This is a genomic window from Rudaeicoccus suwonensis, from assembly GCF_007829035.1.
In the GTDB taxonomy this organism is placed as follows: domain Bacteria; phylum Actinomycetota; class Actinomycetes; order Actinomycetales; family Dermatophilaceae; genus Rudaeicoccus; species Rudaeicoccus suwonensis.
Window position 1 is genome coordinate 225,827 of record NZ_VIVQ01000003.1, and the last position, 57,671, is coordinate 283,497.

At 66.5% G+C, this 57,671-nt stretch carries 52 protein-coding genes; 28 read left to right on the plus strand and 24 right to left on the minus strand.

Translation table 11 applies throughout. The features are described 5' to 3' along the window. Positions 1–38 precede the first annotated feature (38 nt). The 6 genes from BKA23_RS15330 to BKA23_RS15355 all read right to left on the minus strand — a co-directional run bounded on the left by BKA23_RS15330 (position 39) and on the right by BKA23_RS15355 (position 9,182). Positions 39–4,313 (minus strand): type VII secretion EssC family protein, encoded by a 4,275-nt coding sequence (locus BKA23_RS15330; RefSeq protein WP_145230048.1) that lies wholly within the window; start codon positions 4,311–4,313, stop codon positions 39–41. A 70-nt stretch (positions 4,314–4,383) separates the two neighbouring features. After that, positions 4,384–5,373: an ABC transporter substrate-binding protein gene (locus BKA23_RS15335; protein ID WP_145230050.1), complete on the minus strand. Its 990-nt coding sequence runs from the start codon at positions 5,371–5,373 to the stop codon at positions 4,384–4,386. 65 nt (positions 5,374–5,438) lie between these two features. Continuing rightward, positions 5,439–6,287, minus strand: coding sequence for an ABC transporter permease (locus BKA23_RS15340; RefSeq protein ID WP_145230052.1), 849 nt, complete (start codon positions 6,285–6,287; stop codon positions 5,439–5,441). Continuing rightward, positions 6,284–7,078, minus strand: coding sequence for an ABC transporter ATP-binding protein (locus BKA23_RS15345; protein WP_145230054.1), 795 nt, complete (start codon positions 7,076–7,078; stop codon positions 6,284–6,286). Before BKA23_RS15345 ends, BKA23_RS15340 begins: the two co-directional genes overlap by 4 nt. Further along, entirely contained in the window at positions 7,075–7,896 is an 822-nt protein-coding gene (locus tag BKA23_RS15350; RefSeq protein WP_170226606.1) for an NAD-dependent epimerase/dehydratase family protein, read from the minus strand. The genes BKA23_RS15345 and BKA23_RS15350 overlap by 4 nt, the downstream gene beginning before the upstream one ends. Then, positions 7,893–9,182 (minus strand): FAD-dependent oxidoreductase, encoded by a 1,290-nt coding sequence (locus tag BKA23_RS15355; RefSeq protein ID WP_211841749.1) that lies wholly within the window; start codon positions 9,180–9,182, stop codon positions 7,893–7,895. The genes BKA23_RS15350 and BKA23_RS15355 overlap by 4 nt, the downstream gene beginning before the upstream one ends. A gap of 93 nt (positions 9,183–9,275) precedes the next feature. On the opposite strand from BKA23_RS15355, the gene BKA23_RS15360 reads away from it, so the two are divergent. Beyond that, a complete protein-coding gene (locus BKA23_RS15360) occupies positions 9,276–10,211 on the plus strand; it encodes a LysR family transcriptional regulator (RefSeq protein WP_170226608.1) in 936 nt (311 codons plus the stop codon). An 8-nt stretch (positions 10,212–10,219) separates the two neighbouring features. On the opposite strand, the gene BKA23_RS15365 is transcribed toward BKA23_RS15360, so the two are convergent. The 3 genes from BKA23_RS15365 to BKA23_RS15375 form a co-directional block, all read right to left on the minus strand. Further along, positions 10,220–11,638, minus strand: a complete 1,419-nt coding sequence (locus BKA23_RS15365; RefSeq protein ID WP_145230062.1) for a PepSY-associated TM helix domain-containing protein — start codon at positions 11,636–11,638, stop codon at positions 10,220–10,222. Positions 11,639–11,717: 79 nt separating this feature from the next. Next, positions 11,718–12,344 carry a DUF5134 domain-containing protein gene (locus BKA23_RS15370; RefSeq protein ID WP_145230064.1) on the minus strand — a complete coding sequence of 209 codons (627 nt, stop codon included), beginning with the start codon at positions 12,342–12,344 and terminating at the stop codon, positions 11,718–11,720. Positions 12,345–12,415: 71 nt separating this feature from the next. Continuing rightward, positions 12,416–13,375 carry an adenosine deaminase gene (locus BKA23_RS15375; RefSeq protein ID WP_211841750.1) on the minus strand — a complete coding sequence of 320 codons (960 nt, stop codon included), beginning with the start codon at positions 13,373–13,375 and terminating at the stop codon, positions 12,416–12,418. A 343-nt stretch (positions 13,376–13,718) separates the two neighbouring features. Here BKA23_RS15375 and BKA23_RS15380 point away from each other — a divergent pair, with 343 nt between their 5' ends. The 15 genes from BKA23_RS15380 (at position 13,719) to BKA23_RS15450 (ending at position 26,985) form a co-directional block, all read left to right on the plus strand. Beyond that, positions 13,719–14,942, plus strand: coding sequence for a TadA family conjugal transfer-associated ATPase (locus BKA23_RS15380; protein ID WP_145230066.1), 1,224 nt, complete (start codon positions 13,719–13,721; stop codon positions 14,940–14,942). Beyond that, the gene (locus BKA23_RS15385; RefSeq protein ID WP_246104691.1) at positions 14,939–15,802 is read left to right on the plus strand and encodes a type II secretion system F family protein; all 864 of its coding nucleotides are present in this window, start codon (positions 14,939–14,941) and stop codon (positions 15,800–15,802) included. Before BKA23_RS15380 ends, BKA23_RS15385 begins: the two co-directional genes overlap by 4 nt. Beyond that, positions 15,799–16,731 (plus strand): type II secretion system F family protein, encoded by a 933-nt coding sequence (locus BKA23_RS15390; RefSeq protein WP_145230067.1) that lies wholly within the window; start codon positions 15,799–15,801, stop codon positions 16,729–16,731. Before BKA23_RS15385 ends, BKA23_RS15390 begins: the two co-directional genes overlap by 4 nt. 62 nt (positions 16,732–16,793) lie before the next feature. Continuing rightward, entirely contained in the window at positions 16,794–17,024 is a 231-nt protein-coding gene (locus BKA23_RS15395) for a hypothetical protein (RefSeq protein WP_170226611.1), read from the plus strand. A gap of 68 nt (positions 17,025–17,092) precedes the next feature. Then, a complete protein-coding gene (locus tag BKA23_RS15400) occupies positions 17,093–17,443 on the plus strand; it encodes a TadE family protein (protein WP_281287574.1) in 351 nt (116 codons plus the stop codon). Further along, the gene (locus BKA23_RS15405; RefSeq protein ID WP_246104692.1) at positions 17,440–17,958 is read left to right on the plus strand and encodes a pilus assembly protein; all 519 of its coding nucleotides are present in this window, start codon (positions 17,440–17,442) and stop codon (positions 17,956–17,958) included. The genes BKA23_RS15400 and BKA23_RS15405 overlap by 4 nt, the downstream gene beginning before the upstream one ends. Further along, complete coding sequence (locus BKA23_RS15410) at positions 17,955–18,470, plus strand: hypothetical protein (RefSeq protein ID WP_145230069.1); 516 nt, start codon at positions 17,955–17,957, stop codon at positions 18,468–18,470. Before BKA23_RS15405 ends, BKA23_RS15410 begins: the two co-directional genes overlap by 4 nt. A 19-nt stretch (positions 18,471–18,489) precedes the next feature. After that, positions 18,490–19,602, plus strand: coding sequence for a peptide chain release factor 2 (prfB, locus tag BKA23_RS15415; protein ID WP_145230071.1), 1,113 nt, complete (start codon positions 18,490–18,492; stop codon positions 19,600–19,602). Between the two features lie 228 nt (positions 19,603–19,830). Continuing rightward, entirely contained in the window at positions 19,831–20,553 is a 723-nt protein-coding gene (ftsE, locus tag BKA23_RS15420) for a cell division ATP-binding protein FtsE (protein WP_145230073.1), read from the plus strand. 6 nt (positions 20,554–20,559) lie between these two features. Continuing rightward, on the plus strand, positions 20,560–21,480 hold the full coding sequence (gene ftsX, locus BKA23_RS15425) for a permease-like cell division protein FtsX (RefSeq protein WP_145230074.1): 921 nt from the start codon (positions 20,560–20,562) through the stop codon (positions 21,478–21,480). Between the two features lie 11 nt (positions 21,481–21,491). Then, positions 21,492–22,793 carry a M23 family metallopeptidase gene (locus tag BKA23_RS15430; RefSeq protein ID WP_145230076.1) on the plus strand — a complete coding sequence of 434 codons (1,302 nt, stop codon included), beginning with the start codon at positions 21,492–21,494 and terminating at the stop codon, positions 22,791–22,793. A 554-nt stretch (positions 22,794–23,347) separates the two neighbouring features. Beyond that, positions 23,348–23,845 carry an SsrA-binding protein SmpB gene (gene smpB / locus BKA23_RS15435; RefSeq protein ID WP_145230079.1) on the plus strand — a complete coding sequence of 166 codons (498 nt, stop codon included), beginning with the start codon at positions 23,348–23,350 and terminating at the stop codon, positions 23,843–23,845. Positions 23,846–24,033: 188 nt separating this feature from the next. Next, positions 24,034–25,200 (plus strand): LolA family protein, encoded by a 1,167-nt coding sequence (locus BKA23_RS15440; RefSeq protein ID WP_145230081.1) that lies wholly within the window; start codon positions 24,034–24,036, stop codon positions 25,198–25,200. Further along, positions 25,187–26,170: an ABC transporter ATP-binding protein gene (locus BKA23_RS15445; protein WP_145230083.1), complete on the plus strand. Its 984-nt coding sequence runs from the start codon at positions 25,187–25,189 to the stop codon at positions 26,168–26,170. The genes BKA23_RS15440 and BKA23_RS15445 overlap by 14 nt, the downstream gene beginning before the upstream one ends. Continuing rightward, on the plus strand, positions 26,167–26,985 hold the full coding sequence (locus BKA23_RS15450; RefSeq protein WP_145230085.1) for an ABC transporter permease: 819 nt from the start codon (positions 26,167–26,169) through the stop codon (positions 26,983–26,985). The genes BKA23_RS15445 and BKA23_RS15450 overlap by 4 nt, the downstream gene beginning before the upstream one ends. A 49-nt stretch (positions 26,986–27,034) precedes the next feature. On the opposite strand, the gene BKA23_RS15455 is transcribed toward BKA23_RS15450, so the two are convergent. Next, positions 27,035–29,665 (minus strand): FHA domain-containing protein, encoded by a 2,631-nt coding sequence (locus tag BKA23_RS15455; RefSeq protein WP_145230088.1) that lies wholly within the window; start codon positions 29,663–29,665, stop codon positions 27,035–27,037. Between the two features lie 91 nt (positions 29,666–29,756). Next, positions 29,757–30,908 carry an FHA domain-containing protein gene (locus BKA23_RS15460; protein WP_145230090.1) on the minus strand — a complete coding sequence of 384 codons (1,152 nt, stop codon included), beginning with the start codon at positions 30,906–30,908 and terminating at the stop codon, positions 29,757–29,759. A 150-nt stretch (positions 30,909–31,058) separates the two neighbouring features. On the opposite strand from BKA23_RS15460, the gene BKA23_RS15465 reads away from it, so the two are divergent. From BKA23_RS15465 to BKA23_RS15485, 5 genes are read left to right on the plus strand one after another with little or no spacing between them, the layout of a single operon-like run. Next, positions 31,059–32,516 (plus strand): NAD(P)/FAD-dependent oxidoreductase, encoded by a 1,458-nt coding sequence (locus tag BKA23_RS15465; RefSeq protein ID WP_211841763.1) that lies wholly within the window; start codon positions 31,059–31,061, stop codon positions 32,514–32,516. Positions 32,517–32,525: 9 nt separating this feature from the next. Then, entirely contained in the window at positions 32,526–33,800 is a 1,275-nt protein-coding gene (locus BKA23_RS15470; RefSeq protein ID WP_145230092.1) for a M16 family metallopeptidase, read from the plus strand. Then, positions 33,800–35,146, plus strand: coding sequence for a M16 family metallopeptidase (locus tag BKA23_RS15475; protein WP_145230094.1), 1,347 nt, complete (start codon positions 33,800–33,802; stop codon positions 35,144–35,146). Before BKA23_RS15470 ends, BKA23_RS15475 begins: the two co-directional genes overlap by 1 nt. A 50-nt stretch (positions 35,147–35,196) precedes the next feature. Beyond that, entirely contained in the window at positions 35,197–35,823 is a 627-nt protein-coding gene (locus BKA23_RS15480; protein ID WP_145230095.1) for an ArsR/SmtB family transcription factor, read from the plus strand. Beyond that, positions 35,820–37,106, plus strand: a complete 1,287-nt coding sequence (locus BKA23_RS15485) for an MFS transporter (RefSeq protein WP_145230097.1) — start codon at positions 35,820–35,822, stop codon at positions 37,104–37,106. The genes BKA23_RS15480 and BKA23_RS15485 overlap by 4 nt, the downstream gene beginning before the upstream one ends. A 568-nt stretch (positions 37,107–37,674) precedes the next feature. On the opposite strand, the gene gabT is transcribed toward BKA23_RS15485, so the two are convergent. From gabT to aroA, 8 genes are all read right to left on the minus strand, one after another. After that, the gene (gene gabT / locus BKA23_RS15490) at positions 37,675–39,015 is read right to left on the minus strand and encodes a 4-aminobutyrate--2-oxoglutarate transaminase (RefSeq protein WP_145230099.1); all 1,341 of its coding nucleotides are present in this window, start codon (positions 39,013–39,015) and stop codon (positions 37,675–37,677) included. 226 nt (positions 39,016–39,241) lie between these two features. Further along, a complete protein-coding gene (gene hisN / locus BKA23_RS15495; protein ID WP_145230101.1) occupies positions 39,242–40,036 on the minus strand; it encodes a histidinol-phosphatase in 795 nt (264 codons plus the stop codon). A 76-nt stretch (positions 40,037–40,112) separates the two neighbouring features. Next, on the minus strand, positions 40,113–40,790 hold the full coding sequence (locus BKA23_RS17870) for a DUF3349 domain-containing protein (RefSeq protein ID WP_211841751.1): 678 nt from the start codon (positions 40,788–40,790) through the stop codon (positions 40,113–40,115). After that, on the minus strand, positions 40,790–41,071 hold the full coding sequence (locus BKA23_RS15510; protein WP_145230103.1) for a hypothetical protein: 282 nt from the start codon (positions 41,069–41,071) through the stop codon (positions 40,790–40,792). Before BKA23_RS15510 ends, BKA23_RS17870 begins: the two co-directional genes overlap by 1 nt. 17 nt (positions 41,072–41,088) lie before the next feature. Further along, entirely contained in the window at positions 41,089–42,303 is a 1,215-nt protein-coding gene (locus BKA23_RS15515; RefSeq protein ID WP_145230105.1) for an inorganic phosphate transporter, read from the minus strand. A gap of 66 nt (positions 42,304–42,369) precedes the next feature. Further along, entirely contained in the window at positions 42,370–44,109 is a 1,740-nt protein-coding gene (locus BKA23_RS15520) for an FUSC family protein (RefSeq protein ID WP_145230107.1), read from the minus strand. 5 nt (positions 44,110–44,114) lie between these two features. Further along, complete coding sequence (gene rsgA / locus BKA23_RS15525) at positions 44,115–45,149, minus strand: ribosome small subunit-dependent GTPase A (RefSeq protein WP_211841753.1); 1,035 nt, start codon at positions 45,147–45,149, stop codon at positions 44,115–44,117. 3 nt (positions 45,150–45,152) lie between these two features. After that, a complete protein-coding gene (gene aroA / locus BKA23_RS15530) occupies positions 45,153–46,439 on the minus strand; it encodes a 3-phosphoshikimate 1-carboxyvinyltransferase (RefSeq protein ID WP_145230109.1) in 1,287 nt (428 codons plus the stop codon). Positions 46,440–46,646: 207 nt separating this feature from the next. Here aroA and BKA23_RS15535 point away from each other — a divergent pair, with 207 nt between their 5' ends. The 3 genes from BKA23_RS15535 to fgd are packed head-to-tail and all read left to right on the plus strand — an operon-like array spanning position 46,647 to position 49,109. Further along, entirely contained in the window at positions 46,647–47,468 is an 822-nt protein-coding gene (locus tag BKA23_RS15535; protein WP_145230111.1) for an SOS response-associated peptidase, read from the plus strand. Then, positions 47,465–48,097 (plus strand): alpha/beta hydrolase family protein, encoded by a 633-nt coding sequence (locus BKA23_RS15540; protein WP_246104693.1) that lies wholly within the window; start codon positions 47,465–47,467, stop codon positions 48,095–48,097. The genes BKA23_RS15535 and BKA23_RS15540 overlap by 4 nt, the downstream gene beginning before the upstream one ends. A 10-nt stretch (positions 48,098–48,107) precedes the next feature. Then, positions 48,108–49,109: a glucose-6-phosphate dehydrogenase (coenzyme-F420) gene (gene fgd, locus BKA23_RS15545; RefSeq protein WP_145230113.1), complete on the plus strand. Its 1,002-nt coding sequence runs from the start codon at positions 48,108–48,110 to the stop codon at positions 49,107–49,109. Between the two features lie 21 nt (positions 49,110–49,130). Here the strand turns inward: fgd and BKA23_RS15550 are convergent, their stop codons facing one another. After that, complete coding sequence (locus BKA23_RS15550; protein WP_145230115.1) at positions 49,131–49,337, minus strand: hypothetical protein; 207 nt, start codon at positions 49,335–49,337, stop codon at positions 49,131–49,133. Between the two features lie 238 nt (positions 49,338–49,575). On the opposite strand from BKA23_RS15550, the gene BKA23_RS15555 reads away from it, so the two are divergent. Both BKA23_RS15555 and rsrA read left to right on the plus strand, forming a co-directional pair. Then, positions 49,576–50,232 carry a sigma-70 family RNA polymerase sigma factor gene (locus BKA23_RS15555; RefSeq protein ID WP_281287575.1) on the plus strand — a complete coding sequence of 219 codons (657 nt, stop codon included), beginning with the start codon at positions 49,576–49,578 and terminating at the stop codon, positions 50,230–50,232. Further along, on the plus strand, positions 50,232–50,492 hold the full coding sequence (rsrA, locus tag BKA23_RS15560) for a mycothiol system anti-sigma-R factor (protein WP_145230119.1): 261 nt from the start codon (positions 50,232–50,234) through the stop codon (positions 50,490–50,492). Before BKA23_RS15555 ends, rsrA begins: the two co-directional genes overlap by 1 nt. Before the next feature lie 75 nt (positions 50,493–50,567). On the opposite strand, the gene BKA23_RS18270 is transcribed toward rsrA, so the two are convergent. Continuing rightward, entirely contained in the window at positions 50,568–50,642 is a 75-nt protein-coding gene (locus BKA23_RS18270; protein ID WP_370670760.1) for a 50S ribosomal protein bL37, read from the minus strand. A gap of 617 nt (positions 50,643–51,259) precedes the next feature. On the opposite strand from BKA23_RS18270, the gene BKA23_RS15565 reads away from it, so the two are divergent. After that, entirely contained in the window at positions 51,260–52,417 is a 1,158-nt protein-coding gene (locus BKA23_RS15565) for an HD-GYP domain-containing protein (RefSeq protein WP_170226613.1), read from the plus strand. After that, positions 52,414–53,697, plus strand: a complete 1,284-nt coding sequence (locus tag BKA23_RS15570) for an HD-GYP domain-containing protein (RefSeq protein WP_145230123.1) — start codon at positions 52,414–52,416, stop codon at positions 53,695–53,697. The genes BKA23_RS15565 and BKA23_RS15570 overlap by 4 nt, the downstream gene beginning before the upstream one ends. Before the next feature lie 128 nt (positions 53,698–53,825). Here BKA23_RS15570 and mctP read toward each other — a convergent pair whose 3' ends face one another. The 3 genes from mctP to sodN form a co-directional block, all read right to left on the minus strand. Further along, the gene (gene mctP, locus BKA23_RS15575; RefSeq protein ID WP_145230125.1) at positions 53,826–55,565 is read right to left on the minus strand and encodes a monocarboxylate uptake permease MctP; all 1,740 of its coding nucleotides are present in this window, start codon (positions 55,563–55,565) and stop codon (positions 53,826–53,828) included. After that, positions 55,562–55,921: a DUF3311 domain-containing protein gene (locus BKA23_RS15580; protein ID WP_145230127.1), complete on the minus strand. Its 360-nt coding sequence runs from the start codon at positions 55,919–55,921 to the stop codon at positions 55,562–55,564. Before BKA23_RS15580 ends, mctP begins: the two co-directional genes overlap by 4 nt. 232 nt (positions 55,922–56,153) lie before the next feature. Then, on the minus strand, positions 56,154–56,558 hold the full coding sequence (gene sodN / locus BKA23_RS15585) for a superoxide dismutase, Ni (RefSeq protein ID WP_145230129.1): 405 nt from the start codon (positions 56,556–56,558) through the stop codon (positions 56,154–56,156). Positions 56,559–57,671 lie beyond the last annotated feature (1,113 nt).

Below are 57,671 nucleotides of genomic sequence, written 5' to 3' on the forward strand. Positions count from 1 at the left end.
TTCCGGTGATCGCCCGGCGTGTGCCGTGCACCTCCTGCCTACACGATCAGTGCAGTGTGACGCGACACCCGTGCCCGCGGGTCGGGCGGTGTGCCGATCTGAATCTCGGTCGCACGGCCGCGATGAGCGAGCACGCCACGCCCCGGGCGCGGGCGGTCGGAGGGGCCGGTCTGCACTCCGAGCAGGTCGCCGTCACGGCGTCCGGCCTGCAGCAGTATGCCGATCTGCCGGCGTCGCAACTCGGCCACCGCGCCACGGAAAACATTGGCCACGTTGGCGGACTGCCCTGTGGCGCAGGTGATTCCACCGTTGATGCGGCTGCGGTTGATGTGTTCGGTCACGATGTCCTCCGCCGGCGTGCCGAGCATGTCGTCCAGGTCGTCGACGAGCAGGGCGCCGTCGGGATGGCGACTCAGCCACGTCGCCACGGCGGCCGGATCGTCATACGCCATCGGTTCGACACCGGGTGGAAGCGAGTCGGGAAGCTGCCCGGCACCGGCGATCCAGCAAGCGCGGCGTCCGGCCGGCAAACGATGGGCAATCGCAAGCAGGGTCGTGGTGCGGCCGCTGCGAGATGGTCCGGCGATCAAGGCGGTCAGTTCGCCGGCGCTGCCGAGCGGCAGTCCGAGCGGTGCGGGACCGTCGCCGCCGATGCCGATGATGATCGAATTCGGCTCGGGCGCAATGGCATCCAGCGCGCAGGTGGATGGGATTCCTTCAAAGGTGCGCACACCGGATGCGGACATCGTTGCGGCGCACCGTCGGATCACCTCTGTGTCGGTGATGCCCGGATCTTCGCCGGTGAGCGCCGCCACCTGGATTTCGATCGCATCGGGGATGGTGATCCCGCGGCCAGGTGGCATGTGCTGTGGCAATTGGGTCGCACGAATGCCGAGCAGGCTCGCATCACCCGAGTCACTGAGTCGTAGAAGGACTTTCGCAGGGAAATGCCCTGCGATTCGCCCGGTGAAGAAGGCCCGTGCACCCGTTGCCACGGTGTGGATCCCGACGGCCGGTCCGTCTCGCAGGATCTGCATGACCTCGTCCGTGAGCCGGCCGGCGGTCACCTCCTCGCTCAGGTCGGTGAAGGTCTCCCAGTCGTCGATCAACAGCAAGATGCGAGCCGAAGTCGCTGTGGTCGCGTCGAATTGCTGCTGCCGCGAACGGATCTCCTCGGTCAACCAGGTGATGAGTCGGGTCAGTCGGGTGATCTCGTCGCGGCCGATGGCAGCGCCGCACTGTGGAAGTTGCTGCAGGGACGTGAGTGAACCCCCGCCGTCGAAGACGTACATCGCCATGCCACCGTCGGGCCACCGTGCGGCAGCCTGCGCTGCAAGCGTTCGGACAGCGGCCGTGCGGCCCGATCTCGAACCACCGACCACAGCGAGGTGCCCGTCGACGTCCGGTGCCCACGCCAACACGCGAGTGGTCTGCTCGGCAGGCAGGTCGGCGATGGCGAAGGCGATGGCAGTAGCCGGACCGATCACACCGGTCACGCTCATCGTCGCCCCGGCCAGTTCGCCGACCGAGACGGTGTCGCTCAGCGGATCCAGCCACGGTGACGGGGGAGCGTGAGCGCTCGTTGCGTCTGCCGCCTGCCGTATCGCCGCGACAGCTCGGTGCAGATCTGTTGTGCCAGAGTCGGTTTCTGGTCCGGCATCCGGCCATGCGACAGCACCTGTGCGTTCATCGACCACACCGACTTCGATGCTGCGGTCGTTCGCATCGCTGCACCCGCCGATGCGCGCTGTCTGGAACTCGACCTCCGCCGATCCGCCGGTTCGCAGGATGGCCCGCCCTGGTGCCGCGGCGTCGATACGCGCTGCCCGTGGGCTGCCGATGACATCGTGGGAATCTGCCTCCTCACGCACCCGCAACGCAATCCGCAGATTCACGTTGGCGCGGATGTCCGCAGACACCACGCCGGCAGGGCGCTGAGTCGCGAGCACGAGATGTATGCCGAGCGATCGTCCGACCGCGGCGATGCGCACGAGACCGCTGATGAAGTCGGGTAGTTCCTCTGCCAGGACTCGGAATTCGTCGATGACAAGGGCCAGCCTGGGCAGCGGACCCTGCGGATTCTGCTGCTGATAGTCATCGATGTCCTTGGCGCCCACGTCGGCCATCAGCCGCTCGCGTCGGCGTACCTCGGCCTCCAGCGACGCCAGCGCCCGTGCAGTCAGGTGGGCATCCAGGTCGGTCACCAGGCCGACGGTGTGTGGCAACCGGGCGCAGTCACGAAAAGCGGCTCCGCCCTTGTAATCGACCAGCACGAAGACGAGTTCGTCCGGCCGGTTGGCTACCGCCAGCGAGGTGATGAGCGTCTGCAGCAGTTCGGACTTGCCTGCCCCGGTGGTGCCGGCAACGAGCGCATGCGGACCGTCGGTAGCGAGATCGATCCACAACGGGCCTTGAGCGCTCACCCCGAGCAGCGCTCGTGTGCTGCGCGACCGTCGTTGCCAGGCAGCCGTGATCGCAGCACCGTCGGTCGGGTCGAGCCACGAGGCCTTGCGGCATACAGCTCGCAGAGTGGCCGATGCCGGCACCGCGCCGGCCGCCACGTCGCTGGTCGCGTCCACGAGGCAGGCCAGGCCACGTGCCACCGTGGTCGTCAACGCGGTCGTGGCCAGATCAGGTAGCCCGACCACATCATCACCACCACGGGCCATGACGGTCGTGGAGTTCGGAAATTCAACAGTGGCAACGCATTCGGCTGGCAACTGACCCATCTCGTGGGCGATCGCGACAACGGCGACTCCCACCCGCCGACCCTCGCGCAACAGCCTGCCGACGTCGTGGCGGCTGCTCAGCTGCTCGGTTCCGTCGAGCATGACGACCGTGTGGACCGGCGGCTCGCCGTCCCGGCCGATCGATGGGGCGTCTGCGACATCTTCGAGCAGGCCGTTGATCTGCTCGGCGCACCGCTCGTCCTGCGTCTCTGCGTCGCAGACGGTCGTGGCTGCCGCCGGCGACGACGTCAGGTGAGGTATGTCGCTGCACCACCGCCATCGTCCACGGTCGCGGCTCGACGCGCAGATGACGACGATCCGCAGATGCAGCGGCGACTGCCAGGCGGCGAGTTGCGTCACGAGGCCGGCCAGGACGGCGGGTCGCACGGCAGGGGCGGCGTTGATGCCGACGACGCGTGATTCGTCGAGATTCACCGTGATCGGCGCTTGTGGCAACGTCTCAGGACAACAGTCGCCGCCGATGGTGTTGTCGCGCACGGTAACTCGGCTGGTGATGGTTCCGGTGCCGACGCGCCAGGTCAGGTAGTCGACATCCTTCGGCGATCGCGACCAGAGCCGTTCGTCTCGCGTGCGCACCGCACGCAGAGCCTCCGTCAACGGCGGTGCGATGCGGCGCCGTATCGCCAGTTCGGCGCAACAGGCGGCGCGACGACGCTCCTGTACCTCAGCGACCGCCTGCTCGTATCTCGTGCGGTCGGTGCGAGCACGTGCTGCCCCGCCGCTCCTGTCGTTGATGAACTGCCCGAGCACCATGACCGGGCTGAGCAGTGCGAACATCAGGAACATCGGGTTGCGCAGCACCGCCACCATCACGCCGGCCAGCACGAGCGGCGCGAGAACCATCAGCCACGGCAACGGCCGTCGCTCCGGCGCACGTGGCTCTTCGGGGTGATACAACTGAATATCTTTCAGCGTCAATGCTTTCCGGGGCGCACGCTGGAACGGGATGCGGCCGGTGTCATCGGCCCGCACTTCCATCACCGCGGCCCTGGTGCGGTGCTCGAGCATGAAGGTCGTCGAGCCCGCACACAGCCGTTGCCCGGCGCGCAGCTCCACCGGTTGAGCATTGACAGGACCACGATCGACATACGTGCCGTTCGTCGACCCGCCGTCGGACACCATCGCCCGGCCCTGGTCGACGGTGATCAGCAGATGGCAGCGCGACAGATCCGGATCGTCGACGCGCAGGGCATTTCCGGATGCTCGCCCGACCCTGGCGACGCGCCCGGTCAGCCCGATACGGCTGCCGACGGCGGGCCCCTCGACTGCGACGAGTTCCAGCAGATGCTCGTCGTCTATGGCGGTCGGCGCCGCGCTGATCGTCGCACCGGCCAGCAACGGTGCGCACCCGAGAGCGTCATCGTCACCGACGCGCACGTCCATCACGTATGCCGCAGCGCCTGTCTCAATGCCGGCCTCGGCAAGTGCTGCGCGCGCCTGCGACCACGTGCAGTCCGTCGGCGTGCGCAGGACGACCACCCGCCGTCGTCCGGTTGCCGGGTCGAGCACGCCGAGTCGCAGGAGACGGCGGGAGGGCGGCATACCTGTCGATGGATGGGCCATGGGCGGCAGTATCCGTCGACGAACCGTCTTCCTGCTCCGGCCCTGTGGACAACGCGGGCGGGCCCGCGCGTCAGCCGGTGAACGACGTGTTGACGTACTTCGAGGACTCGATGGGAGAGCTGTAGCTCAGCGCGCCGGCGGCGATCCAGATGTTCTGCATGTTCTCCAGCTGTTGCGGCAGCGGTGCCAGTGTGGGTTCCCAGACGTTGTACGGCGCAGACTTGATCGAGGACACCGGCTGACCCGTGTACGCGCTGATGTCAGCAACGAGAGCGGAATTCGTGCGGTAGTCGCCCTGCAGGTCGCGCGAGGCCTCCTGCAACGCGTGCATGAAAGCGGTCGCGACCTTGGTGTTCTTGGCGAACGATCCGCCGTAGACGACACCGCCGGATGCCAGTCCCGAGGGCGGCACGGCGATGGCGGTGCCACCGGCACTGGTGATCTGCGTCGTGTAGGGCCATGAGGCGACGGCGGCATCGACAGATCCGGATGCCACGGCGGCCGGCATGTCGGAGGAGGTCAGGTTGACCATCGTGACGTCCTTGATGGTGAGGTTCGCCGACTTGAGGATCTCACCGAGAATGAACGCTCCCGCCCCGCCTGGCCCGGCGAGCACCGCAATCTTCTTGCCCTTCAGTTGGGCGACGGACGTGATGCCGGAGTTCTTGCCAACGACGATCTGCGAGGGTGCGTTGGTGGTGGAACCGTCGGCGACGTTCATCGAGCCGACGACCTTGATGTCGAGGCCGGCGTTGATCGAACTGAACAAACCGGCGCTGAATCCGCCGATGACGACATCCTCCTTGCCGGATGCCGCCAGCGGGATTGCGTCCTGACCTGACGTGACCTTGTTCAGGTCGACCTTGATGCCGTTGGCAGCGAAATATCCCTTCTTCTGTGCCACGTACAGCGGAGCAAACAGACCGAGCGGAACGTAGGCGACGTTGACGGTGGTCATTCCTCCCGACGACGAAGCACCCTTGCTTGACGAACTTCCGCATCCGGCAACGAGACTCGCGCTGACGGCGATGACCCCGACGGCTGCAACTGCTGATTTCATCCGAACTCCTCGTGAGGTGACTTACTGATGTGTCATGCGGCGGATGCCGCGAATTGCTCGATGGCTCAGGAACGGTCGCGGCGCCATGGCATCGCGAAACGCTCGACCAGCGCGACGACGCCGGTGAGAACGGCGCCGAGGATGGAGACGGTCGCCATACCGACGAACATCGTTGCCGGCTGGAAGATCTGCCACGAGTTCCAGATGAGGTATCCGAGTCCGTTGTTCGCTGCGACGAACTCGATGGCGGTGACGATGATGACCGCCATGCCGGCTGCCACTCGAAGGCCCGTGAAGATCTGCGGCAGTGCGGCCGGTATGACGATCCGCACCAGACGCCGCCACCCTCGCGCCCCGAACGCGTCGGCGGCCTCCAGATACCTGGCGTCGGTGTAGATGATCCCCTGCAAGGTGTTGATCTGCAGTACGAAGAAGACGCCGATTGCGGTCAGCAGGATCCGAGGCAGGTCGGAGATTCCGAAGATCAGCAACAACAGCGGCAGGATGGCGATCTTCGGCAGTGCGTACAACGCTGACAACGTCGGTTCGAGCGCGGCGCGCACGGCCCGGACGGATCCCATGAGTACGCCGACGATCACACCGGCGATCGATCCGAAGACATAACCGAGGATCAACCGGTAGGTCGTCGCCCACAGGTCGGTCAGCAGCGTGTGATTGCGGATCTGGTCCACAGCGTCGGACACGATCTTGGTCGGCGCGGTGTAGATCTTCTGGTCGATCAGGTGCGTGTCGGCGGCCACCTGCCACACGAGCAGCAGCACGATCGGGAAGCCGATGCCCAGACACACATCGCGTCGCCGTGCACGTCGTCGCCGCTGTTCTGTCTGACGCACGGCCTCCTCGAACTCGGTGTCCGCTGCGCCGGCTGTGGGGCTCTGGGTGCCGGTGGTCATGCGCTCTGCCCCATCGCTTCGTTGACCTCGTCGCGAAGTGTCTGCCAGATCGCCGACTTCATCGCAATGAACTGCGGGTCGGCTTCGAGTGCCAGGGTGCGAGGCCGCTCCAACGGAACGACGTCGTCCTCCTTGATACGGCCGGGCCGGGCGGTCATCGTCACCACACGGTCACCGAGCAGGAGTGCCTCCTCGATCGCGTGGGTGACCAGGACGACGGTCTTACGCTCGTCCTGCCACAGTTGCAGCAGTTGTTCCTGCATGAGCCGGCGTGTCTGCGCGTCGAGGGCACCCAAGGGTTCGTCCATCAACAGGTATGGCGCATCCATGGCGAATGCCCTTGCTATTGCAACGCGTTGACGCATCCCACCGGAGAGTTGCTCCGGGTAGGCGCCTGCGAACTGTTCCATGCCGACGCGCTGCAGCCAGTGCGCAGCGATGTCACGTCGCTCGCTCTTGCGGCGGCCCGCCATCTCCAAGCCGAAGGCGACATTGTCGAGCACGGTGAGCCACGGAAAGACCCCGTGATCCTGAAAGACGAAGGCGGTCTGATCCTTGGCCTCGATTGCCGGGCGACCCGACACCAGGACGCTGCCGCTGGTCGGCTCCTCCAACCCGCCGAGGATCCGCAGCAGCGTCGACTTTCCGCAACCGGACGGCCCGAGGATGCACGTGAACGAGCCCTGCTCCACCACGAGGTCGATCGAGTTGAGCGCGTGAACCGGCCGGCCCTTGCTGAAGAACACCTTGTGCAGATCCTGCACGGCGAAGGCGATTTCCGCCGTCATCATGGTTCCCTTCCTTCACTCTCGTGGCCGAATCCGGCCGGATCGTTCATGCTTGGCGGGTGCGGTGAGCTGAACAGTCCCCCGATCGTGGAGTCCCACGGCTGTGGGTCCGCCTGGTCGGGTATGTCGTAGGTCACGGCATCGTCGTGAGGAAGATAGGCGATCGATCGACCTTCCGCGCCGGACAGCCACGCCTCGGAATTCGCGGACACGCCCCACACCATCCGGAATCCGGGCTCGGGTGTCGACAAAGCCGCGATGACCAGCCGGCCCGCATCGGCCGGGGAGAGCCAGGTGTGCTTCATCCGTGCGTCGCGAGGGTGGTCGAAGCGGGAGGCGATCCGCAGGCACACGACGTCGATGCCCCATCGGTCGTGGTACATCCTGGCCAGGGCCTCCATCGCGACCTTGCTCACGCCGTACAGCGTGTTCGGCCGTGCTGGCACGTCGGCAGGGACCAGGTGGCCAGGTGCCGGCACCGGCGTGAATCCGGTCGCATGGATGGAGCTGGCGAGCACGATCCGGTTGACGCCGTGGATCCGCATTGCGCGCAGGACCGACTCGGTGGCATCGACATTCGCGGCGCGCAGCGTGGCCCAGTCGGCTTCCAGGGGCACGCCGGCGAGGTGGACGACCGCGTCACAACCGGCAAGATCCGGTAGGGCTCTGGCCAGATCGCACTGCTGCCATCGGAGGGTGCCGGTGTCCGCGGGGCACTCGGTGCGGTCGATGCCGAGCACGTCGTAACCAGCGGTGATCAGCCGGGGGACGATGTCGCTTCCCAGGCTGCCCCTCGCTCCGGTCACGGCCACAGTGCTCACAACAACGCTCCCTGTCGCTTGAGTTCGCTTTGCACAGAGCTCGTTTCGACTGATCGCCCATTGCTGCCGATTGCGGCAGCAACACCGGCGGCGTGACCGGTGGCGAATGAGGTCCCCATGACGCGCAGGGAGGCATACGCCTGACTGTCCGAGGATGTGAGGCGGCCCGCGGCATACAGGTTGGAGACGTGTGGTGACCGCAAAGCGTCGAATCCGATGTGATACCAGCCGTCGTCCTTGATCGAGACGTACCGGGTGCGGCCCGGCTCGACGTGCGACTCGATCGGCCAGCCACATCTCGCAATGGCATCAGTGCGGCGGCGCCCGTTGAGCGCGTCAGCCGCAGTGACGGTGCCGACGCCGGCGAGACGGCGGCTCTCACGGATCCCGAGTTGTGGTCCTGTCTGGCTCAGGAAAGAGTGTTCCCAGCCGGGTATCTCACGTAGCGCTGCGGCGTAATGCCTTGCCAAACGGCGGGTTTCGACCTCTGCCTGGGTCAGCTGCCGCGGGTCCAGGACGTCCCGGCGGGTGTCTGCCAGGAGCAGCATCACGTTCTGGGTTCCCGGCTCGCGCACTGCAAGTCCGGACTGCCGTTCGAAGGCCACGCCGTGCCGCGCGGAGTAGTCCGCGACGGCTGCCCCTAGCGCAGCAGAGGTCAATGAAGCGCCGGATGTCACCCCGCCCACGTGCATGACCAGAGTGCTGGCCTGCCGTGCAGCCAGATCCGCAACAGGGGAGTCCGCGCCGCACTGAGAGAGGACGACACCGTCCCCGCTGGCGTCGACGACCACGGACGGGTGCATTCTGGTGAGACCACCGCGATGGTGCACCACGACCGAAGTGATGACGGCTGCGTCGTCCGCCGTCGGGCCCGAGCGTTCGACACCGACGACGGTGGAGTGCAGCCACAGGTCGATTCCCGCTCCCAGGACGAGATCGTCATACGTTCGCTTGGTGACCTCCGGATCGAGCAGCACGACGGTGTTGCCCGACTCCGGCATCCGCCGGACCTGCATTCCGCCGTTCTCCTGCAAGGCATCCACCACGAGCTGCCCGGCACCTGCGACCACCCGCTCCCCAGTTCGGTCGTAGAAACCGCAGAAGGTGTGGACGCCTGATTGAGTGGCAGAACCGCCCAGGAAGCCGTATTGCTCGATGAGGGTTACCCGTGCGCCTGCCTGCGCGGCCCCGATGGCGGCGGCGATACCCGCAGAGCCGCCACCGACCACAAGGACGTCCGTCGTTTCGTCGATGGAGGCGATCTTCAGAGGTGAAGTTGAAGTCACGTCCAAAATATGATCCACGTCACAACATGTCGTCCATGGCTGATGTGGCATTGCCCCATGCGTAGCGGGCATAACTCATGGTCAGATGGCCAGATGGAGTTGAAAAGTCTCATCGCATTCGTGCGAACTGTCGAGCTGGGGTCGATGAGTCGAGCAGCCAGTGCGCTCTACATCGGCCAGCCGGCGATGAGCAGGCAACTCGCGCAACTCTCGCGCGAGTTGGGTGTGCCGTTGCTGGAGCGCACGCCCAGCGGTGTCACTCCGACGGCAGCTGGACGCGAGTTGTATCTGCGCGCCGGCGAAATCCTCACGTTGGCCGACGCGCTGGAGGATCGTGTGCGTCACGCGGCAACGCGGCCGACCGTGGTGCGCATAGGTGTGCCGAGCGGCTTGCCACGGCACTGGTTCTCCCGGGCGATCGCGAGGTGTCGAGATCGGCACCCGCACATCCGTCTTGATCTTGTCGAGGCCACGACGGACGAGCAACGATCGCGTCTGCAACGTGGAGAGCTGGATGTTGCGCTGCTGCACACGATTCCTCCCGAGGCTCCCCACAAGCACGTGCTCACTCAGTCGTATGGCGTTGCCGTGCATGACGACTCGCCGCTGTGCCAGATCAGCCCGCTGCGGCTCGACGACCTTGCCGGTGGTCGCTGGCTGACCCATGCGGCAGCCGGGCACGCTGATGACACTCACCTGCGCGAGACCGCCGCGCGACGCGAGATCCCGATCGACTGGGTGCTGCACCGGTATTCGGAGTCATTGGCGCTGGTCGCTCTGGCCAGTGGCGCAAACGGAGCGGTACTCACCCGAGAGTCGGCTGTCCGCAGGATGCCTGAGTGGGTATGGCTGCCGTTGGATGACATCGATTCGTCCGGTCACCGACTTGCGGTGCGCACCTGGCTCGCGTGGCGCGATCCCTGCCCGACGGAGGTGCGAGATGTGCTTCGCGTGCTGGGAGAGATCGGTGGCGACCACGACGATGTGGCGACCGGTGACGATCCACCCGACACAGTGTTCGAAGGCTGACGGTGCGCTCAGCCGACGGGTATGGCGGGGCGCGTCGCCATGATCAGCGCGTCGATCAACAGGAACGCCAACAGGGTGATACCCAGCTCCGACAGCAGCACGCCGACGCCGATAGCAGCGGCCGCCAACACCAGTTGCGCCCACAACGGCGCCTTGGCGAGGCCGCCCGCCGACGGCGGTCTGCCCATGCGACGGGCACCGCGCATCGGACGACGTCGCCACCACATGAGGTAGCCGAGCACGACCATGGCAGCGAAGCCCAGGCCAAGCGCGAAGAGAACGATCTGGTTGGCCAGTCCGAACAGCAGTCCCATGTGCGCGTTGACACCCCACGATGTCAGCTTCGCGGCCAACGGAAAGCTAGCCCAGTCGGAGTGTGACACCACGGCCATCGTGCTCGGGTCGATCGCGACCGAGTTGGCGGCGACCGGCCACTCGCGCCGGATCTCCCGCACCGTCCACGCCTGACCGGCCGAGCTGGGCAGGTCGATCTCGATCTGCGAGTTGTGGATGTTGGTCGCGCGGGCTTTGGCCAGCACCTCGTCGAAGACGTCGAGGTCGTCGCCATGACGTTGCGCGGATCCGTCGAAATCCGTTGTTGTTGTTGATGACCGGGTGGTGGTGGTCGTCGTGGTCAGTGATGGTGTCGACCAGTCCAGAGCCGACCGGATCTCGCTGACGTTGGCGCCCGCGTGCAGTGACCAGGTGATGCCGGTGGCAGAGAGGAAGAGCGCACCCAACAGCAGCCACACACCGGTCGCTGTGTGCCAGGAGTGCAGCCGCCGGTATGCCGATCCGCGGCGCGTCGGTGCGAGCAGCTCGCGTTTGGTGCGGGTGCGACGCAGTCGGGCGATCCACAGGCCGAGGCCGGCGAGCGCGATCACGCCGAGCCACGAGGCGGCGAGTTCGCTGTAGGCGCGCCCGACATCGCCGAGAAACAGCGTGCGGTGGAAGAAGTCGATCCAGGTGCTGATCGGCAGGGCGGTGGAGAACACTTTGAGGTCGCCGTGCGGCGCCGCAGTGACCGGATCGATCCACACCGACCGCACCTGACCGTCGAGCAGGCCGTGCTCGGAGAACATCACCTGGGTGGTGGCGCCGGTGTGCGCCGCGGGCTTGACCCCGAGCAGCACGTCACCGGGGTGGTGGCCTGCGATGTACCGCTGCGCCGAAGCGACCTGGGCGGACAGCGGCAGCGCGGGTCCGCGCGAGTCGGTGGTCACCTGGTGGTGGTAGACGAGATGGTCGACGGTCGGCGCCGCTGCGTATGCCGCGCCCGACAGCGCCGCCACGAGGATGAAGGGCCCGACGAAGATGCCGGCGTAGAAGTGCAGCCGTCGCAGCAGTTGCGGGAGCCATGCTCCGCCTGGCGGTCGTTGCGGCTCATTCGGTATGCCGGTGACGGCGGCATCCCGTGTCGTGGTCATCGGGGACTCATCTCGGGGTGACGGTGGGTGACGGGGTCGTGCGTTACGGGTGCGACTGATCGACGGCTCGCGGGGCCGACTACCAGGTCGGCACGAAGGCCAGCGCCATACCGACGCTCATCAGGATAAGAAGCCCGGATTCGAATTGCGTTGTGCGCAGATGTCTTTCGGCGCTGCGTAGCCACCGCACGATCAGTGCACACGTGGCGATAGCGAAGACCACCACCAGCACCCACGAGGTGACCGTCCAGCCGGTCGCCAGATGCATCGTCATGGTCGACGGCATCGGCTTGTCCGAGGTCATCCCGACCATGTCCATGCCCGAACCGGTGTGGGGCATGTCGCGCATGATCAGGCCCATGACGACCATCGCGGCCATCATCACGACGTGGTAGCCGAGCATCATCTGACGCTCGAGGCCGGTGCCGTGGTGGGCGTGCCCGCCGAATCGGTCACCGCCGGCCAGCAGCACCACGAAATACAGCGCGGCCAAACCGAAGACGATGATCTGCAGGGTCGGCGACGAGACCTTGGCACCCCACGACCACGGCATCGACAGCATCGCCAAGCTCATCACCACGTGCAGCACGTCGCTGATGCCTGCGGGTGCATCGGTGCGCTGCCGTATGCCAAACACGGCGTAGCCCACGGCCGTGCACGCGAAAAGCACTGTCAAGACGACAGCTTCGGGGGTGCTGTAGGACACCGGTCAACCCTTCGACACCGACTAGGACAACGCGACTCTACAAGATGTAGAACGCGTTCGGCATCCGCGGGTCAGGAGCCCTTCGGGTGAAAGCGCGCGTCGAGGGAGTTCTGCGCGAGGGTCTGCAGCGTGGTGAGGTCGGTTCCGAGTTCGCGGTGGAGCGCGAGGTAGTTGTCGGCGAGGTAGCCGCCGAAATAGGCCGGGTCGTCGGAGTTGATGGTGGCGATGACGCCGGCGTCGAGTAACTGGTGGAGCGGGTGATCCTTCAGTGTTGCAACGCATTTGAGCCGCACGTTCGACAGGGGGCAGACCGTCAGCGGCACCTTGTCGGTGGCGAGCCGTCGCAGCAGTGCAGGGTCTTCGACGGCCCGTATGCCGTGGTCGACTCGCTCGACGCCGAGCACGTCCAATGCTTCCCAGATGTATGCCGGTGGCCCTTCTTCGCCGGCGTGTGCGACGCGGTGCAGCCCGAGCGTGGCGGCTTCGGCGAAGACGTCCTTGAACTTGGTGGGTGGGTGGCCGACCTCGGCGGAGTCCAGGCCGACGCCGTCGACGATGTCGAGGTGGTCGCTCAGTGCTTCGAGGGTGGTCATCGCTTCGTCGGCGGGGCGGTCTCGTAGGAAGCAGGCGATGAGCCGCACGTGGACGCCATGGCGGGTCGGGGCGGTGGTGATCGCGGCGGTGAGGCCGGCGATGACCTCAGCCAGGGGGATGCCGCGGCTGGTGTGGGCTTGCGGGTCGAAGAACATCTCGACGTGGGTGACGCCGTCGGCTGCGGCGCGGGCCAGGTAGGCGTTGGCGAGGTCCTCGAAGTCGGCGGCGTGTTGCAACACCGCCATACAGTCGTAGTAGAGGTTGAGGAAGGACTGCAGGTCGGAGAAGTTGTAGGCACGAGAGAGTGCTGCGACGTCCGCGAACGGCAACTGCACGCCGTTGCGCCGGGCGAGCGCGAACACCAGGTCCGGCTCGAGCGTGCCTTCGATGTGCAGGTGCAACTCGGCCTTGGGTAACGCCCGGATGGTGTCGATCACGTTGTGGATCCGCCTCGCTCGTCGATGCTTTCGCTGACCGACGAGATTAGTGCTTCCCCAGGAGCCACTAACCAACGCAGTTGGTCGGCGATGACTGCCAGGCGGGTATGGCGCTGCCTGCGTCGGTCGAGGCGCTTTCCCGGCCAGGCGTCGACGGCTAGAACTGCGGTGATCCTTCAGGGGCTGGCTGGTCGCGCGAAGCGGCCCGTGCTGTGGATAACTCGGTCTGGCGGCTGCGCCACCGCGAATCTCGTAGTAGGTTCACTCCCCAACGGCATACAGGATGCAACCAACAATATGTGGTAAAGCGACAGTGCGCGGCGGGGGGAGAGGGAAAAGAACCATGGACGGCGCCCAAGTGATCGAGGACGAAGTCCGCGAGCTGATCCGACGGAAGCGGCTGGACCCGGCGCGTGATCAGACAGTCCTCCAGACCCTCGTGCACGACGTCGTTCGCGACTACGAGGAACGCAGTCTGCATGGCGGTATGACGCCGTTGCCGGACCGCGACTCGGCCACTCAGCAGGTGCTGGACGCTGTTCTCGGATTCGGCCCGCTGCAGCCCTACCTTGACGATCCGACGATCGAAGAAATCTGGGTGAATGAGCCGCAGCGCGTGTTCATCGCTCGTCATGGCGTGGCCGAGCTCACCTCGACGATCCTGACCGACCAGCAGGTGCGCACCCTGGTCGAGCGCATGCTGAAGCCGTCGGGTCGGCGCATCGACCTGTCTTCGCCGTTCGTCGACGCGACATTGCCGGACGGTAGTCGTTTGCATGTGGCGATTCCGGACGTCACGCGCAGTCAGTGGTACGTCAACATCCGCAAGTTCGTCGCTCGCGCGCACAGCCTCGACGACCTCGTGAGGATGGGTACTCTCACCCAACCTGCAGCCCGATTCCTTTCAGCAGCAGTCGCTTCCGGGCTTAACATCGTGGTGGCAGGCGGAACTCAGGCCGGAAAAACCACGACTTTGAATTGTCTTGCGGCCGCAATTCCCTCGAACGAGCGCGTCGTCTCGTGCGAGGAGGTCTTCGAGATCCGGCTCAACCTACGCGACTGGGCGGCGCTGCAGTGCCGCCAGCCGAGCCTCGAAGGAACCGGCGAGATTCCGTTGCGACGGCTGGTCAAAGAAGCGCTCCGGATGCGCCCCTCCCGCATCGTTGTCGGTGAAGTCCGCCAAGCCGAGAGCCTCGATCTGCTCATTGCGTTGAACTCCGGATTGCCGGGTATGGCGACACTGCATGCGAATTCGGCACGCGAGGCCATCGTCAAGATGTGCACCCTGCCGCTCCTCGCCGGGCCCAACGTCAGCTCGAACTTTGTGGTCCCGACTGTGGCGGCGTCAATCGATCTGGTCGTTCACATAGCCCTTGAGCGCGACGGATCCAGGCGCGTTCGCGAGATCGTCGCGGTGCCCGGCCGCACGGAGGGCGACGTCATCGAGTTGGCGGAGATCTTCGTCCAGAGAGGTGGCCGGTTGGTGCGTGGCAACGGATTCCCCAGCCACGAGGAGCAATTCGAGCGAGCCGGTTTCAACGTCACAGAACTGCTGAGCGAGCGGTGAGCGTCATCTTCCCGCTCATGTTCGGAGCAGGACTCTTCTGTGTGTGGTGGTCCTGCTGGCCGCAGTCACCGAAGACCGGCAGCGCTGCTCGTCGTAGTCGAAGGGAGCAGCTCGACGACGTGATCGTGCAGTCCGGAATCAATGGTCTCACCTCCGGCAAGCTCATCTGGATTGCAGCAAGCACAGGAGTTTTCGCCTTCATCGTCGTCATGCTCATCACCGCCGTACCCGCGATTGCGCTGGCCATCGCTGGCTTCGCGGCATACAGCCCGTTCGCCGTCGTCAACAGCCGAGCCCGTCGCCGTCGCGCCGCCCTCCGCGAGGTGTGGCCTGACGTGGTCGATCACATTTCGTCCGCGGTGCGTGCTGGTCTGGCGCTGCCGGAGTCTCTCAGCCAGCTATCGGTGCGTGGGCCCGAAGAACTCCGGCCGGCCTTCGCCGAGTTCGCGCACGATTACCAAGGCAGCGGCCGGTTCCACGAATGTCTCGACGCCCTCAAGGTCCGCCTCGGTGACCCTGTCGCTGACCGGTTGATCGAGTCGCTGCGGATCGCCCGCGAGGTTGGCGGTACGGATCTGGGCAAGCTGTTGCGCACGCTGTCGACCTTTCTGCGTGACGACGCCCGCACCCGTGCCGAGCTGGAGGCACGACAGTCGTGGACGGTCAATGCCGCAAGGCTGGCGGTTGCTGCACCGTGGATCGTGCTGGCAATGCTCGCAACTCGCGGCGGGTCGCTGGCGGCGTACCGTGAACCGGCGGGTGTCATGGTGCTCGCCGTCGGCACCGCCATCACCTTCGTCGCCTACCAGGTCATGCGGCGCATCGGTCGCCTTCCTGTCGAAGAACGGGTGATGCGGTGACCTCGGCATACACCTGGTGGGGGGCGCTGTGCGGCGCTGGTCTCGGCGCGGGCGTGATTCTGATCTATCTCGGCTTGCCCCATCACCGCCGGCCCGATCTGGCAGCTCGCATCGAGCCCTATGTGCAGGATTCGCCCCGGCCTTCGCGGCTGCTCGCTCGATCCACCGATCGCCTCGACGTCAACCATGTGCTCAGTCCGGCTATGCATCGACTGGGCGCACTGGTCGACCACGTGCTCGGTGGTGCGACTTCTGTCCGAATGCGACTGGAGCGTGCCGGGCGCCCGCCAGACGTCGAGGGTTTCCGGGCGCAGCAGGCGTTGTGGGGAGTCGCCGCCGCATGTGCGGGCGCACTGTTCGCTGTGATGTCGTTCGTCGGTGGTCGGCACTCGGTCGTCCAAGCAGTGCTGGTGCTGGTGATCTCGTTCGCAGCTGGAGTCGTCGGCTGCGATCAGACGCTCACCCGAGCGGCGGATCGGCGTGAACAGCGCATCCTTGCCGAATTCCCTGCTGTCGCTGAGATGTTGGCGCTCGCGGTCACGGCCGGCGAGGGCGCGGCAGCTGCGCTCGAGCGGGTCACCGCTCTCTCCTCCGGCGAGCTGTCCAGCGAGCTCGGCCGGTGTCTCACCGATGCTCGTGCGGGTTCGACATTGCCCGAGGCGCTGCAAGGTCTGGCCGACCGCACCGGCGCTGCGAGTTTGACGCGATTTGTCGACGGCATCGTGATTGCGGTCGAGCGCGGCACACCGTTAGCCGATGTGATGCGCGCGCAGGCGCAGGACGCGCGCGATTCCAGCAAGCAGCAGCTCATGGAGCTCGGTGGTCGGCGGGAGTTGATGATGATGGTTCCGGTCGTCTTCCTGGTCCTGCCAGTCACCATCGTCTTCGCCATCTTTCCAGGACTCGGCGCACTCAACATGTCGTTCTGAAGCCCATCACCCCCGCCCCCGAAAACCGTTACAGAAGAACAAGAATCACCGTGGAGGAAGTCATGATCACGATCGACAAACTGCAGGCCCGAGCGCTGCGAGCGCTGTATGCCGCCCGAGCCCGCGTTGCCGAGGCGCATCAGGAACGTGAGCGTGGTGATGTGCCTGGCTGGGTGCTCATCACGATCATGACGGCGGGGATGGTGACCGTGCTGTGGACCCTCGCACAGGACACACTGACCGGCATGTTCTCCGATGCGGTCGGCAAGGTCACGGGCGACGGAGCGGGCTGACCTTGCCGGTGGTCGGTGATGCTCGCGCGAACGATGAGCCGGGACGAGCCACCGATACCGGCTCGGCGGTGGCTGAATTTGCAATGGTGGGAGCGCTCGTGGTGCTCTTCTTCCTTGCGGCGCTGCAACTCGGCTTCGCCTTGCACGTGCGAAACATGTTGATAGAGAACGCCGTTGAAGGTGCCCGGTATGGCGCCCGCGCCGACTCGACGCCTCAACTCGGGGCCGCGCGCACCAGAGAACTCATCACCGCAAGCCTGACCGAGTCCTACGCACGAGACGTGTCGGCATCAGTGGTCACCGAGGGCGACGCCCAGGTCGTGCGCATCACGGTGCGTGCCCCATTGCCGATCCTCGGCCCCTTCGGCCCGTCGCAGTCGCTGACGGTGTCGGGCCGTGCCTACGAGGAGGCGCAATGAGCCGGAGAGTGCTGCGGCATACAGCACGCGGAGTCCGTGAACTCGTCGGCCGGTCACCGATCGCCGCGCGGTGCCGCGCCCGGCTCGCATCGGCCGGTCGCGAGGACGGCAGCGCGATCGTCGAGTTCATCGTGGTGGGTGTCGCGCTGATCCTGCCGGTGTTCTACCTGGTCGTCACCCTCGCCCGGCTGCAGGCCGGCACGTATGCCGTCGCTGCCGCCGCACGTGAGTCGTCACGGATGTTCGTGACCGCGAGCAATGACTCCACTGCGACGGCGCGTTCGCAGGCAGCGGCGCGAATGGCGTTCGCGGATCAGGGTTTTGAGGGCGCGGGCACCGTGCAGGTGTTGTGCTCGAAGTCGCCATGTCTGACACCCGACGGCGTGATCGACACCGTCGCCGACCTGGATGTCGAGTTGCCGCTGATCCCCAGCTTCCTGCAAGGAGCCGTCCCCTCGGTCGTGCACCTGCACTCGCGGCACGCCGAAGTCGTCGACCGGTACCGCGCCCGATGAGCAGCCGACTGGTCACCGGCGCGCTCGCGAAACTGCTTGCAGCACTGCGACAGCGCTGGCACGCGCACACGGCTGCGGGGGAGGAGGGGCGCGTCATACTGCTCATCGCCGGGCTCTTCGCCATCCTCGCCACATTGATCCTGGGCGGGGTCAACCTCACCGCGATCCAACTGGCCAAGGTGCATGTGCTCGACGCGGCGGATGCCGCAGCCGTCGACGCCGCCGACTCGATCAACGAGGGCGGCATCTACAAGGGTGGACTCGGATCGACGCTCACCCTGTCCGACGACGGCGTGCAACGGACCGCCGCCGCGAGCCTTGGCCGACAGAAGGTGCCCGCCAATGTCACCGGTTGGGCGATCGGGTCCGGCACGGGCACCACCGACGGTCACACCGCCCAGGTGCGCGTCGATGCAGTCGTGCGCCCACCGATCCTGTCCGGTGTCCTGGCCACGATGTTCGGCGAGGTGCGGATCAGCGTGCAGTCGCGCGCCCGCGCCGATTTGAACTGATCGCCTAGGCTGTTCGATCGTGGCTACAGACTTTCCCGCGGAGATCAAGGCGTTGCGTACGACGATGGAGTCGGTGCGTGAGGTGACCGACCTCGACGCGCTGCGCGCACAGATCACCGACCTCGAGGCGAAGTCGAGCGCGCCCGACCTGTGGGACGACCCGGAGAAGGCGCAAGAAGTCACCAGCAGCCTGTCACGCGCAAACTCCGAACTCGAACGCATCGAGACGATGGACCAGCGCGTCGACGACCTCGAGGTGCTCGTGCAGATGGCACAGGAGGAGGACGACGCCGACACCCTGGCCGAGGCGGAGAAGGAACTCACCTCGTTGCGCAAGGCCGTCGGTGAGCTCGAGGTCCGCACCCTGCTCGCGGGCGAGTACGACCAGCGCGAGGCTGTCGTGACGATCCGCGCCGGTGCCGGTGGCGTCGACGCCGCCGACTTTGCCGAGATGCTGATGCGGATGTATCTGCGCTGGGCCGAGCGCCACGGCTACCCGACCAAGGTCATGGACACCTCGTATGCCGAGGAAGCCGGCCTCAAGTCGGCCACCTTCGAGGTCAACGTGCCCTACGCCTACGGCAATCTCGCCGTCGAGGCCGGCACCCACCGACTGGTGCGCATCAGCCCGTTCGACAACCAGGGCCGTCGCCAGACGTCCTTCGCCGCAGTCGAGGTCGTGCCGCTCATCGAGCAGACCGACGCCATCGAGATCCCCGAGAACGAGCTCAAGATCGACGTCTTCCGCTCCTCCGGCCCCGGTGGTCAGTCGGTCAACACCACCGACTCCGCGGTCCGTATGACCCACATCCCCACCGGCACGGTCGTCTCGATGCAGAACGAGAAGAGCCAGATCCAGAACCGCGCCGCCGCATTGCGTGTCATGCAGTCACGCCTGCTGCTGATCCGCCGCGAGCAGGAGGCAGCGGAGAAGAAGGAACTCGCCGGCGACATCAAGGCCAGCTGGGGCGACCAGATGCGCTCCTACGTGCTGCACCCGTACCAAATGGTCAAGGATTTGCGCACCGAATACGAGGTCGGCAACACCTCCGGCGTCTTCGACGGCGACATCGACGGCTTCATGGAAGCCGGCATCCGCTGGAAGCGCAGCGCCGAGCGCGACAACGCCTGATACACCTCCTCTGTCTCGACCGCGCTCTGTCTCGACCGGGCCGAACCCGGCGCGCCTGCGTGATCGGGCGAGGCTGTCGGCATACGGTGGCACGGCCCGCGAGCGGTGTGTGCGATGCCGCTGAACAGTCGCTCCGCGTCTGGTCAAACGTCATCGCTGACACCCGCGCGGGGTGTTACGTCACCCACTGCCCCAGCCCCGAAATCATCAAAAGGCCCGTCACCTCACATGATTCGACTCGAAGGCGTCACCAAGCGGTATACCCCCAAGGGGTCTCCCGCGCTCGATGACGTGACCTGCGAGATAGTCCGCGGCGAATTCGTCTTCGTCGTCGGCGCGTCCGGGTCCGGCAAATCGACGATGATGCGGCTGCTGACCCGCGAGATCGTGGCGAGCACCGGCACGGTGCTGGTCGCCGGCCGCGACCTCGGCACACTCACCGACCGCCAGATCCCCGGTTTGCGCAGGGAGATCGGTGTGGTCTTCCAGGACTTCCGCCTGCTCGAGGGCAAGACCGTCTACCAGAACGTCGCCTTCGTGCTCAAAGTCCTTGGCAGCAAACGGCATCAGATCAAACAACTGGTCCCCGAAGCTCTCGATCTGGTGGGCCTGGAGGGCAAGGCCGACCGGCTGCCCGACCAGCTGTCCGGTGGCGAACAGCAGCGCGTCGCCATCGCCCGCGCGGTCGTCAAGAAGCCGCCGATCCTGCTCGCCGACGAGCCCACCGGCAACCTCGACCCCGACACCAGTGCCGAGATCGTCGCCGTGCTCAGCCGGATCAACAAGACAGGCACCACCGTCGCGATGGCGACCCACGATCAGAGCATCGTCGACGATTTCAAGAAGCGTGTCCTCGAACTCAAGGACGGCGTGCTCGTGCGCGACGAGGCGCACGGCGCCTACGTGCAGGAGATCCGCGAGTTGCACGACACGACGCGGGACGAGGACTGATCGCCCGTGCGTCTTGCGTTCCTGATCGGCGAAGCCGCCAACGGCATACGGCGCAATCTGTCGATGATCCTGTCCGTCGTGCTGGTGACCATGGTGTCGCTGTTCTTCCTCGGCGCGGGCCTGCTCGCGCAGAAGGAAGTCAGCGTCGCCAAGGGCTACTGGTACGACAAGATCCAGGTCTCGGTCTTCTTCTGCACCAGCCAGTCAACCGATGTGCCCTCGTGCTCCTCGGGCGTGGCGACACCGGCTCAGCAGAATCAGGTCAAGAGCCAGCTCGACAGCATGAAGCCTCTCGTAGAGCAGGTCTACTACGAGAGTTCGGCGCAGGCGTATCAGCGGTTCAAGGAGCAGTTCAAGAACAGCCCCTACCTGTCCGACGTCACGCAAGCTGCGATGCCTGCGTCATACCGGGTGAAGCTGTCCGACCCCAAGAAATATCAAGACATCGTCGGTGCGTTCTCCGGCCAACCGGGCGTCGAGTCGGTGACCGATCAGAGCAACGTGCTCGCGACCTTCTTCAACCTGCTCAATGTCGTCAGCGTGGCGTCGGTCGGGCTGGCTGTACTCATGGTGATCTGCGCGATCCTGTTGATCACCACCACGATTCGCCAAGTCGCCTTCACTCGCCGACGGCAGGTGGGCATCATGCGACTGGTCGGCGCGTCAGCCGGGGTCATCTATCTGCCGTTCGTCATCGAGATCTTGTTTGCGACGATCCTCGGTGGCCTGCTGTCGGTCGGATTCCTTTGGGCGGTGGTGCATTTCGGCATCGACCGGTTGTTCGACTCCGGCGGCGGCAACGGCGACCTGCTCAGCGTCATCGGCACCTCCGACGTCTGGCAGATCGCGCCGTGGCTGGTGCTCGGAGCCATCGTCGTCGCGCTCATCACGGCGTGGCTCGCTCTTCGTCGTTCGTTGCGGATTTGAGGAGATTACGTATGTCGATCGTTTCTGCCAGTGGGCGCACTCGCACCAGGGTCGCCGGAGCCACCGTGGTGGCGGCGCTGTTGTTGTCGGTGACCGCACACGCGTCGGCCGACGATCCAGGCGCTCAGAAGAAGAAGGTCGACAAACAGATCCAGTCCACCCAGGCCGACCTCGACGACACCTCCGCCCAGCTGATCGCGGCAGACGCCAACCTGAAGGCGACCGACAAGAAGGTCGACGCGGCACAGACGACGCTCGACACCGCGAATGCCAATCTGACCAAGGCGCAGAATCACAGCCGCGACATGAACGCGGAGCTGGCGATCGCCAAGGCGGATGAGACCAAGAACCAGGGTCAGCTGGCGACGAACACCGCCGCCGTCACGACCTCCAAAGGGTTGGTCGCGGGTCTGGCACGGCAGAGTTACATGGCGGGCGGTCTCGGCAACTTCGAGCTCACCCTCGATGTCCTGACCGCCAAGGGCGGCGACGTCGGGAATCAGTTGTCGTTGGCCGACATCGTCATGCGCCAGCAGAACGGCGTGCTGAGTTCGCTGGACAGCAAGAAGGCGGCGATGACCGCGTCAAGTGACCTGCTTGGCGCGACCCGTCGCCGGATCGCCGACTTGACTGTGCAGGCGGCCAACGCCGTGACGGCGGCGCAGACCGCGCAGACGACAGCGACCACCGCGCACAACGCGCTCGTGTCGCTGCAGAAGACGCAGACAACCCAGCGGAACACTTTGCAGACCCAGAAGAACACCGAGCTCGCGAGCCTCAAGACCCAGCAAGCGGAGTCCTCGCGCCTCGCCGGGGTCATCAAGGCGCGCAACATCGCCGCGGCCAAAGCCGCGAAGCGGTCGGTTGCTTCGGCCACTGCAGCTCCGCCGAGTGGGCCGAGTGGTGGCGGGGGTGTGTTGGTGGCGCCGGGACCGATCGGCTCGATCGTGTCGCCGTTCGGCTGGCGCATCAACCCGGTGTTGGGTGTCCGCCTGCTGCACGAGGGTGACGACTTCCCGTACCCGTGCGGCACGCCTGTGCATGCAGCCGCGGCCGGCACCGTTGTCGATGCGTCCTACGGCAGCGTCGAGGGCAACTTCGTCATGCTCGACAACGGCTTCATTCGGGGCGTCAACATCGCGACGGTGTACGAGCACATGGAGCGCACGCCCTCGGTGCGTGTCGGCCAGCACGTCGGTCGGGGCCAACTGCTTGGCTACTCCGGCACCACCGGTCGTTCGACCGGATGCCACCTGCACTTCGGCGTCATGGTCAACGGCGTCTTCGTGAACCCGGTGCCCTGGATCAGCTGACGCGAGTCCCGGTCACCTGCGGTGCCACTGCTCGGAGTGGGTGCTTGCGACATACATCGCGGATGGGGTCGTTGCGAGATGTGCGACATGCGAAAGTCGCCGATGCGGCGATTTGGGTCGTCCGTGGAGCGCGGTAGCCGACATAAGTCGCCGATGCGGTCGATCTGACCGCCTCAGTGGTCTCGGTGGTCACATGGGTCGCGTAGGTCACACAAAAGTCGCCGATCCGGCGAGTTGGCTCGTCTGTGGGCCGCTGATGTTCGTGGCGGCTACATAAGTCGCCGATCCGGTCGATCTGACCTCGGTGGTCACATGGGTCGCGTAGGTCACACAAAAGTCGCCGATCCGGCGAGTTGGCTCGTCTGTGGGCCGCTGGTGTTCGTGGCGGCTACATAAGACCTACCCGCGCGATCTCTAAGTCGCCGATTCGGCGAGTGAAGTGAGCGTCAGGCCGGACGCGCTTGACAGAACTCAGAAAGTCGCCGATTCGGCGAGTTCGGCTGGGTGAATCTGCAGCGAGAATTACGGTTGCAGACCCTTCGTAGAATGGAGTCATGGCCAAGAAAGCGAAGAAGCCCGTCAAGGACGACCCCAAGGCCAAGAAAGTCGTCGCCAACAACCGCAAGGCCCGCCACGACTACCTCATCGAGGATGTCATCGAAGCCGGCCTGGTGCTGACCGGCACCGAGGTCAAGAGCCTGCGGATGGGCCGCGCCTCACTCGTCGACGGCTTCGCCGACGAGCGCAACGGCGAGTTGTGGCTCGAGAACGTCCACATTCCCGAGTACCTCAACGGCACCTGGACCAACCACGCCGCGCGCCGTCGCCGCAAGCTGCTGATGCATCGTCACGAGATCGACAAACTGCTGAGCAAGACCCGAGAAGCCGGGCACACGTTGGTGCCGCTGTCGATGTATTTCACCGAAGGCCGCGTCAAGGTCGAGATCGCACTCGCCAAGGGTAAGAAGCAGTACGACAAGCGCCAGGCGCTCCGCGAGCGTCAGGACAATCGGGAGGCCGAGCGCGCGATGTCGTTGCGCCGCGCTCGCTGAATCTCCATCTCAACTCCCCGGTCGGCGCGCCGACTGTCACATCGCTGCGCCCGCCGAGTGCTCGGCGCGAACGCCGCCCGCCACGGTCGACCGGCGGATCGCCGACGCCGATGTCGGGTGGCCTCGTTGCTGCCATCAGGGCGGTTCGACGAGCACGGCGCGGATCCTCCGAGGCGTACCCTCGGAGGATGAGCCTCTTCGATCGTCGCCCGGCGCTACGGTGGGTCGCGCCCGGTGCCGCGCTGGCGGTGGTCGTGGTGGGCACACAGATCGCCACCCGGCTGCCCGCCGACGCCGCGGTCACCCTGCCGCACATCACGGCAGCTCAACTTCTCACCCAGGTCGAGAGCGCGAAGCCGCAAGCACTGCAAGGCACCGTCTCGGTCTCGATGAATCTCGGTCTCCCGTCGTTGCCGACGAGCATGACCGGTGGCAGCGACAGCGCGCAGCCGTTGTCCTGGTTGTCCGGCACGCACACCGCAAAGGTTTGGTATGACGGTGCCGCCGGCTCGCGGGTGGCCCTGCTCGGTGACGGCTCGGAGACCGACATCTATGCGATCAGCACCGGTGTGTGGGTGTGGAACAGCGCCGATCGCAGCGTCGAGCACATTGCGCCTCCCGTTGTTACGGGCAACCATCGGCAGCATCCGTTGAAGTCGAATTCAACTGGCACTACTGCCGATTCGCAGGCGCTTACTACTCCTGAGGGTGTCGCTTCATGGGCACTGCAACAGCTCGATGCCACCACTGCCGTCACCACCTCAAGCAACGTCTCGGTCGCGGGCCGATCGGCATACCAGTTGGTGCTCACTCCGAAGACGAGCGGCACGAAGATCGGGTCCGTCCGCGTCGCCTTCGACGCTGCGACCAAGGTGCCACTGCGCGCCGAGGTGTATGCCGCTGGCGCCTCCTCGCCGGCGGTCAGTGTCGGTTTCAGCTCGGTGAGTTTCACCAAACCGGCGGCCGGAAACTTCGACTTCACACCACCTCCCGGGGCAAAGGTCACGGTCCAGCAGATGCCCGCCAAGCCCAGCGCGAACTCGCTGAGCAGCCTCGGGCTCACCGCTCCCACCGTCACCGGCACTGGCTGGGCGTCGGTAGCGACCGGCACCTTGCCGATGACGAATCCCAATGTCACTGAAGGAGATTCAGGGCAGGGCAGCCCTCAGCGCACATCGAACAGCGCGACGTCGATGACGCAGTTGCTCAAACTGCTGCCGACCGTGTCCGGATCGTGGGGCACGGGTCACCTGCTGTCGACCTCGTTGTTCACCGCCGTGCTGGCCAACGACGGTCGCTACGCCATCGGCGCCGTCCCGGCCCAGACGCTCTACACCGCGCTTGCCAAGCACTGACGCTGCCGAGGCGCCGGTCACTGATCCGGGCGCCGCGGATCCGGCATACGCAATCGAAACGCGTTCGCTGACAAAGGTTTTCGGATCGCAAAGGGCAGTCGACGGAATCGACCTGCTGGTCCCGCGCGGCAGCGTCTACGGATTCCTCGGGCCGAACGGTTCGGGCAAGACCACGACGATCCGGATGCTTCTGGGTTTGGTCACGCCCACCGACGGTGAGCGCCGCATCCTGGGTGAACCGTTGCCCGCTGGGCTGCTGCCCGCACTGCAGCGGGTGGGGTCGCTGATCGAGGGTCCGGCGTTTCACCCCTACCTGAGTGGCCGGGCGAATCTGCAGCGACTGGATGCCGCCGACACCCGCGCGGATGCCGGCACGTGCGGACAGCGGATCGACGCGGCGCTCGACCGGGTCGGGCTGACTCCCGCGGGCGGCAAGAAGTTCCGCACCTATTCGCTCGGCATGAAACAGCGACTGGCCATCGCCGCCGCGCTGCTGGCGCCACGCGATCTGCTCGTGCTCGACGAGCCGACCAACGGGCTGGACCCGCAGGGCACCCGCGAGGTGCGGCACCTGGTCGCGAGCCTGGCCGAAGAGGGCATCACGGTGCTCATCTCCAGCCACCTGCTCTCGGAGATCCAGCAGATCTGCTCGCACATCGGGGTCATGCGGGCCGGGCGACTCGTCGCGCAGGGCGCCATCGACGATCTGCGGCAGTCGCAGACGACTCGCCTCACCCTGACCACACCGGACACGGCCACTGCGACGAAAATTCTTGAACAGCAGGGTGTTTCGCACCTCGAGGCCACCGGATCACAGGTCACCGGCCGGCCGGGCGAGCTCCGCCCGGAAGATCTCGTGGCAGCGCTCGTCACGGCGCAGGTGCGCGTACAGGCCTTCGCCTTCGAGCGACCCAGCCTCGAGGACTATTACGTCTCGCTGACCGGCGAGGGATTCGCGGTGCGCTCATGAGCCTGCGCTTTCTGCGCTCGGAGATCCGGCTGATGTGCGGGCGGCGGCGGAATCAGGCCGGCCTGCTCGTGCTGGCCGCGGTGCCGGTCCTGCTCGCGATCGCGGTCAAGGTCAACGGTCAGGGTCCGCGCGGCGGCGACAATGGGCCGAACTTCCTCGCCTCCATCACCGGCAACGGTGTCTTCGTGGCCTTCGCGGCGCTCACGATCGAGCTGACGTTGTTCCTGCCGATGGCTATCGCGATGGTCAGCGGCGACGCCATCGCCGGTGAAGCGCACACCGGCACGCTGCGTTATCTGCTGACCGTCCCGACCAGCCGCGTCCGCCTGCTGGTGGTGAAATACCTTGCCCTTGTTGTGGGTTCGCTCATCGTCACCGCAACGGTCGTCGTGGTCGGAGTGGTCGTCGGCATCGCGGTCTTCGGCACCGGACCCCTCACGACGTTGTCCGGCACCCAGATCTCACTGGCCGCCGGATTGTGGCGGCTGCTGATCTCCCTGCTGTATGTCGCAGCCGGGTTGTGCGCTCTCGCGGCGATCGGGCTGTTTTTGTCGACGCTCACCGAGCAGCCCATCGCGGTCACTGTCGCCGTCGTCGTGGTGACCACGTCGATGTGGATCCTCGACTCGATCCCGCAGGTGGCCTTTCTGCATGGGTGGCTGCTGGTCGACAGATGGCCCGATTTCGCCGATCTGATGCGATCACCGGCCGACTTCACCGGCGTGTGGCAGGGGGTCGGCGTCGATGCGGCATACACGGTGATCTTCCTGGCTGCAGCCTGGGCGAGGTTCGCCGGCAAGGACATCACCAGTTGACGGGAGCGCCGACCGGCCCCGTAGCGAGCACACCGAACTCGGTGACCGCTCAGTCGGTCGCCTTGCGCGTCAGCCGCCACAGCGTCACGACGGCGTAGAGCGCGGCCAGCACCAGCATCATCGCCATCGACAGCGTCCACACGCCCGCGGTGTGCTTCCACAACGGGTCGTCCTGCGAGACCAGGATCGAGTGCACGTTCGTCGTTGCTGCGGCGGCTGCGAAGCCCCACCGGGCGGGTGCCAGCCACGAGAACTGCTCGAGTCCGATACGACCGTTGACGGCGAAAAGTCCGCCACAGAGAGCCAATTGGGCCATGATCGACACGACAAGAGCGGGCATCGCCTGCTCGGAGGTCTTCACGATGCTGGACAGCAGCAGGCCCAGTGAGGCCGCTGTGAAGGCAGTGAACCAGCAGGCCGCGATGATCTCGAGCGTGGGGGACCCCAGCACCAATGCCGAATTCGGCATGGGCTTGGTCAGGCTCACCAGCAGCACCATGATGGCTGCCTGCAGCAGGTTCAGCACCCCGAAGATGGTCAGCTTGCCCCACAGGTAAGCCTGCGGCGAGAGACCGACTGCCTTCTCACGGTTGTAGATCGCTCGTTCGCCGACCAACTCGCGGATCGTCGCGGCCGTGCCCATGAACACCGACCCGATCACCAGGAAGACCAGCAGCATCAGCGGCTCAGTCGTGTGGAATCGCACCTGCCCCGGCCCCATTCCGATCGCCGGCTGCTGCTTCAGGCCGTAGGAACCAGGCACCAGCATTGCGACGAGGGCCAAAGCGATCGGCAGCGCGATCATGAAGATCGAGTAGCCCTTGTCGGCCAGGATCACCCGAACGTGCCGTCGCGCCAGGGTGGACAGCTGCGAGGGGATGCTCTGCTGCCGGGGCGGCTTCTCCAGCGGCGGCGCCTCCCGGCGCGGCGCGCTGAGCGGGCCTTCGACCTGCTCGCTCTCCATCGGCGATTCGCGGAACCGACGCTGCGCGGCGTCCGGGTCAGCCGTGACGGTGTTGAAGACATCGGCGAAGTCGGTGGCGCCGAAGAAGCTCAGGATCTCTCCGGGCGGGCCGAAGTAGGCGACCTTGCCACCGGGTGCGAGCAGCAGCACCTTGTCGCAGACGTTGAGGTTGGCGACGCTGTGGGTGATGACGCCGACCGTGCGACCGCCGTCGGCCAACTGCCGCAGCGTCTGCATGACCTGTTTGTCCAGGCCCGGGTCGAGGCCGGACGTCGGCTCGTCCAGGAACAGCAGGGACGGCTGGGTCAGCAACTCCAGGGCCACCGAGGTGCGCTTGCGCTGGCCGCCGGACAACTTGTCGACCCGGGTCTGGGCGTGCTCGGTCAGCCCGAGCTCTGCCATGACCTCTTCGACGCGCTTGTTGCGCAGTTCCTTGTCCAGGTCGTCGGGGAAGCGCAATTCGGCGGCGAACCGCAGCGCCTGGCGCACGGTGAGCTGCCGGTGCACGACGTCGTCCTGCGGCACGACGCCGATGCGGTGCCGCAGATCCTGGAAGTTCTTGTAGAGATCCCGGCCGTCGTAGTAGACCTCGCCCTCGGTTGCCGGCTGTGATCCGATGAGCGCCTTCAGCATCGTGGACTTGCCCGCGCCGGACGGACCGATGATCGCCAACAGACTCGAGCCCTCTAGCGCGAAGGACACGTCATCCAGCAGCTTCTTGCCGCCGGGCAGGGTGAACGTGAGGTGGTTGGCGACGAAGTTGACGTCGCCTTCGTCGACGCTGGCGACCAGTTGGCCCTGCCGGACGGTGAAGCGGGAGTGGCCGATGGCCAACAGGTCGCCTTCGCCGAGGTAGCCCTGGCCGATGCGCTGACCGTTGATGTAGGTGCCGTTGCGGCTGCCCAGGTCGCGCACCTGGAATCCACCGGGTGCGGGGACCAGTTGAGAGTGCTGCCGCGAGGCGAGCAGGTCGTCGATGACGATGCGGTTCTCCAGGCCTCGTCCGATGGTGATCGGACCTCCCGGTGCGCTGTGGTCCTGCCTCGCGGGTTCCACCGGCATCACCTGCGGCGTCGAACCGGTGACCATCGCGTGCCCGGAGTCCATCGGAGGTCGCTGCTGAATCAGCCCGCTCGGCAGCGAGTGCCGGTCGAAGACGACACCGGTGTGGCTGGGCACCTTTGGAAGCGCAGCGACCGATGAGCGCTTGCGAGGCAGCGGCTGGCTGACCGGGGACTGCGCCGCGGCCGGCGTCTGAGTCGGGGGAGTCGGCGCCGCGGTCCGCGGCAGCTGCGTCTGGCCGGCGGGCGCAACGGTCGGATCGACGACCGGAGCGGCAGGTATGCCGGAGTCCGCTGGTTGCGAAGACCGAACGGGCAGAGGCGAACTCGGCATACGGCGCACAGCACCCGCCGGTGACAGCCGGACTTCGACAAGGGGTCCGGCGGCGCCTCCGATGCGCACCACCGATCCGCTGCCGATGGCCGTCGGAACGCTGATCCGGTTGCCGTCGACGAAGGTGCCGTTCGAACTTCCGAGGTCGGTCACCACGACATTTCCACCGACGAAACTCAGTTCCAGGTGACGGCGGGAGGCGAGGGTGTCGGTGATGACGAGATCACAGCTGAGGCCGCGACCGATGGTGATCGCTGCTCCTTCGGCGAGCGGAACGGTTCGCCCGTCGCAACTGATGTCGATCGTGCTGGTGATGCTCACGGTGTGGAGTCCTAACGCGGATGGCCCGTGGGTGCGGGTCCCTTCCGCACCCCCCTCGGTTGCACACCTTAGCGAGGAGCGGCCGCTCGGGTCAGAGCGTGACCAGCCAGCCGTCCCGCACTTCAAAGGTCGCCGCGCCGATGCCGATGCGGTCACCCTCGGTCAGGTGCGTACGTTCGACGCGCCGACCGTTGACGTAGGTTCCATTGCGGCTGCCGAGGTCCTCCAGCACCAGTCCCTCGTCGTCTGCGGTGATGCGCACGTGCTGTCGTGACACCAGCATGTCGTCGAGGACGATCGAGTTGCCACGCGAGCGTCCGATGGTGAGCGCGTCGTCGTCGGGTTCTTCCTGGGCGGCCGGTTCGGGCACGGCCGGGCCAGTGCCTGCTGCCGGCTCGTATTGCTGTGGCTGGGGAGGCTGAGGGCTGTATGGCGCAGCCGGGGCCTGCGGCCGGTCGTTCTGTGTCGGAGCGACACCACCGAAGGGCGGGGCCGAGTGCTGCTGCGGCGGGATGCCGAACGGGGCCGACGGGGCGGCAGGCGCGGACTGCTGCTGAGGTTGTTGTGCCGGTGCCGGTGCCGGTGCAGAGCCGAAGGGCGTGATCGGTCGTGGCTGTTGCTCATCCTGGGCGGGTGCCGAGCCGAACGGCGAAACGGGTCGCTGCGGCTCGCTCGGCGCTGATTCCGAACCGAACGGCGAGGCTGGCCGCTGTTCGCCCTGGGCCTGGCCGGCGCCACCGAAGGGAGCTGAGCGCTGCTGCGGCGGGACTCCGAACGGGGCCGGCGGAGGCGGTGTCGACAGGTAGGCGGCCTGCACGAACGGCTGCTCGGCCGACGCGGGACGCTCAGGAGACTCCGGGTGGGACTCGTGCGGTGGGGCGGCAGGAGCCGGCGACTGGCCCTGCGGCGCCGATCCGGCGGGCGGGGCAAGAGGCGGCGGGAATGCGGGTGTGGCTTGGCCCTGCCCTGGGTAGGCCGGTGTCAGCGGCGGCGGGGTGTCCTGCCGTGCGCCGGGCTGCTGGTTGCCGGCCCCCTGCTGGGTGGCGACCCACTGGCCGTGGACGTCCTGAGCGGTCGGCGCGGCGCCCGGTGTCACCCACGGCTGCTGCTGACCCTGGTCGCCTCCAGGCTGAAAGGCCGGCGGGCCGTCCCAGCGCCCAGGACCCTCGGAGCGCTCAGCCCATTGGATCGGAGCGGCCTGAGCAGGCTGCGCGGGCGGCATCTGGTCATGCGAATCGCTCATAAGGGGTCTCCGGCTGAGAGGTGATCGGGCGCCGTCCAGCGTAACGCGCGATTCGGGGACAGTCGGCCTCTCCTACTAACCTCGAAGGCGCAGGGTCCGGACCATCGTCATACGTGCTCAGACTCGAGGTGACCAGCGTTGTCAGATTCACTGCAGGACCAACGGGATTCGGCGGTCGTCGCCGTTCCCGACGGAGCCGTCCCGGGCCGGCACCGGGTCGTGATCATCGGCTCTGGTTTCGGGGGTTTGTTCAGTGCGCGCGCCCTGGCTGACGCAGATGTCGACGTGACGTTGATTTCGTCGACAACCCACCACCTGTTCCAGCCGCTGCTCTACCAGGTCGCAACGGGCATCCTGTCCGAAGGTCTGATCGCCCCGGCGACCCGCGAGGTGCTCGCGAAACAAGGCAACGTCGAGGTCGTCTTCGGTCACGTGCGCGAGATCGACCTCGCTGCTCGCACTGTCGTCGCCGAGGCGCTGAGCGCGCGGACGACATATTCCTTCGATTCCCTGATCGTCGCTGCCGGTGCGGGTCAGTCGTATTTCGGTCATCCCGAGTTCGCGCGCTTCGCGCCCGGGATGAAGAGCATCGACGACGCGCTGGAACTGCGCGGGCGCATCTTCGGTGCCTTCGAGATGGCCGAGATCGCTGCTGCGTCGGGTCGCGAGGCCGACCTGGAGCGGCTGATGACCTTTGTGGTCGTCGGTGCCGGCGCGACCGGTGTCGAGATGGCCGGTCAGATCGCTGAGTTGTCCAAGCGCACGCTGCGGCACGATTTTCGCAACATCGCCTCCAAGAACGCCCGCATCGTGCTGCTGGACGCCGCCGATCAGGTGCTGCCGGCCTTCGGTGACCACCTCGGAGACAAGGCGCGAAAGCGCTTGGAATCCATGGGTGTCGAGGTGCAACTGGGCGCCAAGGTGATCGACCTCGACGCCGATGGCATCGAGGTGGAGGACCCCGACGGCACCCGTCGGCGTGTGGAGGCGCTGTGCAAGGTGTGGGCCGCCGGCGTCCAGGCCAGTGAGCTGGGCCGGACACTGAGCGAGCAGAGTGGCGCTGAGCTCGATCGGGCCGGCCGGATCCACGTGCAGCCGGATCTCACGCTGCCGGGATATCCGAACGTGTATGTCGTGGGCGACATGATCACCCTCGACAATCTGCCGGGCGTGGCACAGGTCGCCATACAAGGCGGCAGGTTCGCGGCCAAGCAGATCGTGCGGCGGCTGCAGGGCGAAGCCACGCAGGAGAAGTTCTCCTACTTCGACAAGGGCTCGATGGCCACGATCTCGCGGTTCAGCGCCGTGGCCAGCGTCGGCCGGTTGCGTTTCTCGGGATTCGTCGCATGGCTCATGTGGCTGGCGGTGCACCTGTTCTACATCATCGGTTTCAAGAGCCAGATCGGCACGTTCTTCCACTGGGCAGTGTCCTTCCTGGGCCGCCAGCGCGGCGAGCGCACGTTCACCGAGCAACAGATCTACGCGCGCCTGGCCATCGACAGGTTGGGCAGCGATTTCCGGCCGAGCGCCGACCTCGGACCGGCGGCACCCGCCGCCACTGGTGCCATCGACCGGCCGGACGACCGATCGGATCCATCAGACGCTTAGGGTTCGTCCATGCCGCTGGATTACCCCGTCACCCGACACCGCCTCGACAACGGATTGCGTGTCGTGGTCTCGCAGGACCATTCGGCTCCGATCGTCGCGGTGAATCTGTGGGTCGGCGTCGGGTCGCGGCACGAGCAGCCCGGGCGTACCGGCTTCGCGCACCTCTTTGAGCACCTGATGTTTCAGGGTTCGGCGAACGTCGCTGAGGGAGAACACTTCTCGCTGCTACTGGCACAGGGCGCACAGCTCAACGCGACCACCTGGTGCGATCGCACGAACTACTTCGAGACCGTCCCCTCGGAAGCGCTCGACCTGGCGCTCTGGCTCGAAGCAGACCGGCACGGGCGGCTGCTGCCGGCCGTCACCCAGGCCAACCTCGACAACCAGCGCGACGTGGTCAAGGAGGAAAAACGCCAGCGGTACGACAACGTGCCGTATGGCGAGGCCATGACGCGGTTGGGTGAACTGGTGTTTCCGCAGGGTCATCCCTACCACCACTCCACCATCGGGTCGATGGCCGATCTCGACGCCGCCTCCGTCGATGACGTTCATGCGTTCTACGAGCGGCACTACCGGCCCGACAACACCGTGCTGACGCTGGTCGGCGACATCACCGAAGAAGCCGGATTTGCTGCCGCCGAGCGGTATTTCGGCGAATTGACGATTCCGGAGCAAGCCCTGCCCGAGGTTGTCTCGGCGCCATTGCCGCCACTGTCGGCGCCGTTGCGGCTCGACATCACCGCTGACGTGCCCGCCGACCGGACCTACCTCGGCTTCCGCCTGCCCGCGGACGGCTCGCCGGAATTCACGGCCTGCGAGCTGGCCTTCGATCTGCTGGCCGGGCTGGCCACGTCGCGGTTGTACCGGCGGATGGTGCGCGGTGAGCAACTGGTCACGCACGTGTCGCGCAGCGCGACCGGCCGGATCGACGGCACCTCGATGGGGATGCTCGTCTTCGACGCAGCAGAAGGTGTGTCGGCCGACCGGGCCGAAGAGGTGCTCTGCGAAGAGCTCGAGCGGCTGGCGCAGGTGCCTCCGACCGAAGTCGAGATGGCAGCCGTCGGCGCGGACATCGAACGCTGGTGGCTGCAGGGTCTGGCCCAGCAGGACGAGCGCGCCGACACGATCTGCGGGGACGCCCTGCTGCACGATGACCCGGGTCGCCTCAATGCCTATCTCGACCGGGTCGCAGCGATCACTGCCGAAGATGTATGCCGCGCTGCCGCAACCTATCTCGACCCTGCCGCCCGCGCGGTGGTCCGCTACGCGAAGGAGGGCAACTGATGGTGCGACCCAGGCCGGAGGTGGCACCTGCGCAGCCGTGGAGCTTCCCGAAGCCCGCGTCATACCAGCTCGGCAACGGGTTGCGGGTCGAGTTGTTCAACAGGCCCGGACAGCACGTCACCTCGACACGGTTGCTCGTGCCGGCGCCGTTGGTGGTCGAGCCGCGCGACGTCGAGGGGGTCGCGGCGATGGTGTCTCGCACGATGGATGAGGGGACGCAGTCGCATTCGGCGGACGAGCTCGCGGAGCTGTTCGAGCGCGACGGAGTTGCACTGGGCGCGGGGTACGCCGCACGCGGGCTCACGGTGGAACTGGAGGCGACCACCTCGCACACGGAGCGGGGGTGGGAGTTGTTGCGCGAATGTCTCAGTGAGCCGGTGTTTCCCGAGGCGGAGGTGGACCGGCACGTGCGCCAGCGCCTCGCCGAGATCGACCACGAGTTCGCGTCACCCGGCAATCGCGCAGCCCTGGAGTGGTCTTCGACGTTTTACGAGTCCCGGTCACGAGCTTCGCGCCCGGCGTGGGGAAGCACCGAGTCGGTCGGCCGGATCACCAGCGCCGACTGTGTGCGGTTCCACCAGCAGTGGGTGCGGCCCGGCGGCGCGACGGTGGTCGTCGCCGGAGACCTCGACGAGCCGGTGGTCCTCGCATCACTGGAGCGAACCCTCGGGCAGTGGCATACCGAATCGCCCGCGGATGCCGATGATTCGCTTGCCGCGATCGTCGCCGAGGCGACCCCGAGGCTGGTCTTCGTCGACCGGCCGGGCTCGGTGCAGACCGAGATCATGATCGGCTCGCTCGGGCCGGATCGCCGGGCGCCCGGTGGGTGGGCGCCATACCCGGCGTTGAGCTTTGTGCTCGGTGGCGCGCCGACTGCCCGACTTGACTCCGTGCTGCGAGAGGAGAAGGGGTTCACCTACGGGTTCCGCGCGGGCTTCCGGCCGCGGTCGTCCGGCGGCACCTTCTTCGCCGCAGGCTCGGTACGGGCCGATGCCACGGTCGAAGCGCTCGAGATCGCCCTCGACGTGCTCGACGGGGCCGGTCGCGGATTCACCGGGACGGAGGCTCGAATGGCCGTCGACTACATCGGCAAGACCGCGCCGGCGCGCTATGCAACCGCGGACGCCGTCGCCGACGAAGCCGCCTCCCTGCGCCTGGACGGGTTGAGCACCGGCTTCGTCACCGACTATCTGGCTCAGTTGGCGACGCTGACGGCCGCTGACCTCGACCGAGCCTGGCAGCTCTGGGCGAACCAGCCGCGCTGCATCGTGCTCGTCGGGGACGCCCAGTTGTATGCCGATGCCGTGCGCTCGCTCGATGTCGGCGGTGTGACCGTCGTCCACTAATTGCAAAGAATTGTTTGCAAAATAAGATTTGCGGTTCTACGGTGGGCGGTATGCCGACCGACGAGCGCGCACCGCGCGACATCAGCAAAGTTTCTCCCGACACCACGCAGCTGAAGGCGATGGCGCATCCGGTGCGGCTGAAGATCCTTGGCATGCTGCGCATGGACGGTCCAGCGACCGCGTCCGGGTTGGCCGCTCGCCTGGGCCTCAACTCCGGCGCGACCAGCTATCACCTGCGACAACTGGCCGATGCCGGGCTCATCGTCGACGACGACGCCCGCGGCAATGGCAGAGACCGCTGGTGGCGCGCTGCGCACGAATCCACGACGACCCGGCATGTGTCGTGGGACGAGCCGGAGAAGCGTGCGGCCGTCGACGCATTCATCGCCACAGCGGCCGGACAGATGGTCGCGGTGCTGCAGGAATCGGTGGCCGAGCGACCGGAATTGCCGGAGGAGTGGGCCGAGGTCACCGATGCCAGTGACTACGGCATCTGGCTCACGCCGGCCCAGGTGAAGGACGTTACCCGGCAGCTGCATGAGGTGCTGTCTCAGGTCTATCGCTCGGCGCCGACCCGGGAGGAGGCCGGCCCGGACACCGCCCAGGTGTTCTTCCAGTTGCATGCGTTCCCCGCTCCGGGCCGCCTGCCGCATCGTGCAGCACGCGAGATGCCGTGAGCAGTCGCAGGCCGTTCATCGCCCTCGCGATCGCGGAGACCTTCTCGATCTCGGGCACGCGACTGTCCCAGATCGCCATACCGTGGCTCGTCCTGACGACGACCGGATCAGCGACATGGACGGGTGTCGTCGGCTTTGCCGAGATCCTGCCGTATGTCGTGGTGAAGGCTCTGGGTGGGCCGATCGTCGATCGGGTTGGCGCGAAACGTGTTGCGGTGACAGCAGATTCGGTCAGTGTGCTGGTGGTCGGGCTCATCCCGGTGCTGCACTGGCTCGGCGCGCTGCACCTTGCTGTGCTGTTGCCGATCGCCGCTGTCATGGGCGCGGTCCGAGGTCCGTCGGACGGAGCCAAGGGTGCGTTGATCCCGGGCGTTGCCGCGTTCGGTGGCCTGCCGCTGGAGCGGGTCACCGGGGTCGAAGGTGCCATCGAGCGACTCGGCAGCACCGTCGGAGCGGCCGCGGCCGGGGGAGTCGTCGCGCTCGTCGGAGCCCCGCAGGCGCTGGCCGTCAACGCCGTGACATTCGCGATCGCGGCGATCTGTATCGGCCGCTTCGTGCCACGATCGGTGTCACCTGCCCGGCCGGCGGCGGAGGATGGTGCTGCGTCATACGTGCAGCAACTGCACGAAGGTTGGCGATTTCTGCGAGCGGATGCGGTGCTGGTCGGGATCACTGTGATGATCTCCATGACCAACTTCCTCGACCAGGCCTGGTCGGCGGTGCTTGTGCCGGTCTGGGCGGAGTCGGGCGGGCACTCGGTCGGCGAGGTGGGTTTGGTCTTCGCGGCGTTGTCGGGTCCGTCGATCCTGGGGGCCGTGGTGGCGGCGAGTATGGCGCAGCGACTCCCGCGCCTACCGGTCTACCTGATCGCGTTCCTGGCCGTCGGGTTGCCCAGGTTCCTTGTCATGGCCGTGGATTCGCCGTTGTGGCTGGTGCTGGTCGTGATCGGAATTGGTGGCTTCGGTAGCGGATTCCTCAATCCGATCCTGTCGGCGGTCATCTTCGAACGGATCCCGGAGCCGCTGATCGGTCGTGTGTCGGCGCTCAACACCTCACTGTGCTGGTCGCTGATCCCGTTCGGCGGCCTCGTGGGAGGGGTGCTCGCCACCAGTGTCGGGCTGCGAGCCACGCTGATCGCGGCCGGTGTGTGCTACTTCCTTGTGACGCTGATGCCATTGGTGCGCAAGAGTTTTCGGGAGTTTTCCACCCGCCCGACCGTGGCACCAGGCGGCGTCGCCGGGCTCGGAGTGGTGGCCGATCCCGCGAAGGAAGCCGTCGGCTGACGAGCCCAGCGTGGCGACCGCCCCTCCTTCCGGTTGACCTGGCAGGCGATGTCGCTATCCAGCGCGGTCAACGATCACTGGTGCCAGGTCAACCTATGTGGCAGGTGTGGCGGCCCGGTCGGGCCTGATTTCGTGCACCCTTTCGTTGACCTGGCAGGCGATGTCGCTATCCAGCGCGGTTAACGACGCCTGGTGCCAGGTCAACCGATGTGGCCGGCGTGGCTGGGCCCGACTTCGCGCGACGACGCGTATGGCGTGGGCGGGCCGGTGTGCACGGAACCGTTGGTTGAGCTGTCGCGCGATGTCGTTATCCGGCGCGGTTAACGACCACTGGTGCCAGGTCAACCTATGTGGCTGGCGTGGCTGGGCCCGACTTCGCGCACCCTTTCGTTGACCTGGCGGACGATGTCGTTATCCGGCGCGGTTAACGACGCCTGGTGCCAGGTCAACCCGCCGCCAGGTCGACCTTGCGCGGCGCACGCAGCCGAAAGGGGTGGTACCGGCACGTCGCCGGCGCCACCCCTTTCTTGTCTGCGAACCGAACCGGCTTGTCTGCGAACCGCGCCGGTCAGGCGAGTTCGGCGAACGCCTGGCCCAGCACCTGCAGACCCTCGGTCAGCAGCTCGTCGCTGATGACCAGCGGCGGCAGCAACCGGATCACATTGCCGTAGGTGCCACAGGTCAGGATGATCACACCCTGCTCGTGGCACTTCTTGGCGACGGCGGCCGTGAGGGCCGCGTCGGGCTCCTTGGTGCCGGGCTTGACGATCTCGATCGCGAGCATGCCGCCGCGGCCACGCACGTCGCCGATGGCCGGAGTGCTGGCCTGCAGCTGACGCAGGGTGGCCGTCGCAAGCTGCTCGATCTCGGCCGCGCGGGCGACGAGCCCGTCGGACTGCATGGTCTCGATGGCTCCGAGTGCTGCTGCGCACGCGACCGGGTTGCCGCCATACGTGCCGCCCAGGCCACCGGCATGCACGGAGTCCATCAACTCGGCGCGACCGGTGACGGCTGCGAGCGGCAGACCGCCCGCGATGCCCTTGGCCGTGGTGACCAGGTCAGGGACGACACCCTCGTGGTCGCATGCGAACCAAGCTCCCGTGCGGGCGAATCCGCTCTGCACCTCATCGGCGATGAAGACGATGCCGTTGTCGGTGCACCACTGCGCGATGGTGGCCAGGAAGCCCGGGGCCGGGACGATGAAGCCGCCTTCGCCTTGGATCGGCTCGATGATGATCGCGGCGATCTGGTCGGCGCCGATGGTCTTCTCCGCTGTGCCGATCGCACGCTGCGCGGCCTGTTCACCGGTCATGCCCTCCGGGTCGCGGAACGGGTATGACGTCGGCACCCGATAGACGTCGGACGCGAACGGACCAAAGCCCTTCTTGTACGGCATCGCCTTGGCGGTCAACGCCATCGTGAGGTTGGTGCGGCCGTGGTAGGCGTGGTCGACTGCGACGACGGCCTGCCGACCGGTGGCGTAACGCGCGATCTTGATGGCGTTCTCGACTGCTTCGGCGCCGGAGTTGAACAGCGCCGACTTCTTGGCGTGGTCACCCGGGGTGAGCTCGGCCAGCTTCTCCGCGACGGCGACATACTCCTCGTAGGGGCTGATCATGAAGCAGGTGTGGGTGAAGTCGGCGACCTGCTGCTGCACCTGGTCGACGACGCGCGGCGCCGAGTTGCCCACCGTGGTGACCGCGATGCCGGAGCCGAGGTCGATCAGTACGTTGCCGTCGACGTCTTCGATCACGCCGCCGCCTGCGCGGGCGACGAAGACCGGCATCGTCGAGGACACCCCAGCCGCGACCGCCTGGCTGCGCCGGGCCGCAAGCGCCTGCGAATTCGGGCCGGGCAGAGCGGTTTTCAGCTCGCGACGCTGAGGGATATCGGTGGTCGTGACAGTCATGCCAGCTCCTTCGTGATGGTGCCCGCAGGTGGGCGCATCGGTACACAGCAAGTGTGCCACCGAGCAACATTCGATTTCGAATCGACGGAGAAATTGCCCATCGTGTGGTCTCAACGCCAGTGGTTGTTTCGGGCGCGTGATCGACCCGTCACCGGCAGGTATGCCGCAGCCCAGTCGGCGGCCCGGGTCTTCTCGTGGGTTGCCTCGTCGGCCGGTGGCGCCGGTGTCAAGGCCGGGCAGGTGCCGCCAGTCGGGCGAGGACCTCGTCGTGCAACAGGCCGTTGCTCGACAGCGCATTGCCGCTCCACGGTCCGTCCCGGCCGTCAAGGCCGGTGAACCGTCCGCCGGCTTCGGTCACGATCGGTGCCAGCGCGGCCATGTCGTAGACCTCGAGGGAGGGCTCCGGTGCGACGTCGCAGGCTCCCTCGGCCACGAGCATGTGCGACCAGAAGTCGCCGTAACCGCGCACCCGCCATACCGAATCCAGCAGACCGAGCATCTGCTCGCGGCGGTCGATCTCGGCCCAGTCGCGCCAGTCGCCCAACGACAGCGACGCATCGGCCAGCTGCGAGACGCCGGACACGTGAATCGCCTTGGCACCGGACAGGTTCCGGCCGCTCCACGCGCCGGTGCCCCGGCCGGCCCACCACCGGCGCCCCAACGCCGGGGCAGCGACCAGGCCGAGCACCGGGGTGTCTGCGACGACGAGCGCGATCAGCGTCGCCCAGACCGGCACTCCGCGGACGAAGTTCTTGGTGCCGTCGATCGGGTCGATCACCCACAGACGCTCGCTGTTGCCCTCGGTGCCCTGCTCCTCGCCGAGGACGGCATCGCGCGGCCGGGCCCGTTTGAGTTGCGCCCGGATCGCCTCCTCCGTCGAGGTGTCGGCGTCGGTGACCGGTGTCAGGTCTGGCTTGGTGTCGACGTGCAGGTCGGTCGCGCGAAATCGGCCCATCGTGAGCGGCTCCACGGTGTCAGCCAGGACATGGGCCAGGCGCAGGTCATCGTCATACGAGGGCATGCACGAAACCTAGTGCAGTGCAGCAGCACCCGGCGTCACGGCGGTTCTAGCGCGGGTCGGCAACCGCCGCCACGACTCAGTCGGCGACCGACGCGATCGAGGTCGCCTGGTCACGGCCGCTCTCCAGCGGCCACCCCTTCTTGGCGAGGCGGGCGCGCACTCGGTCGAGGTCGGCGGCGCTGGGCTCGTCGTGTGTGATCTCGGCGATCAGATCGAAGGCGTCGGACTCCAGGATCGGGCCCTTGCCGCCAAGAGTGGCGCGGCGTTCGGCCTTGAGAGTGCGGACCACCTGCTTGACCTCTTCGTCGGTCAGCCGTCGGTGCAGCAGGGCCAGGATCGGCACATAGTCGGTCGTCGGGATGCCCTCGGGATACCCGGCGCGCAGCCAGCCGAGCACCCGCATCAGCACGCCGGGACGGTCCTGACTGGTCGCGTCGCTCTCAGCCGAGTCATCGCTGCCGGTGTGCAGTGACAGGGGCCAACCGGCGGCCGCCAGGCGTGAGGCGACCTCGTTGATGTCGTCCTCGATCGGTGGCGCGTCCTTGATCTGCTCGATCGCGAGTGAGACCGACTCCAGGGTGATCTCGCCGTCGGGATTGTCGGAGATCACCGTCGCGACGACCGATCGCACCTCGTCAGGTGTGAGCGAGCGCTCCAGCAGCGCGAGCAGCGGGGGGAAGTCCTTGGGCGGAATGCCTTCGGGGTATCCCTTGCGGAGCCACTCGGTGATCGATTGCAGCAGGTGTGTCGACATCAGAAGAGTTGTATCCCGAGGTAGTGGGCGATGCTCGCCTTGGTGACATAGAGAACGCCGGTGACGACAGCGGCAGCGACGATCGCGAACAGCACGGAGGCGATCGTCAGAGCCGCGACGTTGCGGGTGGCGACAGTACCGTCCGCCTGCTCGCCGCCGCTGCCCTGGTCCCAGAGCCGTATGCCGACCGAGAACAGAAACGGCAGTCCGGCGCCGAAGAGGAGTCCGGTGACCAGCACCTTCCAGGTGTCGGTGCCGATGGATGTCCAGTCGATGTTCATCTGATTCCTCCTTCGCTTCAGGCCACGCGGGTGGCTTCAGGACGTTCGCTGGGCGCGACGCTGTTGGTCGAGTCGTCCCATGCGGCGTTGACATTGGCGGCGTCGACCTTCTGCTTCTGAGCGCGCAGGTAGATGAAGGCGGCGAGTCCGACGAGGATCACGAAGATCAGCCCGGCCCCGGCGGCGCCGCCGACGAGGTGGCCGACGAAGTAGCTCAGCGCACCCACGATCGCCGCGCACGGCAGGGTGATGATCCAGCCGGCGGCCATCCGCCCGGCTACCGCCCAGCGGACCTTCGCTCCCGGCTTGCCGAGACCGCTGCCCATGATGGAGCCGGTCGCAACGTGCGTCGTGGACAGCGCCATACCGAGGCTGCTGGAGGTCAGGATGATCGCCGCGGAGGACGCCTCGGCCGCCATACCTTGCGGTGCCTCTATCTCCACCAGACCCTTGCCCAGGGTGCGGATGATGCGCCAGCCGCCGATGTAGGTGCCCAGCGCGATGGCGCCGGCACACAGCACGATGATCCAGACCGGCAGTCCGTCGGCCTTGATGCTCTTGTCGCTGAGGGAGCCGTGAGCGATGAGGGCGAGGGCGATGACACCCATCGTCTTCTGGGCGTCACCGGTGCCGTGGGCCAGCGAGACGAGCGAGGCGGTGGCCACCTGGCCCCAGCGAAAGCCTCTGTCCTTGGCCGACTTTCGCGACCGCTTGGTCGTCGCGTAGACCAGGAAGGTGCCGATGGCGGCGATCGCTCCGGCGATGAAGGGCGAGAGCACTGCGGGGATGATGACCTTGACGACCAGGCCGTTCCAGTTGATGCCGCTGGTGCCGATGGCGGCCAGGCCGGAGCCGATGAGTCCGCCGAACAGAGCGTGGGAGGAACTGCTGGGCAGACCGAACAGCCAGGTGACCAGGTTCCACAGGATGCCGCCGATGAGCCCGGCGAAGATGATGAACATCGCCTTTTCCGGGCTGAGGCCGGCTACGAGGCCGCCTGATTTCTTCTGGATCTTCAGCACTGAGGTCGTGACGGTGATTGCCACTTCGACCGATAGGAATCCGCCGACGAGGTTGAGCACCGCCGAGACAGCCACGGCGGCTTTCGGCTTGAGCGCGCCGGTTGCGATGGACGTCGCCATGGCGTTGCCGGTGTCGTGGAAGCCGTTGGTGAAGTCGAATCCCACCGCCGTGACGATGAGCAGAATGAGGATGAAGATCTCTGCGCTCACGAGAATCGAGTATGACGGCATCGTTCGGCGTGTCGGCAACCCGAACGGGAAGACCGGTTGGTTAATTCACTCGATGTTCAGACGCTTCCCGACCCGCAGCAGCACGCGCAGTGCATCGGCGATGCCGGTCGCGTCGACCGGCGTCGTGCCTACCGGAGGGAGATGTGCCAGCAGACGCTGGAGTCGTTGCGCCATCGCATGCGCGTCGAGAGCTGTCACCGGATCGGTCGTCCAGCACGCCGCCAGCACGACATACGTCAGTTCGTTCAAAGCCGTCTCGAGTTCATCCCCATCGGCCAACTCGCCAGGCAGATCGCTCTGTGCGATCTGCAGGATCCGGCCGCACTGCAGCTTCTCGAAGGCCAGATCGCGGCGCGCGGCGTACCCGCTGTCGGTCGACTGCTGACCGTCGCTGAGCAGGAGCAGCAGTCGTTCCAGCGAGCGCAGCGTCCGGCGGAACTGTCGACGCACCAAGGCGATCGGCGTGCGGCGGCCCATGATCCAGATCACCAGCAACGAGGCCGCCGCGCCGATCAGGGTCTCCAGAAAACGCTGGCCGACGATCGTGCCGATCGGCTTGTAGGGACTGCTGGCGGTGCTGATCAGAAGCGCCATGGGTGTGACGAAGATGACAGCGATGGCGTAGTTGCGCACGGCCAGCAACTGGATGAAGAACACCAGCACCAGCGTGATCAACACGACGATGATCCCGCTCAGGTGCAGCGAGTGCACGGCGGCGAACACCCCGATGCCGACGACCGTTCCGGCCAACCGGTGCAGCGCACGGTGGGTCAGGGACAGTCGATCGGCCTGCATCGACATGATCAGCGCCGCGGTCATCACCGACCAGTACGGATGGCCGATGTGAAATCCGTAGGACACCACGCAGGTGAGCAGCACGGCGGCCCCGATACGCCGCGCGGCAAGCCACGGCAGCGAGGCCGTCGACAGACCCCATCTGACCAGGTATGTCGCATCAGGTCGCCCGAGGTAACGACGCTGCTCCATGCCTGAGACGGCGACGGTGCTGCCAAGCAGGTGGATCCGCACGATGCGCTCGACGATGGCGACGTGCAGTCGGCGCAGTTCGGAGTTCATCTGTCGCCAGCGGTGCAGTCGCGGCTCCCGGCCGACGGCGTCCTCCAGAATCATCGACGCTGCAAAGACATTGGCGTAGGCGTTGTCCCGCAAGGCTGCGCGCCGCGACAGCGGGGTGGTCTCGACGTCCGTGTCGAGGTATTCGGTGACGGCCTGGCGCGCGCCGTCCATGGCGTCCTGCTCGGCCTGACGCGGCGTGAGCAACTGCAGCAGCAGTGAAGCGGCCGAGGCTCCGATGCAGCCGATGGCGGCGACCGCGATGATCGAGCCGCGCGCCATACCGACCGAGGGCAGATACGTCGCGATCGCCGGGCCGATGATCAGGAACATTGCGCCGGGTGGCTCGCCCACCAGTGTGTTGTAACCCAGCACGGTGATCACGGCGATGGTGCACAGCAGCATGGTCAACAACACCGGGCTCTCGCCGACGAGCGTGCCGAGCGCCGTGCCGACGATGTAGGTGGCATCCATCGCGCTGAGGATGACCAGCCGGTTGCGGATCGGGCGGTTGCTGGCGACGACTCCGAGGAAGGCGCCCAGCAGGCCGACCAGCGCCAGTGCGGGTCCGAGGATGAGGCTGATCAGGGCGACGGCGACTGCCGTGATCGCCGTGGCGTGCAGCGCGAACTTCCAGCGGCCGGGTGCCGGTTTGACCTCCGCGAAGGTCATCACCTGACGGCTGAGAGCGCTCGGTATGGCGGAGGGCATCGGCGTCAGCCTCGATCCGGACCGTCGCCGGCCTCGCCGGCGCGGGACCGCAGCAGCCTGCGCAGCGACGCCAACCTGGCCACACCGACCGGGCCGGCGTTTCCGGCGGCGACCCAGGCGTCGAGACCGCAGTCCGGCTCGTCGTGACTGCAGCCTCGGGGGCAGTCGTCGGTGCCACCGGCGAGTTCGGGGAAGTACGTGATGATGCGATCGGGGTCGACGTGCGCCAACCCGAAAGACCGCACGCCCGGGGTGTCGATGACCCAGCCGCCGTCGGGCAATGCCAAAGCGATCGCCGACGTCGAGGTGTGCCGCCCGCGGCCGGTCACGGCGTTGACGACGCCGGTCGCCCGGTCCACACCCGGCACAAGGGCGTTCACCAGCGTCGACTTGCCCACGCCCGAGTGCCCGACGAAGACCGTCACCTGATCGTGCAGCCGCGCCCGGACGAGCTCGACCGCGGCACCGTCGAGCGTTCCCTGTGCGGTGCGTGACACCACACAGTGCGGTATGTCGAGCCCGTCGTAGTTGGCCAGGAAACCCTCCGGCGACACCAGATCGGCCTTGGTGAGGACGAGCAGAGGCTCCATGCCCGCGTCGTATGCCGCGACCAGGCAGCGGTCGACCATGCGGGGACGAGGCTCGGGGTCGGCGAGCGCCGTGACGATGGCCAGTTGGTCGGCGTTGGCGACGATGACGCGCTCGTAAGGATCGGTGTCGTCAGCGGTTCGCCGCAGCACGCTGGAGCGGGGTTCGACGCGCACGATCCGCGCCAGTGTGCCCGGATCCCCGGAGGTGTCTCCCACCAGGGCGACGCGGTCACCGACGACGGTGCTGGTGCGGCCGAGTTCCCTGGCTCGCATTGCGGTGACCTCGTGGCCGTCGAGCAGGCAGGTCCACCGGCCGCGGTCGACGCCGACGACCATGCCGATCTCGGCATCGGCGTGGGCGGGGCGGTCTTTCGTGCGGGGACGGCTGCCCTTGCGGCTGGGCCGCACGCGCACGTCGCTCTCGTCATACCGGCGGCTGGGTTGAGGCACCGCTCAGGCGCCGATCATCCGGGCCCACAACGTGGTGAACTCCGGCAGCGTCTTGGCGACGGTGCCGGCGTCCTGGACGGCCACACCGGCGACGCGCAGGCCGATGACCGCCGCAGTCATGACCATCCGGTGGTCGGCATACGTGCGAAAGACATCGCCGTGCATCCGCTGCGGCCGGATGATCAGACCGTCCGGCGTCTCGGTGACGTCGCCGCCGAGACGGTTGAGCTCGGTCGCCAGGGCAGCCAGCCGGTCGGTCTCGTGACCGCGGATGTGTGCGACCCCGCGAAAGTATGACGGTCCGTCGGCGAAGGCGGCGATCGCGGCCACGACAGGCGTGAGTTCGCTGGCTTCGTGCAGGTCGAGGTCGACGGCGGTGATCCGCTCCGGGCCGACCACCGTGAGGCCGTGCCGGTCGAGGGTGACCTCGGCGCCGAACACGCCCAGGATCTCGCGCAACTTGTCACCGGCTTGCGAGGTCGCCGACGGCCAGCCCGGAACGGTCACCCGACCGCCGGTGACGACCGCGGCAGCCAGGAATGCCGCGGCATTCGACAGATCCGGCTCGACGTCGACCTCGAGTGACCTGATCGGCGAGGGCTCGACCCGCCACCGGTTGACGTCGGAGTCGTCGACGAGCACCCCGGCGTCGCGCAGCACCTCGACGGTCATCGCGATGTGCGGCAACGAGGGCACCTGCTTTCCGTCGTGTATGACGGTGATGCCGTCGTCATAGCGCGCTCCAGCGAGCAGCAGCGCACTGACGAACTGCGACGAGCCGGACGCGTCGAGGTGCACATTTCCGCCGGCCACCCGGCCGGCTCCGGTCAGCCGGAAGGGCAGGCCGTCTCCGTCGACGTCGACCCCGATCGTGCGCAATGCCTGCAGTACGGGTGCCATCGGTCGCCGCCGGGCGCCTTCGTCACCGTCGAAGGACACGGTGCCCTCGGCGAGCGCGGCCACCGGAGGCAGGAAACGCATCACGGTGCCGGCCAAGCCGCAGTCGATCTGTGCGGGACCCTGCAACGGCGCCGGCTCGACGATCCACTCCGTGTCGTCGTCGCTGGTCGTGATCGTGGTGCCGAGCGATTGCAGCGCCGAGCACATGAGCGTGGTGTCACGTGAGCGCAGCGGCCGGGTCAGACGCGACGTGTCATCGGCGAGGGCGGCAAGCACCAGGTAGCGGTTGGTCAACGACTTGCTGCCCGGGACGGTCACGGTCGCCTCGATCGGGGCGACCGCCGTGGGTGCGGGCCAGTCATGGCTGGGATGCGGATGTTCGGAACTCATCGGTGACTACGGTAGCGAGGCAAAGGGACACCGAGCGTTTCCGTTCGCCTGCTGTGCCACCGCGGTTCGGTGCGAAGTGTCGATCCTGGTCGGATAGCGAAACTGCTTCCGGCAACCAGTGACATTTCGCGGCCGCGCCGACGGCGCTCTCCTGGTGTGTCGCGACGAGGACCGGTCTCGTCCCAGGGCCTCACTACGCTGAGTGGCATGTGTGGCCGGTATGCCGCGAGCTTCGCGCCCGACGACCTGGTCGATGACTTCGAGATCGACCAGGACCGCACTGACGAAACCACCCGCTCGATCCTGGTCAACCCGCAGGATCCGCCCGCTGGAGCGCCGGACTGGAACATGGCACCGACCAAACAGGCGCCGGTCGTGCTGACCCGCGCGACAGCGGACGCACCACCCGCGCGGCAGTTACGCCTGCTGACCTGGGGCCTGGTGCCCTCGTGGGCCAAGGACACCAAGGTCGGTCTGCGGATGATCAACGCGCGCGCCGAGACCCTGCTCGACAAGGGCGCCTTCGCCCGGGCGGCGCTCGCGCGAAGGTGCCTCGTGCCCGCGGACGGTTGGTACGAATGGCAGGTGAGCCCCACCGCAGTCGACACCAAGGGACGGCCGCGCAAGCAGCCGTTCTTCGTGCGACGCGCGGACGGTCAGATCGCTGCGTTCGCCGGGGTCTACGAGTTCTGGCGGGACCGTTCGCTGCCGGAGGGCGATCCGGGCGCCTGGGTCGCGAGCTACTCGATCGTGACGACCGCGGCCGAACCCGGCCTCGACCGCATCCACGATCGGCAGCCGCTCGTGCTCGATCGAGGCGATTGGTCGCGCTGGCTGGATCCTGCTCTGGTCGACCCCGGCCCAGTCCGGGCGATGCTCGAGTCGGCGCCGCGCGGTCGCTTCGAGGCGTGGCCGGTCGGCGCGGCAGTGGGTTCAGGGCGCAACAACGGTCCCGATCTGCTGCGCCCGGCTCCGGCTGAAGACCTGGTCGGCGTGGTCGACCCGATGACCGGCGAGGTGATCGGGTGACGCTCCGCGTCCGTGAGATCGCGACACCGGCAGGTATGGCGCGGGCACACGTCGAGCGGGCGCTCACGGCCAAGGGCACGGTGATCCTGGGCCACGGCGCGGGCGGTGGAGTCGATGCCCCTGACCTGGTGTCGCTGCGCCGGCTCGTGGCCGACGGATGGTGCTACGTACGCGTCGAGCAGCCCTGGCGTGTTGCCGGTCGCAGGATCGCCACTCCACCGAAAACACTTGACGCTGCGTGGGTTCCGGTGGTTGAGGCGCTGACGAACGGGCGATGGGCGTTACCGCGCCCCCTGGTCGTGGGCGGGCGCTCGGCGGGGGCGCGGGTTGCCTGTCGCACGGCGGCAACTGTTGTCGCGGATGCGGTCCTGGCGCTGTCCTTCCCGTTGCACCCGCCAGGTTCTCCGGAAAAATCCCGCGCACACGAGGCCGCGCTGGTTCTCGACAGCGGCATGCCGCTGTGCGTCATACAGGGCGGTCGCGATCCGTTCGGGCGACCGGAGGAGGTGCGGGCCGCGCTGGGCGACGGCGTCGAGGTGCGCAGTGTGCGCGGCGACCACAGCTTCGCGGCGCACCCCGAGGATGCGTTCGACGCCGCGAGCGCATGGCTGTCGACGATTGGCGGGTAACGTCAGGTACATGACGCTTCGTATCGGATACAAGGCATCGGCCGAGCAGTTCGGTCCTCGCGAACTCGTCGATCTGGCGGTGGAGGCGGAACGATGCGGGCTCGACAGTGCATTCGCCTCCGACCACTTCCAGCCGTGGCGTCATGACGGCGGCCATGCACCCCACGCACTGACCTGGCTGGCCGCAGCAGGCGCGCGCACCGAGCGGATCGCGCTGGGCACCTCGGTGCTGACGCCGAGCTTCCGCTACAACCCGGCCGTGCTCGCGCAGACCTTCGCGACGCTCGGCTGCCTGTATCCGGGTCGGGTCATCCTGGGCGTCGGCTCCGGTGAGGCGCTCAACGAGATCGCCGTCGGGCAGCAGGGCTGGCCGGACTTCAAGGAGCGCTTCGCCCGGCTGCGTGAGTCGGTGCGGTTGATGCGGCAACTGTGGACCAAGGAGCGCGTCACCTTCGAAGGCGATTACTACCGCACCTCCGACGCGACCATCTATGACCGCCCCGATGAGCCGATCCCGGTGTACGTCGCGGCCGGCGGCCCGACCGTGGCGAAGTATGCCGGCCGGATGGGTGACGGCATGATCGTCACCTCGGGCAAGGGCATGAGTCTGTATGCCGATGAACTGGTGCCGGCGATGCACGAAGGCGAGACGTTGGGCAAGCGTTCGCCGGGCGACGTGGAGCAGTTGCTCGAGGTCAAGATTTCCTACGACCGCGACCCCGAGCAGGCACTGGAGAACACGAGATTCTGGGCGCCGCTGGCGCTCACCGCCGAGCAGAAGCACAGCCTGCACGACCCGATCGAGATGGAGCGCGCGGCGGACGAGCTTCCCATCGAGCAGATCGCCTCACGCTGGATCGTGGCGTCGGATGCACAGACAGTGGTCGACCAAGTCCGCCCGTATGTCGATCTCGGGTTCACGCACCTGGTGGTGCACGGCCCGGGTCAGGACCAGCGCAGGTTCTTGCAGCAGTTCAGCGCAGACGTGGTGCCGGCGCTGCGGGAGCTGTAACGGCCGGGTGCCGCGGCTGACTCAGGCCGCGGCCGTCTCGTCCGCGCTCGCCAGAGACGGGCTCGGCAGGGCAAGCGTGGTGGTTCGCGTCGAGGTGGTCGTCGTCGACCACATCGATCCGAGGGCCTGGTTGCTGCGATCCCGCCACAGCATCCGGCCGAACATACCGATGAGGAAGGTCACCGATATCGCGTAAAGCACCCCGATTGCGACGACTGCTATCCACATGTCAAGGATCGTATCCTGGATTTACTGGACGTGTGACCAGTTTTCGAAATTCCGGTGAACTCCCGGTGGGCGCGGGGAATGCGGCAGGCCTTGCCGTCGTTGGCATGGGCGTCTGTCATCAGCTGGGATGTGAGGAGTCTCACCCGTGTTGTATGCCGCTTCGGCGCTCTGTGAACCAGCGGGCTCGAGTCCGTCACCCGTTCGACAGAAGACTCGCCATACCAATGGAGGACTAGGCTTGACCTCGATGACGACTCAAGACCAGGGACAGCCCGATGTGGCGAGTGTCGAGGACCCCGACCTCGACGTCGCAGCCGAAACGGAGGCCGAGCGGGTCGCGCGGTTCGAGCGCGACGCGATGCCCTACCTGGACCAGCTTTACAGCGCGGCCCTACGCACGACGCGCAATCCGGCGGATGCCGAGGATCTTGTCCAGGAGACCTTCGCCAAGGCCTTCGCTGCGTTCCATCAGTACAAGCCCGCCACCAATTTGAAGGCGTGGCTGTACCGCATCCTCACCAACACCTACATCAACAGCTACCGCAAGAAGCAGCGGCAGCCGTTGCAGTCCGACGCCGCGGAGATCGAGGACTACCAACTGGCCCGTGCCGAGGCGCACACATCCGGCGGGCTGCGGTCGGCCGAGACCGAAGCGTTGGATCACCTTCCCGACAGCGATGTGAAGCGTGCCCTTCAGGAGGTTCCGGAAGACTTCCGGATGGCGGTTTATCTGGCTGATGTCGAGGGTTTCTCCTACAAGGAGATCGCCGAGATCATGGACACGCCGATCGGCACGGTCATGTCCCGTCTGCACCGCGGCCGCCGCCAGCTTCGTGAACTGCTGACCGACTACGCCCTCGAGCGTGGGTTCATCCGGGAAGGAGCGCAGTCCTGATGAGCGACGAATGCAACGACTACCTGTCTCATCTGTACGAGTACCTCGACGGTGAGCTCGATGCCGAGGGGTGCGCGGCTCTGAAGGCGCACCTCGATGATTGCCCTCCGTGCCTGGACGAGTACCAACGGGACGCGCTGCTGAAGGCCTTGATCCGCCGGTCCTGCCAGTGCGAGCAGGCACCCGACCAACTGCGCACCCAGATACTTGCGCGCATCACCACGGTGCGCGTGACCACGACGGTCTACGGCGAAGGTTGAGCGACACGCCTGCGTCTGGCGAGACCAGCGGCCCGTCTCCCTGGGGGAGGCGGGCCGCTGGTCATTGGTTCTTGCTCAGGCGTTGGGCTTGCGGCCGTGGTTTGCGGCCTTGCCCTTGCGCGAGCGGCGCTTGCGTGCGCGCTTGCTCATGGTGATCTCCTCGTGCGATGTGATGCGGTCTTGGACGCCGTCGCCGGCGCGAGACGAACCGCTCCATCCTCTCACAGCCTCACCCGGTTAAAGAGTTGGTCAAATTTCGGCTGGTCTCCTACCGCGAGGTAGAGACTGTGGCGCGTGGCATGGGATGATTCACAGGTTAGCCGTGCGGATCGGGGTCCGCCCGCAGGAATGGTCTACAGACGACACGCAGAAGTACCTCTCGATCGAGAGGCTCCGGAAGGAAACTCGCTCATGGACGCAGCAACCGCGGCAATGTACGCACTTGCCACTTCCGCGCAAGGCGGAATCACGACCCTGAACATCGGATGGAGCCCCACCTGAGCCAACCCACGGATAAGGGTCTGATTGCGCGAATCACACATCGCGTCGCATCTCCCTCGGGGTCACCGTGGTTGCTTTCAATCGTATTCTCCGCATCGTGTGTGCTGGTTCTACTCGGATGTGGATCGGTTTCCGCAGTAGACCGTGAGTGGAGTGGGATTCTCCTGCTCGCTGTTCTCGCTGCTGTCGGCGAGATTGGCAGGTTTCAGGTACGCGGCGACTCGAGTGTTTCGCTTACATCGATCTTGGTCGCAGCAGCGATCCCGATGGCAGGTCCGCTCGGCGCAGTATGCGTCGGGGGCCTGCCATTTTTGTTTGCCTGGACAAAGGCGCCCTTGGTCGTCCGAGTCTTCAACACCAGTCTGCTGAGTCTTGTCTCGGCGATAAGTGCGGTTGTCTACATCCAGTGCGGCGGCCACACGCCACTCGACCAGCATTTGAGTCCGGAAATTCTGTGGGTACATTGCTTCATTCCGCTGGAGATCGCGATTGTCGCTCATTTCTTCTTGAACATATCCGGCGTCTCACTGATCATCTCCGCCACATCACCACAATCATGGCGTGCTCCTTTCCGTCGAATGGTTCGGGACATGTGGCGTATCTACCTCGGCTACGCACTGGTGGGATTTCTGATTGCTGTTCTCTGGCAGGTTGTGGATCTTGGTCCGATCACAATGATCTTCATGCTTGTGCCGTTGATTCTCGCTCAATGGGCGTACGCGCAGCAGAGTGCGGAGGCGCAGGCGCATCAGCGGACTGTCGAGGGTTTGGTGGCCGCCGTAGAGACGCGAGACCCGGTGATGCGCGGTCGTAGCGTGCAGGCGGCCGCAGTCTGTGACGTGATCGGCGCCGACTTCAGACTCTCGCCCAAGGAGGCTGATGCGCTGCACTTCGCGGCGCTCCTGCATGATCTGGGCATGATTGCGCCGGTCGAGGAGGAACGCGGTCGTGATCTGTCGCAGCTACGACCCGGCGACATCGATCGGATCCGGCGTCATCCACAACGCGGAGTCGAGATGGTGCGGTCGATCGACTTCCTCGCCGACTCGACAACGGCGATCCGCCACCACCACGAACGGTGGGACGGCCACGGCTTTCCGTCAGGTTTGGCAGGCGAGGAGATACCGATCCTCGCCCGGATCATCGCTGTCGCCGACGCCTACTGCGCATTGAGCAGCGATCGGGCGGGTGAGGCCCGCCGATCCACCGACGAGATCCTGACCATTCTCCGCGCCCGAGCGGGCAGCCAATTCGATCCACGGTGCGTGGACGCCATCGTCCGCAATGCCCCGACGGTGACGGCGCGGTTGAGCCAGCTGCATGCCGTCGACGACACGGCCGACGCGACGGCAGGGCATGCAGGCTGGGACCACGACCTGCCCGAAACCTCCGACCTGATCGCCTTCGGCAGCGCGCTACGGTGAAACACCTTCTGCTCCGGGTGAGTGCGTCCGGCGCCATCGTCACGACTGCCGGTGCGGCTGTCCTCGCAGTCGCGGTCTGTTCGCTCTGCATTCGCGGCTCGTTGCCGAGCACCCTCGATGCGATGGTGCTCGCTTGTTTCGCGATCGCGATCGCGGCCACCTCGCCACTGCAGGTTCGTCTCGTCGCCGACGGCATGACTTCGCCGGTGGCCTCGGCCATCGGACTCGGCCTGGCCCTGTCGAGCGGGCTTCCGGGGGGTCACATGATGAAGGACGGCACCCCACTGATCATCGTGACTGCTGCTGTGGGCCTGTTGGCCGGCTGGCTGCTCCTCCGAATCACCACGGGACGGCCGACGGGGTTGTCCTCTGTCGGCGGGTGCCTTATCGCCATCGCCGTCGCGGCGTTGCTGTACCGACAACTGCGGGTCTTCCATGGGCACAGCGCTCTCGATCGGTATGCCGTCTGGGGCGACGAGCGCTGGCGAACGGCTGCCGCAATGGCGGCGGCGGCACTGATCGCCGGTGGGGTACTCGTGGTGGCGTCAGTGGAGGTGTATCGCGACGGGCGGCCGTTGTTGACCGCGCTCAGAGAGGTCGCCCCGTTGCAGGGCGCACTGTCGGTGGCCGTCGCGTCGACGGCGACGGCCATTGCGCTGGGACTCGCACCCCTGGGAGTGCTGGCCATCCCCCTGATGGCGGCACCTTTGGTGCTGCTGCGGTTCGCGATGCGTCAGCAGACCGCAGTCATCGACACCCGCAGGCAGACAATTGCTGCGCTGTCGATGCTCACGGATGTCGCGGGTTACACCCCGAGTGGTCACGCCGCGCGAGTAGCAGCGCTCAGCAAGAAGATCGGCCGACTCTTGCACTTGGGCGACAAGGAACTCGCCGAACTCGAAGATGCCGCCCTCCTGCACGACATCGGCCAGGTCTCGCTCGCCTCGCCGATCCCCGGCGGATCGACGATCGACGTGGCACCGTCGGATCAGCGCAGCATCGCCGAGGAAGGCACCAACATCGTGCGGCGCACCGAGGTCCTCGACGGCGTGGCGGACATCATGCAGGCGCAGGCCACGCAGTATCGCAACGTGCGCGAGCGCGGTGAAGATGTGCCGATCGCGAGCCGGATCATCAAGGTTTGCAATGCCTTCGAGGATCTCACCGGTGGCGATCCGGCGTTGCGTGATGTCGCCATCGAGCGTCTGACACTGGGCCTCGGATACGAGTACGACCCGACCGTGCTCGATCTGCTGGCTCGGGTCACTGCCGACGCGTGAGTCCTCGTGCCGATTCGGAGCCTTGAGGCTGCATGACCTTCCTCCGACAGGTATGACGCTGCGCCCCTGCCGATACATGACATCGACAGGGGCGCAGCGTCATACAGCGCGGTTTCAGCCGCCTGCGCTCAGGCGGGTGACGCCTTGTGTCGACCGACGCTGTCGGCGGCGATCGACTCCTCGTCGAATGGGTTCGGGTCGTAGCGCTGCGCCCGTGGGTCGTCCTCGTCGACGAAGTAGTCGATGGCGACGGTCTCGTCGGCCCCCGCCGGCACCTTGACCGCGCGTAGCAGCGCCGTCAGCACCACTGCGATGACCACGTTGATCACGACTGCGGTCAGCGCGATGTAGCCGAGCTTGCCGATGATCGGGATCACCGCGTTGGATCCACCGAAGTGCTTGGTGGCAGGCGACGAAACGCCATACGCCTTGTAGGTGCCGTAGACCATTGCGACGGCCCAGCCGGCAAGCAGCGCCCAGCGGTGCAGCCAGCGGGTGTACAGCCCGATGACGATCGCCGGGAAGGTCTGCAGGATCCAGATGCCGCCCAGCAACTGCAGGTTGATGGCGTTCTGCTTGTCCATCGTCAGCACGAAACCAAGCGCGAACACCTTGACCACCAGCGAGACCAGCTTGGAGACCTTTGCCTCCTGAGCGACCGTTGCGTCCGGCTTGAGCCACTCCTTGTAGATGTTCCGGGTGAAGGTGTTGGCGGCGGCGATCGACATGATCGCGGCCGGCACCAGAGCACCGATCGCGATGGCGGCGAAGGCCAGCCCGGCGAACCAGCTGGGGAACTGGTCGGCGAACAGCTGCGGCACCACCAGTTGCGGGTTCGGCTTGCCGTCCGAGCCGATCGGCTTGGTGCCTGCCGCGATGGCGACCCAACCCAGCAGCGCGAGCAGCGCCAGGACGAAGGAGTATGCCGGCAAGATCGCGGCATTCTTGCGGATCGTGCCGCGCGACTTCGACGACAGCACGGCGGTGATCGAGTGCGGATACATGAACAACGCCATCGCCGATCCGAAGGCCAGCGTCACGTAGGCCCACTGTGACGAGTGAGGCACCAACAGTGACCCGGTCGGTTTGCCGGTCTTGGGATTCTTGGTGGCCATCTTCTCCTGGGTGGCGTGGAAGATGTGGTCCCAGCCGCCGACCTTCGAGGGCAGGTAGATCACCGCGACGATGATCACCAGGTAGATCAGGATGTCCTTGACGAATGCGATGACCGCCGGCGCTCGCAGGCCGCTGGTGTAGGTGTAGGCGGCCAGCACCAGGAAGGCCACGAACAGCGGTGCATCCTTGGCCAGCCAGTTGGAGCCGCCACCGATGCCGGCCACCTCGAGCACGGCCTGTATGCCGACCAGCTGCAAGGCGATGTACGGCATCGTGGCCACGAATCCGGTGATCGCGATGGCCAGCGACAGACTCCTCGAGCCGTAGCGACCGCGCACGAAGTCGGCGCTGGTGACGTACCCGTGCCGATGGCTCACAGACCACAGCCGTGACATGAAGAAGAAGATGATCGGGTAGGCCACGATCGTGTACGGCACCGCAAAGAAGCCGGCGACCGCGCCCGTGGCGAACATCGCGGCCGGCACAGCAACGAACGTGTATGCCGTGTAGAGGTCTCCGCCGAGCAGGAACCACGTGATCCAGGTGCCGAAGCTGCGCCCGCCGAGGCCCCATTCATCCAGGGAGTCCATCGAGGTTGTGCGGCGCCAGCGGGAGGCGAGGAAGCCCATCACGGCGACCACGACGAAGACGATGATCAGGATGCTCAGGGCGACGACGTGGACGCCGTCGTTCGGATGCGATGGGTTCGCCTTCCCGGCGAGAGCGGCAAGGGCCGGTGTCGCAGTCGTCATGACCGGTCGCCGTCCTTCCCCAGATCGGTCGCATCGGCCGGGTCAGGCGATGCGGTCTTCTCGGCAACCGCGACGCCATGATCGGCCGAGTGCCGGCCCTCAGGCTCCGCAGGCAGTGCCACGTGCGGGCGCGCCTTCTTGACGATGACGTAGGCGAGGCTGGTGCATCCGGCGCACAGGAAGACCCACAGCATCTGGTACCACACGAAGAAAGGAAACGCGCCGAGCTTGGGGTCGATCTTGGAGTAGAGCCCGACCGGGACGAGCGCGGCCATCGGAATGACCAGCAGGATGCCGGCGGCGATCAGCAGGCCGGTGTTGGCCGGTGGGGCCTTGTCAGGATTGTCGAATGCCATGCGGACGCCTCAGGGTGACAGGAGTGACGGGTATCGGGTAGGGCGCCGATCGAAACGACCGGCTGAACCTGCAGATTACCCGCGTGTGACGCACATCACGTCATACTGCGCCGCTCGATTTCTTCCAGATCGCGCCGCACTCCTGAGGCGCCCCGCTCACCTCAGCGGCAACGAAAAGGTGGGGCGGATGTGCTGTGCGCACACCCGCCCCACCGTGTCGAGACTGACTGCCTCAGGCCTTCTTGGTCTCCCAGAAGATCGTGGAGATCTCCTCGATCTTGGCCAGCAGCTCGTCCGCGGTCGCGACATCCCAGGACGCCTTGGTCCCGCCGGCGCCGGCCAGCTTGGTGGCCTCGTTGACCAGGGTGTGCAGCTGCGGGTACTTCTCAAAGTGCGGGGGCTTGAAGTAGTCGGTCCACAGCACCCACAGGTGGTGCTTGACCAGCTCGGAGCGCTGCTCCTTGATGACCGTGGCGCGCATCTTGAAGTCCAGGTCGTCGGGCTTGTCGTTGGCCTTGACGATGATGGCCTTGACGGACTCGGCCTCGATGCGGGCCTGGGCGGGGTCGTAGACGCCACAGGGCAGGTCGCAGTGTGCGCTGACCTCGATGGTGGGGGCGAAGAGACGGCGAAGCATGTGCGGGTCCTTTCAGTGGTTCGTCGGCGGTATGACGGTGAGCCTGTCACCTGAAGTGCACTTGAGATCAAGCGGCCTGTCGGGCGGAACTCCAGGGCGGCAACCCACGGGTTCGAACCTACCTGTTTGTGCGGCGGTTCCCGCAGGCGCCCGGCGCACATGCGAACCTGTCGCACTCGCGCTGCAACGCTGGGCTCGTGCGCGCGACTGGGGTGGGCGAAGGGCTCGTGCGTACCACTCGGGTGACTGTGGGGTGGAGGGGCGGTCTTCATGCGGGCGAGTGGCACGTCGTGACCCGGCGATGGTCCCGAGTGTCACGACATGCCCCCACAGAGTCCGATCCGGGGCTCGTGCGCGCCACTGGCGGTGGGTTTGGGCTCGTGCGCGCCACTGGGGTGGGCGAAGGGCTCGTGCGCGCCACTCGCGCGCTTCTCGTTGTGGCCACGCGCGGACGGTAGATGGCGCGCGCAATGGTGGTAGGCGAGTGGCGCGGGACGGGCACGAGTTGTGCGGGGATGGCCTTCGTGCCGCACGAGTGGCACGTTGCGGCTCTCACGGCACGCGAGTGTCACGAGAGCGCCCCACATCGCGTGATTCGGGGCTCGTGCGCGCCACTGGGGTGGGCGAAGGGCTCGTGCGCACCATTCGGGTTGCTGCGGGGTGGAGGGGTGGTCTTGGTGTGGGCGAGTGGCACGTTGTGGCTCTCACGGCACGCGAGTGTCACGAGAGCGCCCCACATCGCGTGATTCGGGGCTCGTGCGCGCCACTGGCGGTGGGTTTTGGGCGCTGGCGTGCCACTGGCGGTGGGTTTTGGGCTCGTGCGCACCACTCGGGTTGCTGCGAGGTGGAGGGGTGGTCTTGGTGTGGGCGAGTGGCACGTTGTGGCTCTCACGGCACGCGAGTGTCACGAGAGCGCCCCACATCGCGTGATTCGGGGCTCGTGCGCGCCACTGGCGGTGGGTTTGGGCTCGTGCGCGCCACTGGGGTGGGCGAAGGGCTTGTGCGCACCACTCGGGTTGCTGCGGGGTGGAGGGGTGGTCTTGGTGTGGGCGAGTGGCACGTTGTGGCTCTCACGGCACGCGAGTGTCACGAGAGCGCCCCACATCGCGTGAT

Excerpts from the sequence above, each read along its gene's own strand:
- BKA23_RS15330 (WP_145230048.1), bottom strand. The coding sequence starts at position 4,313 with ATGGCCCATCCATCGACAGGTATGCCGCCCTCCCGCCGTCTCCTGCGA.
- BKA23_RS15335 (WP_145230050.1), bottom strand. The coding sequence starts at position 5,373 with ATGAAATCAGCAGTTGCAGCCGTCGGGGTCATCGCCGTCAGCGCGAGT.
- BKA23_RS15340 (WP_145230052.1), bottom strand. The coding sequence starts at position 6,287 with ATGACCACCGGCACCCAGAGCCCCACAGCCGGCGCAGCGGACACCGAG.
- BKA23_RS15345 (WP_145230054.1), bottom strand. The coding sequence starts at position 7,078 with ATGATGACGGCGGAAATCGCCTTCGCCGTGCAGGATCTGCACAAGGTG.
- BKA23_RS15360 (WP_170226608.1), top strand. The coding sequence starts at position 9,276 with ATGGAGTTGAAAAGTCTCATCGCATTCGTGCGAACTGTCGAGCTGGGG.
- BKA23_RS15365 (WP_145230062.1), bottom strand. The coding sequence starts at position 11,638 with ATGACCACGACACGGGATGCCGCCGTCACCGGCATACCGAATGAGCCG.
- BKA23_RS15380 (WP_145230066.1), top strand. The coding sequence starts at position 13,719 with ATGGACGGCGCCCAAGTGATCGAGGACGAAGTCCGCGAGCTGATCCGA.
- BKA23_RS15395 (WP_170226611.1), top strand. The coding sequence starts at position 16,794 with ATGATCACGATCGACAAACTGCAGGCCCGAGCGCTGCGAGCGCTGTAT.
- BKA23_RS15405 (WP_246104692.1), top strand. The coding sequence starts at position 17,440 with ATGAGCCGGAGAGTGCTGCGGCATACAGCACGCGGAGTCCGTGAACTC.
- BKA23_RS15410 (WP_145230069.1), top strand. The coding sequence starts at position 17,955 with ATGAGCAGCCGACTGGTCACCGGCGCGCTCGCGAAACTGCTTGCAGCA.
- ftsE (WP_145230073.1), top strand. The coding sequence starts at position 19,831 with ATGATTCGACTCGAAGGCGTCACCAAGCGGTATACCCCCAAGGGGTCT.
- BKA23_RS15430 (WP_145230076.1), top strand. The coding sequence starts at position 21,492 with ATGTCGATCGTTTCTGCCAGTGGGCGCACTCGCACCAGGGTCGCCGGA.
- smpB (WP_145230079.1), top strand. The coding sequence starts at position 23,348 with ATGGCCAAGAAAGCGAAGAAGCCCGTCAAGGACGACCCCAAGGCCAAG.
- BKA23_RS15440 (WP_145230081.1), top strand. The coding sequence starts at position 24,034 with ATGAGCCTCTTCGATCGTCGCCCGGCGCTACGGTGGGTCGCGCCCGGT.
- BKA23_RS15450 (WP_145230085.1), top strand. The coding sequence starts at position 26,167 with ATGAGCCTGCGCTTTCTGCGCTCGGAGATCCGGCTGATGTGCGGGCGG.
- BKA23_RS15460 (WP_145230090.1), bottom strand. The coding sequence starts at position 30,908 with ATGAGCGATTCGCATGACCAGATGCCGCCCGCGCAGCCTGCTCAGGCC.
- BKA23_RS15470 (WP_145230092.1), top strand. The coding sequence starts at position 32,526 with ATGCCGCTGGATTACCCCGTCACCCGACACCGCCTCGACAACGGATTG.
- BKA23_RS15475 (WP_145230094.1), top strand. The coding sequence starts at position 33,800 with ATGGTGCGACCCAGGCCGGAGGTGGCACCTGCGCAGCCGTGGAGCTTC.
- BKA23_RS15480 (WP_145230095.1), top strand. The coding sequence starts at position 35,197 with ATGCCGACCGACGAGCGCGCACCGCGCGACATCAGCAAAGTTTCTCCC.
- gabT (WP_145230099.1), bottom strand. The coding sequence starts at position 39,015 with ATGACTGTCACGACCACCGATATCCCTCAGCGTCGCGAGCTGAAAACC.
- hisN (WP_145230101.1), bottom strand. The coding sequence starts at position 40,036 with ATGCCCTCGTATGACGATGACCTGCGCCTGGCCCATGTCCTGGCTGAC.
- BKA23_RS17870 (WP_211841751.1), bottom strand. The coding sequence starts at position 40,790 with ATGTCGACACACCTGCTGCAATCGATCACCGAGTGGCTCCGCAAGGGA.
- BKA23_RS15510 (WP_145230103.1), bottom strand. The coding sequence starts at position 41,071 with ATGAACATCGACTGGACATCCATCGGCACCGACACCTGGAAGGTGCTG.
- BKA23_RS15520 (WP_145230107.1), bottom strand. The coding sequence starts at position 44,109 with ATGCCCTCCGCCATACCGAGCGCTCTCAGCCGTCAGGTGATGACCTTC.
- aroA (WP_145230109.1), bottom strand. The coding sequence starts at position 46,439 with ATGAGTTCCGAACATCCGCATCCCAGCCATGACTGGCCCGCACCCACG.
- BKA23_RS15535 (WP_145230111.1), top strand. The coding sequence starts at position 46,647 with ATGTGTGGCCGGTATGCCGCGAGCTTCGCGCCCGACGACCTGGTCGAT.
- fgd (WP_145230113.1), top strand. The coding sequence starts at position 48,108 with ATGACGCTTCGTATCGGATACAAGGCATCGGCCGAGCAGTTCGGTCCT.
- BKA23_RS15550 (WP_145230115.1), bottom strand. The coding sequence starts at position 49,337 with ATGTGGATAGCAGTCGTCGCAATCGGGGTGCTTTACGCGATATCGGTG.
- rsrA (WP_145230119.1), top strand. The coding sequence starts at position 50,232 with ATGAGCGACGAATGCAACGACTACCTGTCTCATCTGTACGAGTACCTC.
- BKA23_RS15565 (WP_170226613.1), top strand. The coding sequence starts at position 51,260 with ATGGCAGGTCCGCTCGGCGCAGTATGCGTCGGGGGCCTGCCATTTTTG.
- mctP (WP_145230125.1), bottom strand. The coding sequence starts at position 55,565 with ATGACGACTGCGACACCGGCCCTTGCCGCTCTCGCCGGGAAGGCGAAC.
- BKA23_RS15580 (WP_145230127.1), bottom strand. The coding sequence starts at position 55,921 with ATGGCATTCGACAATCCTGACAAGGCCCCACCGGCCAACACCGGCCTG.
- sodN (WP_145230129.1), bottom strand. The coding sequence starts at position 56,558 with ATGCTTCGCCGTCTCTTCGCCCCCACCATCGAGGTCAGCGCACACTGC.